Origin of the sequence: Staphylococcus gallinarum, assembly GCF_000875895.1 — a bacterium.
GTDB lineage: Bacteria > Bacillota > Bacilli > Staphylococcales > Staphylococcaceae > Staphylococcus > Staphylococcus gallinarum.
On record NZ_JXCF01000010.1, the window covers coordinates 1 to 57671 of the forward strand.

The following is a 57671-nucleotide window of genomic DNA, read 5'->3' on the forward strand; positions in this document are numbered from 1 at the left end:
AAAGAAACCGCCATTATCAAACATCAGCAATAACAGATGGATAATGGCGGTTATTTTATAGATTCAATCGGTGAAGCTATTACCAATTCTCAACGTTTGAGCGTTCACCTTTAAAATTATTTGATTTCTTATGTCGCTCAGCTAATACAGCTTCAACATCTTTAAAGTCAATGTCTAGTGCATGTAATAAAACAAATAGATGGTACATTAAATCTGCTGTTTCATTAGTTACTTCTGCTTTATCTGATTTCATCGCACCAATTACTACTTCAAATGCCTCTTCACCAAATTTTTTGGTTATTTTTTCAAGGCCTTCATTCAATAAATACTGTGTATAAGAATTTGATTTATCTGCATTTGCACTTTGATCAACTGTCTGCTCTAATTGTTGTACATTATAAGGTACTTCAGTGTTAAAGCAACTTTGACTGCCTGTGTGACATGTGGGACCGTTTGGCACTACGTCTATTAAAATCGTATCTTGGTCACAATCTAGATAAATATTACGCACTTCTTGAGTGTGACCTGATGTTTCACCTTTAGTCCAAAGGCGCTCTTTTGATCGAGAATAGAAGCATACCACACGATCTTCTAGTGTTTTGTTATAGGCAGCTTCATTCATGTAACCTAACATCAATACTTGTTTAGTGTTTACATCTTGTAATATAGCTGGTAATAAACCTTTAGAAAAGTCAGGTTGTGTCATCTTACTGGAATACCTCCTTGTGACATTGTTTGCTTTATTTCGTTTACTGTTGTTTCTTTATCGTGCAGAATACTTGCTGCAAGACCAGCTGATACATTGGTTTGTTTAAAGAGATCCACAAAGTGGTCTGGATTTCCGCCACCACCTGAAGCAATGATTGGAATATTGACCAATGATTCAATGGCGTGTAAATGTGAGACATCAAAGCCTTGTTTCATACCATCATGTGTCATACTGGTGATTAGCAGTTCGCCTGCACCAAGAAACTCTACTTGTTGAACCCAATCATATACTCTGACATCAGTACGTTGTTTGCCACCATGTGTATAGCAAAAGTAATCTTCTAATTCACTATCATAGTTACTATCAATTGCGATACAAATACATTGGCTTCCAAATTTTTCACTGGCTTCTTTAATAAATTGTGGGTTCTTTAAAGCGCTTGAATTTAATGATACCTTATCTGCACCGTGATTTAATAATTTCGAAATATCGTCTAAAGTTGATATACCACCGCCAACAGTAAGTGGAATAAATAATTTTTCGGCGGTTTCTTCAATAACATCTAGTACAAGGTCATGACCTGCCTCAGTTCGTGAAATATCAAGAAATACTAACTCATCAGCACCTTGTTCATTATAATAAAGAGCATAATCTACAGGATTACCAATATCGCGCAATCCTTTAAATTGAATACCTTTTACTACACGCCCATCTTTGACATCAAGACAAGGGATAATACGTTTCTTGATCATGATAATCCCTCCCAGAAATTTGGATCATGTGCTGCTTTACCTACAATTGCAGCGTGAACACCTAGTGTTTCAAGTTGGACTAAGTCTTGTTGGTGACGTATACCACCTGAAGCGACAACGTGTTTATCTGTAGCTTTTACAAGTTGGCCAGTAATTTCAAAGTTTGGTCCTGATAGCTTCCCATCTTTCGAAATATCAGTATATATAATGCCGCCGAGCGGTAAGTGATTGATTTGTTCAACTAAATCAAATAAATCTAATTGAGCGTCTTGTTCCCAACCATTAATCTTTACTTCGCGACGATAAGCATCGACTGACAAATATAAGCGATTTGGATATTTTTGAGCCATATCAGCTAGCCATGTTAAATCTTGAATCCCCTTCGTACCAATAATACAAAAATCGATATTAGCATCAAAATACTGTTGTATTGTTGTTTCGCTACGGATGCCGCCGCCAACTTCCATCGGTTTGTCAGTTAAATTTTTTAATGTTTTAATATAATCTTGCTCTATAGAAGATTGCTTTTTTGCACCGATTAAATCGACAATATGAATTCGATCAACACACTGAAATTGATTGTAAAACTGTATACTTTCTTCAGCAGTACGTGCCATTTTTTCTTCTGAGTCATATTTTCCCTCTGTCAATCTCACGCTTGTAGCATTGATTAAATCAATTGCTGGCCATAATTTGATCATTTAAGAATCCGCCTTTCAGAGCTTGGTTTAGTATTGCTAGTCCATTTTCACCGCTTTTTTCAGGATGAAATTGAATACCAATATAATGTCTATGTTGAACAATTGCAGGTATTTGTGCACCGTATTCTGCATAAGCAACTACAAATTGTGACATTTCTGCTTGGTAAGAATGTACAAAATATACATCATGTGTCAATTGTTGTTGATTGCTGACGAGGTTATTCCACCCCAAGTGAGGAACGGGATAAGGTGTATCAATAGGTACGATTTTTCCAGGGATTAACTTCAAACCTGCAACATCGCCTTCTGCGCTCCAATCGAATAATAGTTGCATACCTAAACAAATACCGATAATAGGTTTGTCGTGAATTGCTTTTAAAATAGCATCTAAGCCACGTTCTTCGATTGCACGCATTGCATCTTTAAAGTGTCCTACACCAGGAAGGATAACTAATTCAGCAGCCTCAATTTCACTTTGCTTGTCAGTTAAAATAGCATCATAACCCAAGTGTTTCACTGCACGTTGTACATTGCGAATATTTCCCAAACCATAATCTATAATAGCAATCATTCAATCACACCCTTAGACGAAGGTACACCGTCATAATCATTCTGTGATAATGCCTCTTTAAGTGCTCTTGCGAATGATTTGAAAATACTTTCGATTTCGTGATGTGTATTGCCACCACGTAATAAATCAATATGCGTGGTAAGACGTGCGTTAATAACTAACGCGTGGAAGAATTCTTCTACTAATTCAGTATCGAAAGTTCCGACTTTTTCTTTACTAAATTCGGCATTAAATGACAAATAGGGGCGACCGCTAATATCGACAACGGTACGTGATAGTGTTTCATCCATAGGGATATAGCTGTGACCGTAGCGTTTGAAACTTGTACGATCTTTAACCATTTCTAACAGTAATTGACCTAAAACAATGCCAATATCTTCTGTTACATGGTGGTCATCAACTTCGGTATCACCATTTGCTTCAATTTGTAAAGATAGCTGACTATGAAAGCTAAAGAGGGTCAACATATGGTCTAAAAAGCCAACACCTGTATTGATATTACTTTCGCTAGCATCATTGGCAAGCGTGATATTTAATTGCGTTTCTGCCGTATTACGCTTCTTTTGATAAGTCATATTGAATCCTCCAGTTTTTAATAATTTCTGCTAACTGATCTAATTGCTCGTCAGTTGCTATAGAATAGCGAACATAGTCTGCCATATTCGGTTCATCATATAAACGAGGTAAGAAACCATGTTCTTGTATATATTTGCCTAAGCTATGTGCAGCTTCACCTTTAGTTAATACAAAGTTTGTCGCAGAAGGGTAAATTTTGATGATATCTGAGACTTTACTTTCAAAAATATTACGTAACTTGATAGCTAGACGGCGTTGTTCTTCAATAAAGCTAGCAGTCATCTTTTCATGTTCAAACATATATATAGCAATATATAAGGTGATTGTATTTAATGGATAAGGATGTTCAATGCGTTGTATGCGTTGGATGGTTTCTTCTGTACCAATTAACACACCTAATCGTAACCCTGCAATACCAAATGCTTTAGACAATGTACGCATTTGAAGTATATGTGGTGCTAAATCAATCTCATAAGCTTCGCCAAAGTCCAAATAAGCTTCATCGATTACGAAATAGCCTCCAATCGCTTTCATCTTATCTGCTATAGCTGTTAGAAATGGTAATGAATATTGATGACCTGTCGGATTATGAGGATTACTCATGATGAAGAATGCCGGTCGTACATCATCAATACGTTGTAAAATTGTGTCTAAATTAAATGTTAAATCATCTTCAGCATCTACAAATTCAATAGGTCTATTTACTTGTCCTGCATATGCTTGATACATAAAGAAGTCGGGGTTAAGTGTTAATACAGGACCATCAGGCATGATGAGCATTAGCTTTTGTATCAATTCATCTGAACCATTACCAGCTGTAATTTGTGTTGGCTTAAGGTTAAAATATTTAGCATAAGCAGTCTTAAATCGATTATATTCATCATCAGGATAAAAATTAAATGTGGCTTGTTGTATAATATCGGCAAGCTGCTCATTTGATAATGGGCGCAGGGGACTTTCATTTTTGTTTATTCTAATCATTATCTGTTACTCCTTTGTCGTACGAACTTGTACAGATTGTTCGTGGTTATATAACGCTTCAGTATGTGCTAGAGTTCGTGCTGCGTCTTCAATCTGATTGAATGACTTTTCTGATAAATTAATTACTGAATGACGTGTTAAGAAATCATTTACAGATAATCCATTTGTAAAACGAGCTGTTTGATTTGTTGGTAAGACATGACTTGGTCCAGCTACATAATCTCCAATGACCTCAGGTGAATAATACCCTAAGAATAATGCTCCGACATAACGTACTTTATTTAAATATGCTTCTGGGTTTCTAGTTTGTATAGAAGCGTGTTCTGGTGCTATTTGATTCATGACGTCGCTTGCTTCGTCTTGATTTGCTACAGCTATTAAAAAGTGATTGTTTTGCAAACTAGCTTCTACAATAGGCTGACGCTCAATTGTACGTAATTGTTCTTGTATATTACTTTCCAAACGTTCTAAGACGTCACGATCTTCACTGATAACAAACGTTCTAGCCAATTCATCATGTTCGGCTTGGGCAAAGACATCATACGTGATGGCATTTAAATCTGCAGTGTCATCAATGATTAAGGCGATTTCACTTGGTCCAGCTATTTGATCGATTCCTACTTGTCCGTAGAGATATTTCTTAGCATATGCAACATATTGATTACCTGGTCCTACAATTTTATCGACTTTAGGTATCGTTTCGGTACCATAAGCGAGTGCAGCAATACTTTGAGCGCCACCCACTTGATAGACATTGTCGGCGCCTGCGATATAGCATGCGGCAAGTACAGCATCAGAAAGTCCATGTTGTTGTGGTGGTGTGACCACAGTAATATCTTCTACACCTGCTACCTTAGCTAATGTTACTGTCATTAATACCGTCGATGGGTAACTCGCTTTACCGCCCGGTACGTAAACACCGACACGTTCTAAAGGATGATACATTTCATAACATTCAGCTGTACCTTGATTATCTGACCACTTTATTGTTGTTTGAAATGCTTTGATGCGCTCATGGCTTGTTGTGAGTGCTTCACGTAATGCTCCATCTATATTGTTATAAGCTGTTACTAAATCACTATATGGGATAGCTAGGTCATTTGTTTCAACACCATCTAATTGTGCGTTATAAGCTTTTAAAGCTGAATCACCTGATGCTTTAACTGTGTCGCAAATCTCTTTAACTACAGGGTATAAGTCTTCATTAAGTGAAGATTGGCTTAAAAAGTCTTTGAGAAAAGTTGATTTATCTATTATCAATGAGTGACACCTCCAATGTTTGAATAAATGTATCAATTTCATTTGATTTTTTAAAATATGCTTCTTTATTGGTGATTAGTTTTGCGTTAATATTTTTTAGCGTGTCCTTTTCAACTAAACCATTAGATTTAAGTGTCGTACCTGTTTGAACAATATCAACGATGCCATCCACCATATCGACTAAACATGCCAACTCAATAGATCCTGAAAGCTTAACCAATTCAACATCTAAACCTTGAGCTTCAAAGTATGATTTTGCAGTTTTCGTATAAGAAGTGGCTACTTTTTTAAATTGAGTTGTTTCTGGTTTGGATGCTAATGCAAAGTGACATTCTCCGAAAGGTAAGTCTAATAAATTATTAATTGTATAATTACCTTCTTCTAAAATATCGCTCCCCACAATACCAACGTCTGCTACACCTTGTTCTACATAGATGGGTACATCGCTCCCTTTGACCAGTACAAACTGTATATCATCTACAGAAATTAATAATTGGCGCTCTCTTTGTTCTAGTGCATCTGCTAATTTTTGTTCATCTATTTCATATAAATAAGCAATGAAGCTTTTTAATAAGCGTCCTTTTGCTAAAGCTACAGTAAGCATAAATTTCTCTCCTTTATTTTCTTTAAAGTATAAATCCTAGTCCGAAACCTTCTAATTCACCTTTATAAAATCCACCAGTTAACTGTTGTGATTTATTATTTTTTAGATGGCAACGCATGAATGCACCTTTGTAATAAGATCGTGGTGGTTGTGGTGTGATGTCTAAGTGTATATTAGTGATGTCATTCGATTTAAACCATTGTTCCCAACGACGCAGTGCTTGAATTGTTTTGTGATCATATGGAAAAAGTTGGCTTAACAAGTTTAATTGTTCAGTTGTTTTAGTCGTTAATAATTGAACAACAGGGTGTGCTGAACCTAGTTGTGTTGTTAATTCAGATATATTGCGTTCTTGAATTAAATTTAAGATATCTTGAGTTTGTTCATTTGCCGATAATAATAAATCTATAAGTTGATAGTGACCTAAAATAACAAAATCTATATCATCGTTTAACGTTGTTTGTATAAATTTGTAAAATGTTAAAAAATCGTCTTGCATATCGCTAACAGTAGGGTTATAGTGCTCGATTCCTAGTTGTGTGTATACCTCATTGTCACGAACGATGGGTCCTGTGTAAGCTACCCTTTGATATTGTGGTGGATAGTTACTGTAATAACGTAATAATTGATCGGTAAAATCATTGCGCAGCGCGTAAATATGATGATCATGTTGCCAAAAACTACGTTCAGTCATTTGTTGTAAATCGTCCTTTGTCAACGATTGCCACGACAATGACTCTATAAAGCTAAAATCTACTAAATTAAAGTCATTATCTTGAAAATGCTTTAAAAATGACAATTCATATTCTTTGTTTTTTATCAATGCAGTTGTATTCATATTATGACCACCTTTTTACTTTTACTCTCTACCGAACTAAAGTGTAATGATAAAATATACTGTAACATAGTTGATTTTTTAATTCAATAAATATTCTGAAAATAATAAAATTTCAAAAGCCTAATTTATTGAGAATGTAGATTATAGTATTGAAATACCCCAGTTTTAGAATGTGAAAACGGGGGTAGTGTGGCTGTTGAACTATAAAAAAATAGCCATGTAAACAAAATGATGTCGAGTTAATATAGCATCAATTGTTACATAGCTGTTGAGTATGTGAGGTATTCAATGTGATTACAGCAAATATTAATCGTTGCAATGAGCATACTGTATTTAGAAAGAATTATCTAGTTGAAACGATTGTGATTTAACGTATAAATGTAAAATAGGGCGTGCTAGATTTATCTTAAGTTGGCACCATAATTTAAATACTGTTTCTTTTCATCTTCAGGTACCATATTTCCACCGGTAGACCATACAATATGTGTTGCTTGATCTGTAGGTATGCCTTGTGTTTTAGCTTGTTTAATCGTCGCTCTGATTCCATCGAACCCAGAAGCGGCTGAAGGCTCAATAAATATATCCTCTGTTTGATGTAACATTGAAATATAACGATACATTTGTTGGTCATCAACAGTAAAAACGCCAAAGAGTAAGTGATTCATTATTTGACCTACTAGACGGGATGGCCTAGATACTGCTAAACCGTCTGCAGCTGTGCGACCATCTAAGCCAATATCTGTTACGGCAATTTGATCATGGAGTTGTGTCATCATGCCAAGTAACATACAAGGTGCATGTGTAGGTTCGGCAAATACACAATGAACATGTGGTCCAAGTATTTGTTTAAGTCCAAAGGTAACGCCTCCGGGACCGCCACCGACACCACAAGGTAAATAAACAAATAATGGATGATCGGCATCGACAACTATGCGGTTATCTTGTAGTTGTTGTTTTAATCGTAATGCAGCAACGGTATATCCTAAAAATAAATCAGCAGAACCTTCATCATCTACGAAATGACATGTTGGGTCACTTGCGGCTAATTTTCGGCCTTCAGCAACCGCAAATTGATAATCTGATTGATGTTCAATGACGTTAACACCGTATCGACGAAGAAGGTCTTTTTTCCACTGACGGGCATCGCTAGACATATGTACGTCAACGGAAAAACCTAACTTAGCACTCATTATGCCAATACTTAATCCCAAATTGCCCGTTGATCCGACAGCAATCTTATATTGCTTAAATAGTTGACGATAGGTATCTGTTGCTAAAATTTTATAGTCATCATTATAAGTTAAGTCACCAGCTGTTTGAGCAACGGATTCGGCAAATTTTAATACTTCATAAATACCGCCACGCGCTTTAATTGAACCAGATATTGATAATTCGTGATCGCATTTTAACCAAAGGTTGGCATATGTGTTGTCACCAAATTGATGGGACAACTGTTCTTGCATTGCTGGAATTTGCTTTAATGGAGATTCTATTATGCCATTTAATGGTTCTGTCTCTGGGAAGACGTGACGAATATAACTCGCAAAACGCTCTAATCTTGCTGCCGCATCTTCTATATCTTCGATTGTAAAAGGTAACTCATTATTTGAACCGTAATTTGGATTATGCCAAAAGGTTGGCGTATAGGTTTGCAATGTTGAAATTAAAGGATTTGATTGTTGTAAGTGTTCGATATTTAGCATATGCATCCTCCTAGTAAGGGTTGTCTTGTAACATCATTATCATCATTATATCAAAATTATAAGCTGCGTTTGTAATGGTAACTGGGGGAGCGCCTGTGAAAAGAAATGCTACATAGTTAAAGTTATTCTAAAAAAATCGGTCCTTTGAGATATGTATTGGATATTGGAATATATATCATAATAAAAAATAACCAGTAAATGTGTCTAAAGACATTTACTGGTTAGATAATTTGGATGAATTCATTTGTCTGAGTAATATTTTTTTAAGCTGATACCTCAGACTTATTATATTTACAAAATTTAATATTATTGAATAGCTTTTTAAAGGGGTGTCTACGACCTGGTCGTGATAGTCACCATGCAATTATAGGATTATAACAAGCAAACACTGTAGTTAAAGTGAGTGACTGTTATAGTTTAGTTAGTATAATGAATTTAACATAACAATAGTTACAACTATGCTAATGATTTGAATTATTTTTTGAAAGAATTTCTTAATTTAGAAAACCAGCCACTTTTGGATGATACAGTCAAACCGCTTGGCTTTGATGCTTGTGCCTTGAGTTCTGAGCCAAATTCCATTGCTTCTTTCATTAAATAAGCTTGTGAATTTAATGGTGATAAATTGTTTTGTATATAATGGTAATGACCTTCATTATCTTGGAAGCGTCCTTTTTGATTATCAGACAATTGTAAGTTCATATAGTTCAATAATCTTTGACCGATCACTTTGTCTTCAATAGGGAACAAGATTTCGACTCTTTTAATCATATTTCTAGTCATCGCATCTGCAGAAGATAGATAAATTTTTTCGTCCCCATTATTATGGAAATAATATATTCTAGAATGTTCTAAAAAGCGACCAACAATACTGACAACTTCAATATTGTCACTAATCCCAGGTATACCTGGTTTAAGGCAACAAATCCCACGTATAATTAATTGGACTTTAACACCTGCACAAGATGCTTCGAATAATTTTAAAATAATATCTTTGTCTGTTAGAGAATTCATCTTCATTATAATTTTGCCATTCCCATGTTCTCGATGTGCTCGAATCTCACAGTCAATTCGATCAATAAAGACATCTCTGATATCAAACGGTGCAACGATAATTTTATTATAATCTGGTTTAACCGAATAACCGCTAAGATAATTAAAGAATTTTAAAGCGTCGTCAGCAATTTCTTTGTCAGTAGTGATAATCCCCATATCAGTATAGATTTTTGCAGTTTTATCATTGTAGTTGCCGGTACCTAGATGAACGAAAGAAGTAAGCTTATTATTTACACGTTTAACGACTAAGGCTATTTTGCTATGTGTCTTTAAATTAGTCATACCGTAAATAACATGACAACCAGCATCTTCTAACATTCTCGCCCAATGGACATTGTTTTCTTCATCGAAGCGGGCTTTCAATTCAACCAATACAGTTACTTGTTTCCCTTTTTCAGCAGCTTCTTTAAGACTATTTATAATTGGCGAGTCTTTACTGACCCTGTATAATGTCTGTTTAATAGCAATGGTGTTGGGATCTTCAGCAGCATCACGTATAAAATCAACAATAGGTTCAAAGGATTCATACGGGTGATGGAAAAAGATATCTCGTTCTAGAGATAAATCAAATAAATTATGTGTGCCTAATGAACTTGGCAATTGTGGTACATACTTTCTATAAGTCAGATGACTTAATTTATTTGATAGATGATCAACTAAACCAAAAAGCATAGTTAAATCTAAAGGTCCATCTACAAAGTAAACTTCTTCATCTTTCACATCTAATTGATTCATAATCCAAACAATATCTTCGTAAGCAGCATGACGTCCGTCAACTTCTAAACGTACAGCACTACCACTCTTACGTTCCTTTAAGAAACGTTCAATCTCAATTAATAAGTCTTCGGCGCCTTCTTCATGAATTGATAAATCGGCATTACGTGTAATTCTAAAGGTAAATGTGTTGAGCACCTCATATCCAGTGAATAATTCATTGATAAAGAAGGTGATAATATCTTCAACCATGATAATATATTGCTTTTTACCTTCGTTTAAATATACAAAACGAGGTATCAATGATGGAATTTGAACAATAGCAGAATTGATTGCATCATCGGTATCGATATCGACAAAAATATTTAAACTTTTATTATTGAGTTTTGGGAATGGATGATATGCATCAATTCCTAATGGAGTTAGTGTAGGTAATATATTTGATTTGAATTCGGTTGCCAATTGTTCTAATAGCGCATCATCAAGCGCTTCTGGTGTGACAATTTCGACTTGATATTGACGCAACTCGTTCACAAGTTCGTTATAGCGTTGATATTGTAAGTCGACATAGCGCTTATTTTTCAACTTAATTTCATTGAGTTGTTGTCTGGGTGTTAACTGTGCTTTATTTTCAGGTTTATCGTATCCTAGCTTAACTTGGTCTTGTAGGCCAGCAACACGAACCATAAAAAATTCATCTAAATTAGAACTAAATATTGATATAAAGTTCAGTTGTTCAAGTAGGGGATTATTTTTATCTTGTGCTTCTTGTAATACACGATAATTAAAATCTAACCAACTGAGTTCCCTGTTATTATAATATTGTGGTAAATTCAAATCTTTTTCTCCCAAATTTCTTTGCATAATGACTATTACACCTCGTTATAAACTAAAATCATGTTTTGATAAACATAATTTATCATATGAATTTTAAGATTTTGTAAAGATAATTGAAAGGTCTGACTTTAATATTTTCTCGATGTGTTTCTTTTGTCGTTGTGCTTGATATTCTTCTGAAATTGGCTCACCAGAATAATAGATGTAGAGCGTATATTGACCATCTTCTTCTGTTAAATTGACTTTATCTACAGAGCTTGTATGAGAAATATTTAATGCATTGACGAATTTAATGATTCCCCCTAAATATTGGATGTTGTCAAAGGCTTTACCGTGTAACCATTTTGTTTCGTTGCTAAAATATTTCAGCAATGATTTATTTTTAAAACTAGCAAGTAAAGCGAGTTTGACGCGTTCTTCGTGTGAAAATCCATCAATCATAGAGTTAGCGATAATGTAATACGTATGTGGTGAACTAGAATCGGAATCGATAAAGCTACCTAAGTAATACAGAAACGCACCCTCAGCGAATAGTCTTTGTTCTGCTTTTGTGACATCAATCGCTTTGAAATCAATCAATTGTGATAGTAAAGAGTGAGCAAGTTTGACGCGTTGTTCAGCACTTTCCTCTTCAATGCCATACTCATTTGCTAAATGGTATAAAGCATCTTTGCGAATATTTTCCTTTCTAAATTCCTTTGGATAACGTTCGCTAATTAATTTCATAACGTATCCCTCACGTAAACCTTTTCTTGAAAAGGTGAATTGAGTAGCATTTATTTTGTTAAATAATGTTCTAAACACCGAAATAGCTGGTAGGATGATGTCGACACGATCTCTACTTAACCCATCAATATCCTTTAATTCATCTCTAGAACTTTTCTTGATAATGGAATATACTTCATCGATATTTTCTTCAGACATCTTGTAGTTGTGGACTCCACCAATTGGATAAGAATGTTCTGACTGGTGGATACGTGCTACGTTTCGTGCAGAACCACCAATACCTACGAGCGAAACGTGTTGCTTCTTCAACCATGGTAGTTGATCAAATTGTTTAGCGATATATTTTTCCATTGCTTTAATAGCGTTTTTATCATTATGGTTCTTACCTTCGAAGAACTTTTTCTTTAAGGTAACGACACCGAAAGGGAAACTGTGAGCTTCTATTAAACTCTTATCTTTAAATAAGGTTACTTCGGTAGAACCGCCACCAATATCTATGGATATACCATCTTGAATGTCGGTTGTATGTGTAATTGCATAAAAACCATAAAACGCTTCTTCAGTTTCTGGAATAATAGTCATTTCAACATCTAAATGTTTTTTTATAAAAGCGATAATTTCTTCGCTATTTTTTGATTGTCTAATCGCAGCAGTTGCAACGGGATGTAATTCATTTACTTTGAACTTTTTAGCTACTTTCTTAAAGCTGCTTAAGGTCTTTGTTAGCACATTAATGCCTTCATCGTTCATCGTTAAATCATCTGTTAAATATTGGCTTAATCGCGCTGGGGTTTTAATATTTAATAATTCATTTAACCCAGTCTTAGTATCAAATTCAAAGATAACGAGTCTGATTGTATTAGAGCCAATATCTATTAAACCTATTCGTTCCATATTTGCCTCCTAGTTAAGTAGGTGATCATAGTATCTATACTATATTTACCCAAATTGTTAATTATATATTACATGATTTGAAAAGTTTTGTGTGCAATATAATTCGATTTGTTCAAAGGGGAGTATGGGGTGTTTTGCTTAATTATCCTATAAAGAAAGAAAAAGAGAGGCAAGGTTGTTTTGGTTTAATATTACGAACTATTGCCTCTCATATATTAAGTTGTTAGACCTAATAAAAATGGTTATTTAATTTTTAGAGGGCCTCCTGGACCTAAAGGCCAACCAAGTAAATACCATACAATCATAAATAATGGCCAAACGATACTTAAGATAATGGTGTATGGCATCAAACTAGATAATAAGGATCCGAGCTTCATATCTTTATCATATTTTTGAGCATACGATAATAATAATGGCAAGTAAGGCATCATTGGTGTGATTGGGTTACTAATAGAATCACCGATACGATATAACATTTGTGTGAATGCTGGATGGAAACCTACAAGCATTAACATAGGGACAAATATTGGTGCAAGAATGCCCCATTTTGCTGAAGCACTTCCAATAAGTAAATTAATCAATGCACTCAATAAAATAATGCCTAGAATAAGCACTATACCATTCTGACCTTGTAAAATAGCAGCCCCTTTAACTGCAACAATGACACCCAAATTACTCCATTCTAAAAAGGCTAATAATTGTGCAGCAAAGAATACGATGACGATAAATGATCCCATTGATGCCATTGAATCAGCTAACATTTTGCCTAAATCCTTTGTACTATTAAACACTTTCATCATTACACCATAGACTAAACCTGGCACTAAAAAGAGGATAAGGATAAGTAAACCAACACCATTAATAATTGGTGCATCATTGAGCAAACTTCCCGTTTTCGCATTTCGTAAAAAGCTATGCTCAGGTATAGCGCATAATATGATAACCAGTATAACAATGAAGAAACTTATATTAGCCCAAAATACTGCGCGATTTTCTTCCTTGGTTAAGCTGTCATTGTTATCATCAGCATTGATGTCGGCATTAGTATCATCATAAGTGCCGAGTCTAGGAATTACAAAGCGCATGGTAACCCAATAAACTGCAGGTAATAACACGACGACGCTTGCCGCTATAAAATACCAGTTCATCGCTACATTAACAGGCACATCTTTCGCGACGATTTGGGTAGCTGGCTTTGTAAAAGCATAAAGTAACGCGTCAGACATACCAATCATAAAGTTAGCTGAAAAACCACCGATAGCTGAGGCATATGCCATTGCTAATCCAGCAATAGGATGATAACCCAATTTGATAAATACCATTGCTGTTAGAGGGGGTAAGACAATAGGTGCAGCATCTCCAGCAGCATTACCTAAGATTCCAATTATGATGATGACCGGTACAATAAACTTTTTAGGTGCTTTATGTACAACTTGAACCATTAATTTATCAAAATATCCAGTCTTTTCAGCAACACCAATACCTAACATAACGGCTAAGACGAGACCTAAAGCTGGGAATTCTGAAAAGTTCTTAATTGAATCATTGAGAATCATCATAAATCCATCTTTACTTAATATGCTTTTAATAGCGATCGTATCACCTGTACCAGGATGTTTGACTGTGACATGAAATAATGACACAATCCAGGTCAATACGGCCAAACCCACACACATAAGAAAGAACAAAATACTAGGATCAGGTAGCTTGTTCCCAATCAGTTCAACAATATTTAAAAATTTATCAATAGGTGACACTTTCCTTTTTGAGTTTGAAGACATAATATCTACCTCCCAAATAAGTTAACGAAAGTATAACAAAATTTTTATGTAAATAGAATGAAAATTCTAAAATTTTGTATTTTTGAAAAAGACAAATGTTTTTGAGGAGGGCTCGAAATACAACATATGATATATTACTGCGTTTTGAAATAAGCTATTTCGGTAATAATTAATATAAAAGGGGAAGATGGAATAAATATTTGAAGAGGAGTAGTGATATGCTATGGGAAGACTAGATAATAAGGTTGCGGTGTTAACTGGTACAAGTACAGGTATTGGCAGAGCAACTGCTCAAGTCATGGCAGCAGAAGGTGCGCATGTTCTAGCAGTAGATGTAACAGAAAAGGTATATGATGTTGTAAATGAAATTAATAATAATGGGTATAAAGCATCAGGATATATTGTTGATGTTTCCGATGCAAATGCCGTAGAACAATTTGCAGAATCGGTTAAATCATCATATGGAACTATTGATATTCTCTTTAATAATGCTGGTATAGATAATGCAGCAGGTCGAATTCATGAATATCCAATAGAAGTGTTTGATAGTATCATCAATGTAGATTTAAAAGGAACCTTTTTAATGACCAAATTCACTTTACCATTAATGATGGATAAGGGTGGATCTATTATTAATACTGCCTCATTTTCAGGACAGGCAGCAGACTTAAATCGTTCAGGATACAACGCAGCAAAAGGTGGGGTGATTAACTTCACACGTTCAACTGCGATAGAATATGGTCGTGAGAATATTAGAGCGAATGCCATAGCGCCAGGTACGATTGAAACGCCATTAGTTGATAAATTGACTGGTACAAAAGAAGATGAAGCGGGTCAAGCATTCAGAGAAAATCAAAAATGGGTAACGCCTTTAGGTCGATTGGGTAAGCCAGAAGAGATTGGTAAATTAGTTACTTTCTTAGCATCTGATGACAGCTCATTTATAACTGGTGAAACCATCACAATTGATGGAGGTGTAATGGCTTATACTTGGCCAGGTGAAATGTTGAGTGATGATGATTGGAAACGTACTACTAAATAACACCATGGTCTAACAAAAATAATAAATACCTATCTTTGAAGCAACGAAATGCATTTTAATGAATGTGCTATATCTTTAATGAGCATAAAACAACGTCAATTTCTATTTAACTCCCTCACATTGGGAATTGTTCGAATAGAAATTGACGTTTAATATTTATATAGAAGATAACATCTTTTGTTATTCTATTATTTGCTTAAAGTGTTCCAAGGCAAAGATAGCTAGTGAATGCACTTCTACTCTATTCAAGTCTGTCATATAATCACTTAAATAGAGTGAGTTATTAAATATTTACCAGATAATACTTTCTACAACATCATCATTTAATGATTTGACGATTTCAGTCACTAAAGCAACTGAGTTCTTATAATCATCGGTATGCAGTACTGAAACATTTGAATGCATATAACGTAACGCGACACCTATTGACACAGTTGGCGTACCTTCATTTGCAACATGAATACTACCAGCATCAGTCCCACCGCCAGCAGTAGTATCTAATTGAATTGAGATGTTGTGCTTTTTAGCAACTTCCTTAATATGTTTTGTGAAGCCAACATGTCCAATGTTTGTAGCGTCCATGATTATAACGACTGGGCCATTACCGATAGCTGTATCACTAACTTGACCAGACATTCCAGGTGTGTCATATGCAACAGCTACATCGACTGCAATTGCTAAATCAGGTTTAATTTTATTCGCTGCAACTTTAGCACCTCTTAATCCAACCTCTTCTTGAACATTCGCACCGGCAACTAAATTGATATTGATGTCGTCTTCTTTTAAGTTGTTTAGCACGTCTACCGCAAGTGCACAACCATAACGATTGTCAAATGCTTTAGCAGTTAAATATTTATTGTTTGCTAGGGTTTCAAATTCACTATAGGGTGTAATCATATTGCCTAAATCAATACCATATTGTTCGGCTTCTTTTTTACTTTTAACACCGATATCGATAAACATGTCTTTAATTTCGACGTTTTTCTTACGCTCTTCAGGAGTTAAGACATGTGGTGGTTTACATCCGATAATACCTCGAATTTTTTTACCACTATCTGTTGTTACTGTGACTTTTTGAGATAACATCACTTGATTCCACCAACCACCGATTGGTGTAAACTTCAAGAATCCGTCTTTATCAATTTTAGTTACAATAAAGCCTATTTCATCTAAGTGACCAGCGACCATTAATGTTTTGTGACCATCTGTTGCTGTCTTTTTCGCGAAAATGCCACCAAGATTATCTTCAACGATTTCATCACTAACAGGTGTTAAATATGCTTTCATTGTTGATTTTACTTCCATCTCGTGCCCTGCAATTCCGTCTATATCAGTTAGTGTTTTTAGTAGATTAACTGAATTGTCCATTTTAATTCCTCCCATTTATAAGAATACATATAGTTTACCACGAAACGAAGTGGCTTATCATGCGAACAAGCTGTGTGATAATCGTATATATTAATTCCTAGTAAAACGCTAAGACAAATTTGATGCAATCATCACTATTTCATGTTTCAATTGAATTAATAATTGAAGAGAGGGGTTTATCATATGTCAGAAATCAAACACTTAATCATTGGAGAACAGCGAGCACCTATCACAGTTGAATCATTTATTAACTTTGCTTGTCCATATTGTAAAAATTACTTTAAAGCTGCTGACAAGACTTTACAAGATTTAATCGCTAATGGAAAGGTGAAGCATGTCATAAAGCACTTTGATAAAACAAAACAAGGTTTATTGAAGGGGACTGTAGCGAACATCTATTTAGACTATGAACAACCACAAGAAACATTGAATTTTATACATCAATTATATGATACGCAGCAAACATGGAAACAAAGCTTTGCCATAATAGAGAAAAAGATGGAAGAAGACTTTAAATTAACACCGCAACAAGCAGCAGATGAGCGCTCATTGGCAATCACAAAAGAAACCTTTGAACGTGGAATCGGAGGAATTCCCACAGTATTCATTAATGGTGTGAAATTTGAATTTAACCCTTTAGAAGATAGTGAAGCGGAAATAGCAACAAAATTAACCGAGCAATTAGCAATAAATGAATAGTGAATAAATAACTGAACATGTCAGGAAAAATAACTCTGTTACACTGACATGTTCAGTTCTATTTATGACAAGTCTGTTTAATGGCTATCAATGAGCTTCAATTTATAATCATTGATAGATTGTAGCTGTCCGTCTTTTTGTTTAATAATAATATGTTCTTTAGAAATTTGTGTTGGTGATGCGACGCCGACAGCAGCTGCAATATTGAATAAACCTTCGTGGAGACTCGTGACGAAATTAGTTACACGGTACTTCTTCTCATCGATGATTAACCCTTTTTCACGCTTAGGATCAGTTGTAGCAACACCTACAGGACATGTATTCATATGACATTGTTGGCTCATGATGCATCCCACACTGATCATCATCCCCCTTGCAATATTGATTAAGTCTGCACCTAACCCAAGTGCAATGGCTATTTTATCTGGGGTGATTAACTTACCAGAAGCAAATATTTTCACTTTATCTCGAATGCCGTGTTGTTCTAACTTTGCAGATAAAATGGGTAGCGCAGTAAATAATGGTAACCCAACACGATCTTCAAGTTCTTGGAACGTAGCACCAGTACCACCTTCACCACCATCTACAGTAATAAAGTCAGGGTATTGATTTGTTTCAATCATAGTTGTTACAAGACTTTCAATTTCAGCAACACTACTGATTACAATTTTAAAGCCCACAGGTTTTTGTCCGTATTGTTGTAACTCAGTAACCCAATTAAGTAGTGCTTGTGGATTATCAATGTTTGTAAATCTATTTGGTGAGTTGATAGTCTTCCAAGGTTCAACCTTCCTAATTTCAGCAATTTCTTCAGTAACCTTATTACCTTGCATGTGACCGCCACGCGTTTTCGCACCTTGTGCTAGCTTAATTTCAAAGGCTTTGATTGCATCTTGCTGTGCTAAATTACGAAAGGCACTTAAATCAAAATGCCCATCTTTATCACGAACGCCGAACAGTCCTGGTCCAATTTGGAATATAATATCTACGTTACCAGCCAGGTGATACTTAGATAGACCACCTTCTCCAGTATTCATCCAAGTGCCGGCTTGTCCAAGTCCTTTCGATAGTGCAGTGATTGCATGGCTACCTAAAGCACCATAACTCATTCCTGATTGGCCTACAAGACGCTTAATCTTAAACGGATAGGCTAAGTTTGGTCCTAGTACAACTTGGTCTGAGTCTGATAAATAATAAGGATCAATTTCAGTTTTATGTCTATGTTCATCTCTATCGAATAAACGCTCGTTATCAATTTGGTAAATAAAGGTTGAAATCATAGGTGATTGATTGATACGCAGTTCAGTTGTTTGGAGAGGGAACATTGTATTTTGAATGTAGAACCCGTCTTCGTAATCTTCTTGTGTACCAAAACTAGACATTCTAGAGTTATATTTTCCAGCTAATACGATATTAGTGAAATCATTTCGAGAAAATGGTTTACCTTTTGTATCGGGTAAAAATAAATACTGCCTCATTTCAGGGCCGATTTTTTCAAAGAAGTAGCGTACCCGTGCTAATAATGGATAATTACGCAATACACTATGTTGCTTTTGGCGTTTGTCTTTAAATAGCAATAATCCCCCAATAATTAATATGCTAATTAAAAATAATACTAAAATAATATTTACTATGAACTGAAGTATTGTCAGTAAAGTCATAATAATCCCCCCATTTATCTATATACTACATCGAAAAGTTAGTTTTGCAACAACAGTAGAAATAACAATAAAAATAAATATTATTAAAAATGAAGTTAGAATTAAATGCTTTTGGATTAAATAAAAACCTTAGTGAATGTAAATGATTATGGTATATTAAAAATAAACAATAAGGACGGTGACTTATGATTAAATCATCTAGTACAAACAACATGAAAAATCAGCCATACTTACCCTGGGATAAACCTACAATGGCAAGGAAGGATTTTATAATTATCCCACTCTATATATTAGTAAGTTATATCATGCCCTTAATCGTTTTTGCATTTAGCTATATTCTATTACTTGCCTTAAATCTAAAAAATGAAACTATACTAGAGGCACATATAACCCAAATATTTGGAAGTATTTTAGGTTCAGTTATTATTCTCATTGTCTTTATGGCACTCTATCCAAAGGTGTCATTTATTAAATTAACGTTTGATAAATTAAGTAAAGTGCCTCGATACATATTATTAATCATTGCAACGTATATTGTTATTATAATCGCAACACCAGTTTATGATTGGCTGATCCACTTTTTACCAAAGTCACTACAATTTAGTGTGACGCAAAATCAACAGAGTCTTGAGCAATTATTTGAAAGTCATTGGATGTTGCCATTCGTATTTATAGATATTGTGATTTTGACACCAATTATAGAAGAATTAATCTTTCGTCATATTTTAATTCATGAGCTTGGTAAAAAAATCTCGTACGGCTTTGCAACAGTCATATCTGTCATAGCATTTTCGAGTATTCATGTATTAAATGCAACTTCACCCTTCGAAATTGGCGGTTATTTCATTATTGCGATTGGTTTAACACTCGTATATTTGAAAAGTGATAAAAATTTAGCAGTTTCAATCACACTACATGCTTTAATTAATTTTGTATCATTTATCACTATTGTATGTACGTCGTAACATCATTTAATAGAATTGCTTACGCTATGTTTAATCCTTCATATCATTTTAGTTAGGAAGAAAAGTTAAATATCAAAGTTGTGTTACATTAAAATGGGTATGATATAACCAGTGAGACAAATGAATTGAGGTAGGTTAAAAAGATGCTAGAGATAAAGGATGTATCTTATAAAGTAGACAATAGAACAATTTTAAGTGACATTAATTTAACTATCAATAAAGGTGATACTATAGCAATAATTGGACCTTCAGGGAGTGGGAAGAGCACACTATTTCGCTTGATCAGTAATTTGATAAGTCCAACACAAGGTGCACTATATTATCAACAGCAGAATTATGAGCAGATAAACCCGGAATCATTGCGTATGGATGTAAGTTATTTACTACAACAAAGTGATTTGTTTGAAACGACGATAGCAGATAATTTAGCATTTTCGGCACAAGTGAGAGATGAACATTTTGACAAAAAGAGGGCGAAGCAGTTATTAAAAGCTGTTGGCTTAGATCATTATAAATTGGATGCTAAAGTTCAACGTTTATCTGGTGGGGAACGTCAGAGAATTACTATTGCCAGACAGTTGATGTATTTACCTAAAGTTTTATTATTAGATGAAGCAACGAGTGCATTAGATACTCAAAATCGTAATAGAGTTGAAGAACTTATTTTTAGTTTAGCGAAGCAGGGTGTGGCTATATTGTGGATTACACATAGTAAAGACCAAAGTTTACGTCGTTTTAACAAGCGATTACATTTGGTAGATGGACATATAGAGAAAGAGGAAGTGTTAAGATGAGTACGACAGCATTAGCCCTTACTGGCTTGTTATTGCTATTTCCTATCATAGTGTCTTATAAAGAAAAATTACATATCATCAAAGATTTATTAGTGTCGACAATTCGTGCAGTTATACAATTAGTAATCTTAGGGTATTTATTACATTTTATCTTTAATATTAATCAAAAATGGGTGCTAATTATCTTTGTACTTATCATCATTGTTAATGCAGCATGGAATACGATTGGCAGAGCTTCCGTTGTGATGCATCATGTATTTCTAATTTCATTAATTTCAATATTTATCGGAGTAGCATTGCCTTTAGTAGGTGTGGTACTGACGGGGGCGATTGAATTTAAACCCAATGAAGTTATTCCAGTATCAGGTATGTTAGCGAGTAATAGTTTAATCGCTATTAACTTAGCTTATCAGAATTTAGATAGAGAATTTGTAAAAGAGATGAGTCAAATTGAATCTAAATTAACTTTAGGTGCAAACCCAAAATTAGCATCGAAAGATACGATTAGACAAAGTATTAAGACGGCAATTGTGCCAACAATAGATTCTGTAAAAACATATGGTATTGTATCAATACCAGGAATGATGACAGGTTTAATCATTGGTGGTGTAGCCCCTTTAGATGCAGTTAAATTCCAATTAATGGTTGTATTTATTCATACAACTGCAACTATTATGTCCGCTTTATTAGCGACATATTTGAGTTATAAGCAATTCTTTAATCAGCGTGATCAACTTATAGCGAGAGAGATGGTTCAACGATAAGCCATTTTCTTGTTTAAAATAAGACAATGTACAGAAGTTAAGTATCGATTGATATAGACAGTAAATGAATGTCTTTGATCATACTTAACTTCTGTTTTTATGATGTTTTTATAAAGGATTTCAATAAAATTGATGCTAAGAATCAAAAGGCAGTTTAACCAAGGGAAAGTTTAGCTCTAATACTATAAATTTAATAATTAAATCACGATAATTATAACGATATGATTAAAAGTTATTTAAACACATTAAGTCATCGTTTATAATAGAGAAGTTATGAAATTTTATAATAAATCGAACGGAAAGGAGTGGGATTGATGTCTTCAATGCGAGTAGTGACCTTCATTTTGAGTATTTTCATAGTAGGAATGGTTGAAATGATGGTTGCAGGTATTATGAATTTGATGAGTCATGATTTAAATGTATCAGAAGCGATTATAGGTCAATTAGTAACCTTATATGCAATAACATTTGCAATTGCTGGTCCTATTCTAGTAAAGCTAACCAATCGATTTTCACCTAAACCAGTATTGTTATGGACGTTGCTAGCATTTATTGTTGGGAACTTAATGATAGCGATGGCACCGAATTTTACAATACTTGTAGTTGGGAGAGTCATTTCTTCGGCAGCAGCTGCATTAATCGTTGTCAAAATATTGGCCCTAACTGCGCTACTCACTGCACCACAAAATCGTGGGAAAATGATTGGTATTGTATATTCTGGATTTAGTGGCGCTAATGTCTTTGGGGTACCTATAGGGACAATTATTGGTGATCTTGTTGGTTGGCGTTATACATTTATTTTTATCGTTATTGTTAGTGTGCTTGTCGGCATATTGATGTATATATATATTCCAAATTCAAACATCGAACCTTCACTGAATAACGATAACAAACAACAGACTAAGCAAGCTACAACAGGTCGAATTCTGCGACCTATTGAAGTAGCTAAATATTTAGCTATTACCTTCTTGTTATTAGTTGCTAATTCAGTGACGTTTATTTATATTAATCCATTGATGCTATCTGGAGGGCATGATTTGTCATTTGTTTCAATAGCATTATTAATAAACGGTGTAGCAGGTATGATCGGAACATCAATGGGAGGTTTCTTATCTGATAAATTAACGAGTAAACGTTGGTTAACGATAGCAACTATATTGTTCATTGTAATGTTGCTGTCATTGAATTTCTTCTTAACAGGAACTGTGATGTTGTTAGCAATTATCTTTATTTGGAATATCATGCAGTGGAGTACAAATCCTGCAGTTCAGAGCGGGATTATTGAACATGTAGATGGTGACACAAGCCAGGTGATGAGCTGGAATATGTCTAGTTTAAATGCAGGTATTGCAATTGGCGGTGTTGTAGGCGGACTCGTTGTATCAAATCTAGATGTTCATGCAACTACTTATTTCTCTGCAACAATTGGTGTGATTGCCTTAATCATTATTATTAGTTTAAATCAACTTTCTAAATATAGAGTTAAACACGATTAATTAATGACTATTAATTGAGTGCAAGATAGCTTAGTGAAAAATATTGCAGCTATTAATATTAATTATGCATCAATATAAAATTGTACAGTTAAGAAAAACATGTTTTTTATGTATTGAGAAGGTTAACACTTTAAGGTTTTAGAAGCATGTAGAACTGAAGAAACTTATGAAAGAAAACAGTAGGATGAGACATTAATGTGTGCCCTTATAAGTTAACACTGAAAAGTGAACAACTTATAAGGGACGATGCACACTGAAGTGTTTGTCATCCTACTTTTTTAATGTTTTTTATATCATATTTATTGTACTAATGAGAGATGTATTATTTTGAAGTACTAAGTGCAATATGTTGAGTGGACAAGTTAGCTCTTTTATTCGAAAAGTGTGCCACACCCAAAGCAAATAAAATATAAAGTAATGTACCAATGATATAACCCGTCTTTAAATCTGAGATAAGTAAATAACTTTGGTAAATTAAGACGATAATAGAGCTAACGGCAATTGTTACTAATAAAGGATAAGGCACCTTTAAAGGCGAATTACGATAGGCATCGGGATATTTTTTAGGTAATTGAGTCACAGCTAATGCAGGAAATGCAAAGACAATTAATGAAATACCTGTACCAAGTTGTGCTACTACATTTAACGACATGCCAGTAATGATTGGGATGACCCCTATTAGATAAAAGATAAATAATAGCCAATGAGGTGTGCCAAATCGTTGGTTAACTTGACCTAATGATTTAGGGAGATAACCATCTTTGATAGCAATCAATAAACTTTTTGTAACCCATGTAAATGTAGAATTTAGCGTTGTGGCGAGAGCAAACATCGCACCTCCTACCATAAAAAATATAAACGCAGGTGTCGGTAATACCTTATGCGCTACACTCGTAAGTGGTTGACCTGCAACTTCTGGTATCGGTAATACACCAACCGCAATAGAAGCTATAAAAGCATAAAGTAATCCAACAAATATTGTAGCCACAATAATCACAATAGGGATATCGCGTTTAGGATTTTTCATTTCGCCACCTAGTTCTGCTACTACTTGTGCACCACCTGTAGCAAAGGATACTAGACCTACTGCAGTAAAGAATCCAGTAAAGCCATCAGGGAACATTGTAGGTGTGTTGAAGACCTTGAAGTTAACATGTGGGAATCCTAAAATAATAAAGCATGATAATGCAATAATCAATGTGATAACCATTAAATTACCAACTATAGAAGCGGATTTCACTCCGACAATATTGACGATGAACAATAATGTTATAAGTATAAATGAAACTGTTCTTATTGGGATGCCAGGTAACAAACCTTCTAAATATTGTGCGAAGGACAGTGCATAGAGTGACAAAGTGATTTGCACTAACATGAACAATAACAACCAAAAAATACCAACCTTTGGTGATAATAATCGACTTGTATATTGGTACATGCCCCCAGTAGTTGGTAAAGCAGAACCCAATATTGCAATAGGAAACATTGTCAGTAACGTGATAAGAGACGATAATATAAAGGCTGGTGTAATACCACTACCGGTCATTTGAATGCCGATACCTGTAAGAGACATGACCCCAGCTCCGATTATTTGTCCAATGGCAATGCCCATGACATCTGTGAAGCCTAATACTTTCTTCAAATTATTCGTTTGTTCCATTTAATCACCCCTATAAAATTTAAATATTCAAAAATGAATAAAAATAGAATAGCATAGATTATACATAATTCCTAGTATGTTTATCGGAAAACTTTGCTTGGGAGTCGATTTTGATTAATTATAGATTAAATAGGGCAAATCATAGTAAGATATGAATATACTGAAATCATTAAATTGGGGGATTATAAATGGTTGAAAATAACAGTAAAGTTGATGGGTTTATAGAAAAATTAAATCAGTGGCAAGATGAATTTAAGATACTACGAAGATGGATTCAAGAAACTGAATTAGATGAAGATTATAAATGGATGCATCCATGCTATACCTTAAATAAAAAAAATGTGGTGATTATTCAGGATTTCAAGCATTATTGTGCATTGCTTTTTGAAAAAGGTGCCATTATGGAAGATCCTTATCAGACCTTAATTCAACAGACTAAAAATGTTCAAGCTGCAAGACAGTTACGTTTTGAAAGTTTGGAAGAAATTAGCAAGAGAGAAGAGGAAATAAAGTGGTATCTTGCAGAAGCAATTCGAATTGAAAAGTCTGGAAAAAAAGTACCTATGAAATCAACTGAAGAGTATGAAATGCCTGAAGAATTAAGTAATAAATTTGAGTCAATGCCGGCACTCAAGGAAGCTTTTTATAAATTAACGCCTGGTAGACAAAGACAATATATGTATCATATTGGACAAGCAAAAAGAGCCGCTACAAGAGAACAACGTGTTGAAAAATACGTTGATCACATATTGAATGGTAAAGGTTTGAATGATAAATAGCTATGCTTTATAAAACAATCAGTTACAAGAATATAATGTTAGTTATTAAAAAATATAGTAATATCTAACAGTAAAATTATTTAAGAAAGTAGGTGTATGAATGCCTAGAACTTCAAAGAAAACGCAATTATTAGATGCTGCAGCAGCGATTGTTAATGAATACGGTAGTGAGTACCTCACTTTAGATGCCGTTGCAAAGCGTGCGGGCGTGAGCAAGGGAGGTTTACTATATCATTTTAAAAGTAAGACAGCTTTAATTGAAGGACTTGTGGATCACGCTGACAAAATATATCGGAATAATGTAGCTGAAAGGGTAGCTGCCGATATTTATGAACAAGGTAAATGGTTGCGTGCATTTGTAGAAGCTACTCGTGAACATCGCTCTGAAAATGCCGCAATTACATCAAGTATGTTAGCAGCAGAAGGAAATAATAGACATTTGTTATCGCCGTTACAAGAAACCTACAAGATATGGCAATCATACATTGAAAATGATGGTCTAGATAAGATTGATGCAACGATTATGAGATTGGCAGTCGATGGTTTATGGTTATCTGAAATTTTTGGTTTGGATGCCTTAGATGAGTCGATGCGTGAAGCAGTTTTAGAAAGACTAACAAATTATTCAAAATCAACAACAAATCGTACATTTGAACAATAAATTAAATTAATTATTCACATGATATAAATAAGTGTGAATCGCTTCTAGCTAAAGGGAATGACCGAGTTTTAAACTTCGAGCATTCCCTTTAATTTGATGGTTATAGGGTTGTAACTAAACCGTCCAGTTGGTACACTAACCAATGTATCTTGCTTATAATAGTTAAATAAAGTGTATTTTTTAGGGGAAGTTAGGGTATCTAAATAATTGTAGGATGAACAAAATAAAGTTTGAATGCGTCGTGTATAGCGTTTTCAAAGAAATGCTTTATATGATCATACAAATGAAGGGCTATTTGTGCTCATGTTTTTACTTATTTTAGAATTTGTATAACATCCACAAGTAGTCCTTTTATCTTTTTTACGATTGAAAATAAAACATACATAGCATTAGAAAGGAATGGCCATATGTTAAAGATTGAGAATTTAACTAAAATCTATGGTGGTGGGAAAAAAGCCGTAGATAATATTTCATTAGATATAGAGTCTGGGGAATTTATAGCATTTATTGGTACTAGTGGTAGTGGTAAGACGACCGCATTGCGAATGATTAATAGAATGATAGAGGCAACAGAAGGAACCATTTCTATCGATGGTAAAAATGTACGTAAAATGAATCCGGTAGAATTACGTAGAGAAATTGGTTATGTCATTCAACAAATTGGTTTGATGCCACACATGACTATTAAAGAAAATATTGTTTTAGTGCCTAAATTGTTGAAATGGTCCCAAGAAAAGAAAGAAGCAAAAGCAAAAGAATTAATTAAATTAGTCGACTTACCAGAATCATATTTGGATCGTTATCCTTCACAATTATCTGGCGGTCAACAACAACGTATTGGTGTAGTGAGAGCGTTGGCTGCTGAACAAGATATTATCCTTATGGATGAACCGTTTGGTGCTTTAGACCCAATTACACGAGATACATTGCAAGATTTGGTTAAAGAATTACAGCAAAAATTAGGTAAGACATTTATTTTTGTAACGCATGATATGGATGAGGCGATTAAATTAGCAGATAAAATTTGTATTATGTCAGAAGGACGTGTAGTGCAATTCGATACACCTGATAATATTTTGCGGTACCCAGCAAATGATTTCGTGCGTGACTTTATTGGTCAAAATAGATTGATCCAAGACCGACCAAATATGCGAACTGTAGAAGATGCAATGATTAAACCAGTTACAGTGCATGCTGATAGTTCATTAGATGAAGCGGTTAAAATCATGCGAGAACGACGTGTTGATACAATTTTTGTCACAGGAAGAAATGAAAAGTTACTTGGTTATTTAGATATTGAAGACATTAACCAAGGTTTAAGAGCGAAAAAAGAGCTAATTGATACTATGCAACGTGATATTTATCGTGTGCGCATAGATAGTAAATTACAAGATTCAGTGCGCACAATATTGAAACGAAATGTACGTAATGTACCTGTTGTAGACAAAGATGGTCAAACATTAATCGGTCTAGTAACAAGAGCTAATTTAGTTGATATCGTATACGATAGCATCTGGGGTGATGAAACAACTGAGAGCGAACAAGATGCCATCGTTGAGCCGGAAAATTTGGGAGCTGATAAATAATGAAAGCATTTCTTGAACAATATGGCGGTCAATTGATATCGAAGACGGTAGAACATTTCTACATATCAATCATTACATTATTGATTGCAATTGTTGTAGCTGTTCCGATAGGGATATTATTATCAAAATTAAAACGTACTTCGAATATTGTATTGACGATTGCAGGTGTGTTGCAGACAATCCCAACATTGGCAGTGTTAGCTGTAATGATACCTATATTTGGTGTCGGTAAAATGCCAGCAATTGTTGCATTGTTTTTATATGTCTTGTTACCAATATTAAATAATACGGTTATTGGTGTTCAAAATATTGATAAAAACATTAAAGAAGCTGGAACGAGTATGGGTATGACACGCTTTCAATTAATGAAAGATGTAGAGCTACCATTGGCATTACCATTAATATTAGGAGGCATCCGATTGTCTTCGGTTTACGTAATTAGCTGGGCAACACTAGCTAGTTATGTCGGTGCAGGTGGATTAGGCGATTTCGTCTTTAATGGATTGAATTTGTATGATCCGATGATGATTGTCAGTGCAGCGATTCTAGTAACGCTATTAGCCTTAGTCGTTGATTTTGTATTATCTAGAATTGAAAAGTGGGCTGTGCCAAAGGGATTAAAGGTTTCCAGATAACTGAAGGAGGACATTATGAGAAAGGTTAAGCAATTTACGATACTGCTTGTATTGTGTCTAACGGTGTTGACTGGCTGTAGCCTCCCTGGCTTAGGTGGTAAAAGTACGGATGATGATGTCAAAATCACAGCAGTAGCAACGAGTGAGTCTCAAATCATGTCACATATGTTGAGACTATTAATAGAACATGATACACATGGGAAAATAAAGCCAACATTAATTAATAATTTAGGATCCAGTACGATTCAACATAATGCATTAGTTAACGGAGATGCCAATATGTCTGGTGCACGCTATGACGGTACAGATTTAACAGGTGCATTAAAGGAAAAGCCAATCAAAGATCCTAAAAAAGCCATGCAAGTCACACAAGAAGGATTTCAAAAGAAATTTAATCAAACATTCTTTGATTCGTATGGTTTTGCTAATACGTATGCATTTATGGTGACGAAAGAAACTGCAGAAAAATATAATTTAAAAACGGTTTCTGATTTAGAACGTCATAGTAAGGCATTACGATTGGGGGTCGATAGTTCATGGTTAAACCGTGAAGGTGATGGCTACAAAGGCTTTACTCAAGCTTATGGGTACAAATTTAATACGGTAAGACCAATGCAAATTGGCCTCGTATACGATGCATTGAAATCGAAAAATTTAGATGTAGCAGTGGGATATTCAACGGATGGACGTATTGCCGCATATGATTTAAAAGTATTAAAAGATGACAAACGCTTCTTCCCACCATATGATGCGAGTGCTGTAGCAACGAATAAATTATTGAATAAGCATCCTGAATTAAGACCAATTATAAAAAAACTACACAATAAAGTGTCGACGAAAGATATGCAAATTTTAAATTATCAAGCTGATGGCGAAGGTCAAGAACCTGCAGTTGTTGCTGAAAAATTCTTGAAAAAACATAATTACTTTGAAAAAGATGTGAAAGGTGGTCAAAAATAATGGAAGGCAATTTAATCCAACAATTAATTGAATATTATGCTGTGAACTTTGGCTACCTATGGGATTTATTCATCAAACATTTACTGATGTCAGTCTACGGGGTACTATTTGCTGCAATCGTTGGTATACCTTTAGGTATTATAATTGCAAGATATAGCAAATTATCTTGGATTATTATAACCATTGCAAATATTATTCAGACAGTGCCAGTGATTGCTATGTTAGCTATATTAATGCTAATTATGGGCTTAGGGCCAAATACAGTTGTAGTGACAGTATTTTTCTATGCATTACTACCGATAATAAAAAATACATTTGACGGTATCAACGGTGTCGATGAAAATATTAAAGATGCTGGTAAGGGTATGGGTATGACACGTAATCAAGTATTACGCATGATTGAATTACCATTGTCACTATCGGTTATACTGGGTGGCTTGAGAATCGCATTAGTCGTAGCAATTGGAGTAGTGGCAGTCGGATCATTTATAGGTGCACCTACCTTAGGTGATATCGTCATTCGTGGTACGAATGCAACAGATGGAACAACTTTCATATTAGCTGGTGCAATTCCTATCGCTTTAATTGCTATTTTAATAGACGTTGGTTTAAGATTATTAGAAAAACGTCTCGATCCTTCTCAAAAGAGTATAAAAGAACAGAAACATCAACCTCAAGGGATTGACCGATAGAGAAAGGGCTGTTTAAATTTGGCAATACTTTCAATTCATTATAAATCAAAAACGATAGGCATGAGTCACCCATTCACGGTGATTTTACCTGAAGACGATAGTCATTTTAGCTCAGCAACACCACCTAAGAAACTAAAAACATTACTGCTGTTACACGGTTTATCAAGTGATGAAACATCATATACACGTTATACGAGTATTGAACGATATGCTGAAGCGCATCAATTAGCTATCATTATGCCTAAAGCAGACCACAGTGGTTATAGTAATATGGCGTTTGGACATAAATATTATGATTATATTTTAGAAGTATTTGATTATGCACATCAAATTCTGCCTCTTTCAACACAGCGAGAGGATAACTTCATTGCAGGTCATTCGATGGGTGGTTATGGAACGATTAAATATGCATTGACGGAAGGGCATCGATTTAGTAAGGCTGCACCACTATCTTCTGTATTTAATCCACAACTATTACTTAATATTGATTGGCACGATTTTTCCGGTGAAGCAATTGCGGGAATTGATAAGGAAACAGAACAGACAGAACTTGATCCTTATTATTTAGTAGAACAAGTAGGCACAGAGCAGCGAGCTGTACCCGAGTTACTCATTATGTGTGGAACAGAAGATGAATTACTAAGTGACAATAAGCAATTTATAAAATGTTTAGATGCGAACCATATTGACTATCATTTTGAAGAAGGACCGGGGAAACATGATTATGAATACTGGGATAAAGCTATTAAACGCGCAATTGATTGGTTTATGACACCTTAGTGAAAATTCGACAACGTCATAAATCAAATTTAAAAATATGATTATACCAATACATTGATTCATGCGATATTGCACTTTAATCACTATATTTAGTGAGAAGATAGAGTCGTTAAACTTTAAAATATGATTTAAAAAACAGCCAATAAAATTCATTTATCGGCTGTTTTTTGTGAGTTTTTGTCGAGGTTGCTCACTATAGTTATTCTTATAGTAGAACTGTGGCTAAGATAGGTGCAACAATTACGACAATTACCCCTACAATTACTAGAGAAATCGATGCCATTGAAGCTTCTGTTTCTCCAAATTCTTGAGCTGACGATACACCTAAAGAGTGACCGCTTGTTCCTAATGCTAAACCACGAGCAATAGGATTGGTAATATTGAATAGTTTAATTAATTTAGTTCCTAGTGCATATATAATCACACCATTTAAGATAACGGCTAAAGAAGTTAATTCCTTAATACCGCCAATGTCTGCTGAAACAGGTAGCGCAATAGCTGTTGTAGCGCCTTGAGGTAACATCGATGCGATAATATCATTAGAAAATTGGAACAATCCAGCTATAAGGTAAATACAGATAAGTGCAGCAGTTGTCCCTAAAGTGATACCACCTAAAATTTGAACCCAATATTTTTTCAAAACTTCTCTACGTTTATATAAAGGAATAGCAAAACAAATTGTTGCTGGCTCTAAGAAAAAGTTGATAATGTCTCCACCAATTTTATAATTTTCATAATTGATTCCAGTGATTTTTAGAAATGCAATACCTACAACCATTGATACAAATAACGGTGTGAATAGGAAAAAGCCGTTTGTCTTTTTAAAAAGCATTGTCGCTATGATAAAAGGAATAAGAGATAATAAAATACCGAAATAGGGTGTGTTAATACCTAAATGTTCAATCATATTTTTTCCTCCGCTAATTTATGTTTTTTAACTTTTCTAGGGATAAAGGATTTTGTAATTAACATTTGAGAGAAAAATCCAGTACATAATAACAATAAAAGTGTTGAGATTATAATTAATAAAATAATGAGTATTGGACTAGAACTTAATACACCGAGTGAGTTAATGACTGAGACTCCGGCTGGTACAAATAAGAACCCAATATTATTTGTTAATGTTGTTCCAACTTTTTCTACTTGGCCTAATTTAACAATGCCCGTACATAATGCGATAAATAATAATACTAAACCGATGACCGAAGCTGGCATAGGGATTGGCATAAAGCTTTCGATAATATTTGAAATAAGTAAAATAATTGCAATCACTAATGACTGATGGAAAAAGTTGTAAGTCTTTGATGTGTTTTCTGTGGTTTGTTTTTTGTTTGCTTCCATAGTATAAGCCCCCTGTATTAATCTTGACTTCATTATAAAATGAAAGCGATTTCTACAGAGGGCTTTTACTGTGAGTTACAAATTGTTTATGCTGAGTTGCATAAATGTCAGGTTAACTGTCAATTAAGACCCATTGCTATTTTAAATTGTTTCATGTAAGAACGACTGACTTGTACTTTTAACTGATTTGACATGGTTAATTGATAGGTATAATTAAACCAATGTTCTATCGTTTGTATGTGTGATTGATTGATAATTGTAGCGCGATGGACACGCATAAATTGATTACCTGATAGTCTCTTTTCATAATGATTTAACGGTTCAGTTGTTTGGAAGTCATCTGATTTAGTATGAATGGTAGTAATACCGTTATTAACGGATATGGCTATGATATCAGTATGATTAATGATATGGATACGTTCGTCTACTTCAATAGGTAAGGTAGCATGCGTATCGTCTGGTTGGTCGTTTTGTGTAGTTACATTTATCGTTTTTGAATTTGGTTCATGTTGCATTGTGAGTGCACTTTCAACTTTACTGAGCGCTTGAGCGATGCGCTGTTGTTCGAAAGGCTTTAAAATATAATCTATTGCATTTAGTTCAAATGCCTTTACAGCATATGTGTCATGGGCAGTTGCAAAGATAATAAAGGGTTGACGTTTCATTTTTTTAATTTTTTCGGCTAATGCCAAACCACTCTCATCCATTAAATTAATATCGAGAAAGATGACATCATAATCATCATAAAGTAAGAGTTCTAAAGTCTCAGAAATCGTTTCAGATTCATCAATTGTTTCAAAATGACGAATTTCATTCAATAAATAACGAAGTTCGTTTCTTGCTAATGGCTCGTCGTCCACTATGATTGCTTTCATAAATTTGCCTCCTCAGTTAAATGATAAGGGATAGTATAACTGACAATAGTACCAGCATGATTAGATTGAAAATGTAAATTTGCAGTATTGCCAAAAAGACCATCTAAACGTCGATTTAGATTTTCTAGTGCACTTCCAGTACCAGATTCTGAATTTACAGTTGTCGTCCCAATAATGTTTAATTTATCAGCTGGGATACCTTGGCCATTATCATGTACCGATATATTTAACCCTTTATCAGTTTGCTTAGCAATAACTTGTATATAGTTATTTGATTTTCTATTTTTAAAGGCATGTTTTACTGCATTTTCTATTAATATCTGTATGGCAAATGGGGGCACTAAGGCATTATAGCAATTTCTGTCTATAATAAATTCGACTTCAAAGCGATCTGGATAACGTGCTTGTTCTAATGATAAATAAGCTTTGACTTGTTGTAATTCCTTTTCCAGTGAAATGAGATTATTTCGTGCACCTTGCAAATTAGAACGGAAAAATTGACTTAATTGTAATAATAACGTGCGTGCTTTTTCACTATCAATTCGTACCATTGCTGAAATTGTATTAATGGCATTGAAAAAGAAGTGTGGATTAACTTGTGCTTGCAATGACTTAATTTCTGCATCACGTACAAGTGCACTTTGTGTCTCAGCTTCACCCAGCTCTAATTGACTAGAAAAAATATCCGCTAAACCTGTTGCTAATTGTTTGTCAGCATAGGTAACGTCATTGACATTGGTAAAGTATAGCTTTAATGTGCCAACGACTTTATCCTTAATTCTTAAAGGTACAACGATGGCAGCTTGAAGTGGGCAACCTGGATGGTTGCAGCCAATATCTTCACTAGAATAAGCTTCTTTAAGCGTTCCAGATTGAATTGCTTCTTTAGACAGATTAGTAATGATTGCCTTTTGTGCGACGTGGTGATCACTTGCGACCCCAACATGAGTAAGTATATCCTTTCTGTTGGTAATTGCTACGGCAGAAACTTGCATTAAATTAAGTATGATTTCTGCCGCTTTTTTAGCGGATTGTTCATTTAAGCCAGAACGGAAATAAGGCAATGTTTGATTGGCTAATTGTAGTACATCATGTGTCTGGATTGCTCTTGTCTCTTCTTCCTTTTTAATTGTAGAAAGTATAATCGATAAGAAGATAGCTGTACCGATTGAGTTAATTGAAATCATAGGTAAGGCAATTAATTTTACAAGTGTCCAAGCATGTTCTGTATTATTAGAAAAGATTAGTATACAGAGCATTTGTATAATTTCAGTTGTACCACCAATTAAAGCCCCCTTCAGGATTGTTGGATATCGACGGGCACGTATTGCTTTATGACCGAAATAGCCGGAAACTAAGGCAATGACAATTGATGAAATTAAATAGATATATGCATCAGCACCACCTATATAAACACGATAGAGACCGGAAATAATTGCCACAGCAATAGCGACAAATGGACCGCCAATTAAGCCTGATACGCCAATTGTTAATACACGTGTGTTGGCTAATGATGCGTCAGGAGCAAGATGCTTATATACTGCACCATTAACAACTTGATCTCCTAAAATTTGAACGCCTGTAAAGTTAGACAAGATTGAAAAGCATCCAAAAATGATAATCAATTGCCATTGGGAATGACGTTTATCACGTTCATTCATCATTGTTTTAAAATGATTGATATTCATAAGTATATAAGCAATTAAAATAATTAAACCAACGCGTTCCAATAATAAAATAAATAAATTAAACATAGTAACCGCCTTCGAAATTCAGTTTATAGAATTATTATACTAAAGAATAATCAAATCAACATACTCATGCTGACTTAATATCTGGTGAATAAATAAAAGTTAATATTTCAGAAATTTAATTTAGATAAATTTGCTAATATAAAAGTTTACTTTTACACGATAAGAGCTAGTTTTTAGCTTTTGTATTTTTAAAGTGGTAATGTAGATATATTGGTTTAAAATAATAAACATAATTCGAAGTAATTTGAGTTAGATTTAATAGCATTTTACTTTTATTGTTTTGTTAAACCTTATTATATTTTTATAGGAATCATTTTGAAATAGATATAGACTTTTTTAGAAGGAATACGTATTGGTATGAACTTTAAAGGCGTGTATATCCATTTTGAAATGTATGTCCTTGAATCACTCGGATATATTAGGAGGAAATTGAATTATGGAAACATCACAAACCTTTAAAGGAGATAATAAACTTCTTTTTGGGATTTTTTTAGGTGTGATAACTTTTTGGTTATTCGCTTCATCATTAGTGAACATTGTACCAGATTTAGAATCATCTTTTGATGCTAACTATGGCACAATTAATGTCGCGGTCAGTCTAACGTCACTATTATGTGGATTATTTGTCGTGGGGGCAGGTGGTCTTGCTGATCGTTATGGAAGAGTAAAAATGACTTATATAGGTTTAATCTTAAGTGTCATTGGTTCATTGATGATTATCATTCCTGGCTTTACATCTTTATTGGTTATCGGTAGAGCAGTACAAGGTTTGTCAGCGGCATTTATCATGCCATCAACATTAGCAATTATTAATGAATATTATATTGGACGTGAACGTCAACGTGCTTTAAGTTACTGGTCTATTGGTTCTTGGGGTGGAACAGGGATCTGTTCATTCTTCGGAGGCATTATGTCAACGTTTATTGGTTGGCGTTCAATATTTATTATCTCTATTATCGTAGCATTGTTAGCGATGTACTTAATCAAACATACGCCTGAAACAAAAGGTGTACAAACCGAAGTTTCAAAACGTGCTAAATTCGATATTGGAGGATTAGTAATCTTAATCATTTCAATGTTAAGTTTGAATTTAATTATTACTAAAACTGAGGACTATGGTTTGTTCTCGACAGCTATCATCTCTTTAATTATATTGTTTGTAATTTCGTTAATTGCATTTATTTTATTTGAAAATAGAATTAAAAATCCATTAATCGATTTCAAGTTATTTAAACATAAAGGTTATAGTGGCGCTGTCGTATCGAACTTCTTGCTCAATGCAGTTGCCGGTACGTTAATCGTTGCAAATACCTATTTCCAATCTGGGTTACACTTTAGTTCATTCCAATCAGGTGTAATGACAATTACTTACCTGATTGCAGTACTAGTAATGATAAGAGTTGGTGAGAAAATACTGCAATCCGTTGGTCCTAAACGACCAATGTTAATCGGTGCTGCTTTAAATGCTTTAGGTATCGTTATGATATCACTTACATTTTTACCAACAGTACCATATGTCATTATGTGTGTGTTAGGTTATCTTGTTTACGGTGTAGGTCTAGGATTATATGCCACACCTTCAACAGATACAGCAGTTTCAACAGCTCCTGAAGATAAAGTAGGAGTTGCATCAGGTGTTTATAAGATGGCTTCATCTTTAGGTAACTCATTTGGTGTTGCAATTTCAGGGTCATTATTCAGTGTAATGACTGCAGTTTATAATATTCATATCGGTGCAATGTACGGATTACTATTTAATGCTGCATTAGCAATTATTGCATTTATTGCTGTTTATTTATTAGTACCAAAAAGTCAGTATAATAATTAATACGAAATAAGGCATAATGGAGAGGCTTGAATTAGACAAAACGTTTAATTCAAGTCTTTTTTTGTTATATAAATAAAGAATTGATTTTCCACTTGAGGTTAACCTTACGTTAGGGACTAATATCGTATATAACAAGGAGGGAAAGTATGGAATATACAATCAGTCAGTTAGCAACATTATCAAACGTAACGACACGTACTTTGAGATATTACGATCAAATAGGATTGCTTAAACCTAGTTATATTAATGATTCTGGCTACCGTATTTATACCAGTGAAGAAGTTGATAAATTACAACAGATTGTATTCTTTCGGGAACAAGATGTCAGCATTGCAGATATTAAGCATATTTTAACGGCATCACAATTTAATCAAATTGCAGCATTAAATCATCATGTTGTTAAGTTAAAGGAAAAAAGAAATAGAATTGAAAATATTATAAAAACTGTGGAAAAAACAATTGCTAGTAAAAAAGGAGAATTAGAGATGACAGATCGAGAAAAATTTGAAGGTTTTAAAGCGCAAGTCATACGCAATAATGAAGAAAACTATGGTGCACAAATTAGAAAAGATTACGGTGATGAAACAATTGATAATAGCAATTATAAATTTCAATCGATGACCAAAGAGGATTATCAAGCATTTAAATGTTTAGAACAAGAAATTATTGAGTTGTTGATTGAGGCAACTTATATAGGGAATCCATCTTCACCATTAGCAAAACAATTGGTTACGAAACATAAGCAATGGTTAATGTACACCTGGAACGATTATACAGAAGAAGCACACGCCGGATTAGCAGAAATATATATTACGGATGATTCATTTTCGCATTATTACAATCAACATATAGAAGGAGGGGCACAATTTTTAAGAGATGCCATTATGCATTATCTTGGTAAAGAAACATAGAGTGCAATAACAATCAAATTAAGAAATAAACTGTCATATGTTGAAGTGAAATGGCATGATATTAAGTGTATTTCTCTATAAACAGCTATTTATAATAAGTGTATATTTTCCACTAAAAAGTTATAATAAATTGCATATGAAAAATAAACCATATTATAATTAATTAAATGATTATAAGGGGGCTTTGTATGGAGAAGTTATTATGGCAAACATATGAAGAAAGACAGGAATTGTTAACGCGACTGGTCAATCATCAGACGATTACGCATTCTACAGGAGAAAGGACATTTCCAAGCTTTGTGAAGCAATTACTGTTACAGCTTAATTATTTTCAAGAGCATAAAGATCACATTCACTTAGTGCCAACAGAAGATGATAAAGAGGCGGTCTTGGCATTTTATCAAGCTCCAACTTCTAAAAAGACCATCACATTAATCAGTCATTATGACACAGTTGGTATAGAGGATTATGGTTCTTTTCAATCAGAAGCTACAAATCCTGAAGCGCTGAAGAAAATATTTCAGCAATATAGTAATTATCTAAGTGAGGAAGCGGTTGAAGATTTAAATAGTGACACATATCTATTTGGTAGGGGAATTATGGATATGAAAGCTGGCTTAATGCTACATTTGTCATTGATAGAATTAGCAACTGTAGAACAGTGGGATATTAACTTAGTACTCATTACTGTATCGGATGAAGAAGTGAATTCTTCAGGTATGCGTAAAGCTGTATTAAAATTGGCAGAATTGACTAAACAATATCAATTAAATATTCAACTTCATTTAAATAGTGAACCAACATTTCAACAGAGTGGCTTAGAAGAAGCACATTATATTTATTCTGGATCAATAGGAAAGATTATGCCTGGGGTCTTATGCTATGGAAAAGAAACACATGTTGGCAATCCGTTTGAAGGTGTTAGTTCGAATTATATGATGAGTTATATTAACCAAGCGATTGAATACAATACAGCATTTAAAGAAACATATGAGCAAGAATCAACACCTGTGCCAGTTTCATTAATATGCAAAGATAATAAACAAGCATATGATGTACAAACACCATTTAGAACCTTTAGCTTATATAATTTATTTTTATATCAGCGCATGCCAAAGCAAGTATATCGTCAATTTATTGATACAGTAATTTCAGCAATTGAACGTTGTGAGAACAATTTATTAAATATTTTAGAAACAGAAAGCTTACCATTTGAGACAAAGATAAATGTGTTGACCTATGAACAATTATTAGATTATGCAATCAAACAACATGGTAAAGGAAAGGTTCAGCAAATCATTGATGAAGCAATTGGTAAAACGTCTGATTTAAATTTACAGAGTGTTGCTGTAGTAGATGAATTAATACAACTATGCAGAGATATAACGCCAGCTGTGGTAACATTCTTTGCAACTCCATATTATCCTGCTGTCAATGCATCAGATAATCAGCAATTACAAAGTATCATTACACATGTACAGCAGTTGATGTTAACTGAATTTAATCGTACGAGCAATCATGTGCATTACTTTAATGGTATTAGTGATTCAAGTTATCTCAAATTTGATGGTGATTTAGAACAGATAGAAGTTTACGAACGTAACGCACCTAACTTTAGACGTACGTATGATATACCATTTTCAGCAATTAAAGAGATTAGTGCACCAACATTGTTATGTGGACCAATTGGAAAGGATGCACATAAAGTTAGTGAAAGACTACATAAAGTAAGTGCATTTAAGGAATTACCTATAATTTTAAAAAGTATAATAAAACAATATATTTAACCGATTATTTAAAATTTTATTGTGCATGGATTTATGATGAAAAGGGTATGAACAGTAAGGACAATATCTCGGATATAAAGTTAATGCAAGGAAAAATGGAGTGGTTGTGAAATGTTAGAAGCCTATAAGGATTTTTGGAAAAGATATGTCGACTTTAAAGGGAAATCCAATCGATTACAGTTTTGGACCCCGGTGTTAATACATATTATAGTTGTATTTGTTGTCGCATTAATTGGTGTAATCAGTTTTATTACCGGTGCTTTTATTATTAGTGCAATATTGTCAGCACTTGTCGGTATTTTTGGATTGGCAATTATTGTACCGATGATTGCAGTAACATTGCGACGCTTTTATGATGCAGGTAGGAAGCGTCTTTCTGCAATTATTTTAATTGCATTTTCAGTGCTCATTAATATAACATTTGATATTGTTCAAATTAATAGTGTAGCAATCAGTTTAAATATTATTGAGTTAATAAGTACAATTTTACTTATTTATGTCACGTTACTACCTTCAAAATCTACTTCAGATGAAGCGTTGAAGTGGCTATAAAATGTAACATTTCTATTAAATAATGAAATAGATTATACATTTAATTAATCCCTTTTTCTTATAACAGCTCACTTGTTATAGGAAAAGGGGATTTTTTTATGAAAATGTCTGAAAATTCAATCTTTATAAGTTTGATAAGTTATACTGTTTTTAAAGGAGTGTGAAAAAATGGAATGGTTAAAATTAATCGGAATTCTTATTATTGTATTAGGATTTATTTTTAAAATAGACACAATTGCTGTTATACTCACTGCTGCTATTGTAACGGGACTAGTATCTGGGTTAGATATTGTTGCCATATTGGAAACGCTTGGCAAAGCATTTGTCGATAATCGATTGGTGACTTTATTTATATTAACACTGCCAATGGTAGGATTAATAGAACGATTTGGATTGAAAACACAGGCATCTCGCCTAATTGGGAAGGTAAAGCAAGTCACAAGTGGTAGGTTGATGACTATATATCTAATTATACGCGAATTAGCAGGAGTCGCTTCTATTAGAATTGGTGGTCACCCACAATTTGTCAGACCTTTAATTAATCCAATGGTACAAGGTGCGTTAAAAACAAGGTATGATCTGAAAGATGAGGACATAGACTCTAAAGACATAGAAAAAATTAAAGCTCAAACTTCTGCAATGGAAAATTATGGTAATTTTTTTGGACAAAATTTATTTGTAGGAGCAGCAGGGATATTGTTAATGGTCGGAACTTTCAAATCGTTAAAGATAAAGGTAGAAGCAATGGATTTGGTTTTAGCCTCATTACCAGTTGCAGTAATAGTCTTAATTATTGTTTGGTTAAATAATATTTTATTTGATAAATATTTAGATAAAAAGTATACACGTAAGAAGGTGAAGCATAATGAGTGAATCACTGCTGAATCAGATTTTAGAAATTTTTTACATACTGATTGGCCTACAGTTATTATATACAGCTGGTCGCGTATTAAAAGCTAAGAAACACAAAAAAAGATACGGGACGGCATTATTTTGGATATTATTAGCAGTCATATTTATGTTTGGTCCTTATTTACCAAATGTTATTAATGGTATATTTATTGTGTTAATGGGGGTACTTACATTATTTAAACAAGTCGTAATTATCAATATAGTAGATGTTAACGAGCAACAAGGAGATCAAGGATCTACGCGATTTGGCAACAAACTATTTATACCTGCAATTGTTTTGGCTGCTGTAGCTATAATAGTATCGAATTGGACACCTTTAGGAGGGGCAATTGGTTTAGGTGTGTCATCTATAATTGGTCTAATCAGTGCCTATTGGATTATTAAACCAAAATTTAAATTTATAGGCTATGATAGCGATAGGTTAACACAACAGATTGGGACAGTAGGTATTTTACCTCAATTTTTGGCGGCATTAGGTGTATTATTTACAGTTAGTGGTGTAGGTAATGTTATTTCTAAAGGGATTTCTAACATTATTCCTGAAGGTAATCATTTTATTGGAGTAGTTGCATATGTGTTAGGCATGGTATTGTTTACCATGTTAATGGGCAATGCCTTTGCTGCATTTACCGTTATTACAGCTAGTATTGGATTACCATTTGTTATTGCACAAGGTGGAGACCCTGTCATTGCTGGTGCCTTGGCAATGACAGGCGGATTTTGTGGCACATTATTAACACCGATGGCAGCAAACTTTAATACATTACCTGTAGCTTTATTAGAGATGAAAGAAGAATTTGGTGTGATAAAAGCACAAGCACCAATTGCAGCAATATTAATTATTGTACATATTGGTTTAATGTATTTTTGGGCTTTTTAAATTAAAAACAAGGTGGTTTTGAATTATGAGAATGTTAGTAACAGGGTTTGATCCTTTTGGTGGAGAAGTATTAAATCCAGCATGGGAAGCGGTAAAATTACTTCCTGATAGAATTGGAAATCATACAGTAGATAAATTAGAAATACCGACTGTCTTTAATAAATCTAAGGATTTAGTAGAATCAAAATTACAAAATGAGACTTATGACATAGTGATAGCAATTGGACAAGCAGGAGGCAGGTTTGAGATTACACCAGAACGTATAGGTATCAATATTGATGATGCGCGTATTCCTGATAACGAAGGTCAACAACCTATTGATAAAAAGATTCAAAGGGATGGTGAGACAGCTTACTTTTCTAATTTACCAGTAAAACGTATGACCGAAGCTATGAAAGCGCAGGGAGTACCGGCAAGTTTATCTCATTCGGCAGGAACATTTGTCTGTAATCACATCTTGTATCAGTTAGGTTATTTACACGAACAGAAATTCCCGAATATTAAATTTGGTTTTATTCATGTGCCATTTATCCCAGAACAGGTTGTTCATAAAGCAAATCAACCATCCATGTCACTCGACACAATTGTGAAAGGATTGACTGCAGCTATTGAAGTAGCATTTGACTCGGATGAAGATATCAAGATTGCTTTAGGATCTACACATTAAATTATATGAAAGACCTGTGCACTAAATATATGTTTGACACACCATGTCATGTATAGTGCTTTGAAATGTTACAAAGTTTTAATGAATCCGAGAGTTAGACTAGAAAACTTAATTGCTTTATAGAATCAGTATTAGAATGATTGAGAGAGCAACAAAAATGACTAAATACCTAGACGATATGACCTTCTTGGTTTGGAAGAATATAATAATTAGTATTAATATAAAAAATACCCACCAAAAAGACGGAATCTTTTGGTGGGGTTTATTTATTTTAGAAATTATTTTCTAAATTTCTTTATACTTGATTTTTAATTACTTACAAATTGAATATTTAATTATCGTGGTCTTGTCTAATATAATTCATTTGTATTTCATTATACATTTTTCCGAAATATACTGGCTGGCGTGCATCAGTTTGTTTAAAACCGATTTGTTCATAGAATTGTATAGCATTATCGTTCTCTTCAACTACCCACAATGTAACATTATCTGGAAACGAAAGTTCAAGTGCGCGTTGAGTAAGGGCGAATCCAATCATATGGTGTTGGTAATCTTCTAATAAGTAAAGCGCATATATCTCACTCCAATCGTCTGTTGAAGTAGGATGTTTAACCTTACCATATGAAATAAAGCCCACGACCTCATTATCTACAATAGCAACTAAAGTTGGCGCATCATGTAATGAAGATTTTTTTATAAATTGTTCTTTATCGAGATTCTCAAGGTAATCATTTACTGAGATGTCATTATATGTTTCCATCCAGCTTTCATAATGGACAATAGCTTTACCGTGTTTGTCAGCTTCTGTTAAAGGTCTAATTGTAAATTCCATACAATGCCCCCCTCGCAATATAAATTGATTATATTATAGCACCATTAATTTTAAAAAAGAAATTATTAAATCGCTTATATTGTTTGTTAAATTGATATTTAGAATATACTGAAATTATGGATACTTAGCCGTGCGATTGAGATTGATTAAGTGATGCTTGTAATGCTTTTGCTTCTACTTGTGCTTTTTGTCGGTAGTATTTATGTGCGAAATGCATTTGTATAATTAAAAATAAGCCACCTACAGTCCAATATAAACCTAAAGCGGCAGCAGAATGTAATGAAATATAAGTTATGAAAATAGGTGATAATACCATTAAAACATAGTAACTTGTTCGTTGGTCTTTTGGATAATGTCTTGAATTTACTAAAGGTTGGAAGAAATATACGATTGCTGCAATCAGTGAAATCCATAAATTAGGTTCTGTTAAATTAAACCAAAGAAAGTGAGGGTAACGATCGATACCATCACTACTTGGATATTTCAATGTGATAATCAAACCATATAAGATAGGAAGTTGTATTAATATTGGCAGACATCCAATCATATTTTTATAAGGGTTGATATCGTATTTTTTGTATAAGTTAATTAATGCTTGATTGTGTTTTAATTTTTCTTCTTGTGTTTCAGAGTCTTTAATATGCTTTTTTAATTCATCAATTTCAGGCTTTACGATTTGTGTTTTTTCTCGCATCATATGCATGTTTTTAACTTGCATAACCATAAATGGTAACAGAAATAATCTAATAATAACTACAATAGTGATAATTGCGAGACCATAGTTTTCGCCATATAGATGTCCAAGACTATGCAATAGCCAATCTATCGGCTTAACAAAAATGATGTTAAATAAACTTTGGTGTTGTTCACTATGTGTATTGTCACATGCTGTCAGTAAAATAGGAATAAATAACAAACTAATCCATCTACGTTGCATCTATGGCATCCTCCAAAAAATGTTTTTTTCAAATATTACTTTAACACAATTAAATCTTTTAATTAAGCAAATTTGATGTGTAAATAAATTTTTGAAAAAGATATAAATACAAAGAGACTATGAGCAATAAACAGGTGAATCCGAGAAACCATATATAAGGTAGTTAGTATTAAATCTAACTAAGAATATTGTTTATCATTATCTTCAAATAAATAAAAAGCACTTTTGCATGAATTCGAAATAATGAATTCTGCAAAAGTGCTATAGCATTTGTGCTTTAATATACTTTATTATATTTTATTTTTCATTTGCAATAACGATCTCATTGTAGTTTATATTTTCCCTCACTTGAGCAGCTACGGTTGCATCTACTTGCTTATTACTAATAAGCTCATCTAAATAATGTCTTTGTAGATATAAACTTTCTAATTTTAATGGTTGAGTTGAAGCAACTACAGGGTAGTTTTGTTTATTTTGACGGCGACGACGTATGTTACGTAGTCGAGAGTAATATTGGTTTAATACGATACTGACTTCTAATACGTTATCTTTATTTTGCTCAGCTTTTAGTGCTAATGTGACATGATGATGTACAATTCGCATTACCTTTTGAACTTCAAGGATGCTAGATTTAAAGTGGTCAATTTGACTTTGATCCACTTTTCGTTTAGCTCTAACCCTTAATATAAGCATCTTAGCAAATACTTTTAATTTTTGTAGTGCAGTAGCTTCTTTATATTGTCTTGAAGATTCTAAAGCAGAACGATAATTAAATATTGTCTGCTTATCAATTTTATTAGATTCAATAAGCTTCTCTAAAACTTCAGTCTCTTTTTCACTTGCCAACAGTTCTAATCGTTTAACTTCTTTAGTATTTTTATTTTCTGGTGTCATCTGTAGTAAAAAGAATAACTCATCGAAATATTCCGAGATAATAGGACTATAATTCACAGTTTTATCTTCTTTTGAACGTCGTTTTAAATAACTGATGACATTTTCTACGATATAGGTCTTAGCTGCTGGGTAAGACATAGATTTTGATTCAACGCGTTGTTCTGAAGGCGTAATTAAAGGCAACACAATTTGTGCCAGTATTAAACTAATTAATACCATCAAGGATGCAATAAATAACAAATCATTTTTAAATTCAAATTTAACATTAGCAGATAGTAGTGATGGTAAGGTCAAGGCCATAGATAATGAAATTGTACCGTGAATACCACACATCGTCATAATAAATGCATAATGCAAACGTGTTGGTGGAGATTCCGTTTGGTCATTTAAATACGATTGGATATTGTTTGGATAATAGAATGTCTTAAATAAAATAAATACCCAAATAAAGCGGAACACATAAATTGCCAAAGCAATCATCAATGTTGTAATGATCAAAAATTTAATGTTCTCAGGTTCTTTATTAACAATTTCGCCAACTACTTCAGGAACAATAAAGCCGAGGACTACAAATACGAAACCATTTAATGCATAGCTTAATGTATTCCATATTTGATTGTAGTTCATTTGCAATTCGGTTTGTGCACGAATTAATCGGTCTCTTTCAAAACCATGTAATAAACCTGCCACAACCACGGCGATAATGCCTGACGCATGAACGACTTCTGCAATTAAATATACGGCAAATGGTGTTAATAATTGGATGAATATCATTGTATTACTATCCTTTAATCCTTTATGCATTGAAAGGAAGATACGTAATCGAACAATGAGAAATCCGACGATGATACCGATTAATACACCTAGAATAGTCGAAATAATAAATTGTTCTATGGCGTCAAATGCTGAAAATGCTCCAGTTACCAAAGCGGCAACAGCAATTTTAAAAGATATGATACCTGCAGCATCATTTAGTAAGGATTCACCTTCTAAAATTGAAATGGCTCCTTTAGGCAATACCTTTCCTTTAGTGATTGCTTGCACAGCAACTGCATCTGTCGGACAAAGGATTGCCGCAATGGCAAAGGCAGCAGGCATTGGTAAGTCTGCCCAAATCCAATGAATAAAGTAGCCGACACCAATGACGGTTGTAAATACGAGACCCATAGCCATTAGAATTATGGGTTTTCGATATTGGAGTAATTTAGTTCGGGAAACGTGGGCCCCTTCAACGAATAACAATGGGGCGATAACTGCCATCATAAACACTTCAGAATCAAACTGAAAGTGAACTGGTATAGGCAATATATAAAGTCCCACACCTAATGCGATTTGGATGAAAGCTGTAGGTATTTTGGGGAATTTATTATGTAAAATGGAGCTGATGACAACAGCAACAATAAAAATTAAAAAAGCTTCTAGTAAAGTCATGATACCCGTCCTTCGTATTTTTTGTTGTTTTAAATTTTACCATTTTTCACAATATATAGGTAATAAAATTATAAATATATTGATGGTAACAAGCATATAAATATAGCTTCTTCACTAAAGTTAAATTGATATTATTAATAGTGTAATTATGTCATAATAGGTGTGCTAAAAGGTAGAAGGAATGTGATGAAACATGAATATAGGTGTGATTTCTGACTTACATATTGATAGACATCAAAAGTTAGAACCTAACGATTATTTACAAGTATTGGTCAAAGTGATAACAACTCGAGAGTTAGACTTACTGTTAATTGCTGGTGATATTTCCAACCATTATAAACTAACTGCACAATTTATTAATAATTTAGAGCAACTGGCGGCAATTAAAGTATTATTTATACCTGGAAATCACGATTACTGGACGACAGAGGCCGATGCAACATCATCAGACATTTTACAATTTTATATGAGTATGGAGCAATGTCTGATCGGTAAGCCATACCATTTAAATGATGATTGGGCCATTGTTGGTAATACAGGTTGGTATGATTATTCATATGCAGACCCTAAATTCTCATTAGAAAAAATTGCCAAAAGGAAATATTATGGTGCTACTTGGCAAGATAAAGTTAAAATTGATTGGGCCATTGAAGATAGAAAGTTGTCGATGATAGCAGCAAAGCAAACGATTAAAGATATAGAGCAAGTTAAACAAAAAAAGATTATACTCATGACACATATCGTTACACATCCAAAATTTGCAGTACCTACACCACATAGAATATTTGATTATTTCAATGCATTTATTGGCACTTCGGATTTTGAAAGCATTTATCAAAGCTATAATATTAAATACAGTATTATGGGGCATGTACATTTTAGAAATTCATTTAAAGAGCAAGGTGTGACTTACATTTGCCCTTGCTTAGGTTATTCGCGTGAATGGAGAACTGCTGATATTGAGAACGAAATACGTCATGCATTGTATCAATTTAGTGTTTGATTTTATGTCGTAATTAATGCTGAGACGTACGTTAATTGTATTATGAGCCAGACTTCGAAGAAAGTTGAATAAGCGTCGAGATATAGGTTCGACCTTTTCGAATAGTAAATCATAGCAATAGGTATATTATTATTATGAAAAAATCCACCTCAAAGGACGAAAACAATCTTTTGGGGTGGATTTTTCTAGAATTATACGCCTTGGCTTAGGTGATCTATATAAAAACTCATTCTACCAGGTGCATCATAACTTGCTTCTAACTTTGATTTTTCAATCTTAATAAGTTGGAATTTATTTGGAATAAGTGCAGGAAGAATTATAAATTTTGAAAAGTGTGACCATAATGGGTCAATATAATAATAATGCGTATCATCATAGCCAACCAATAATGTAATGTGAATATTAGATACAAATTTAGTTGGGCGATTATCAATTTTAAATGTACGTCGATATGGACGTTGACCAAGTACTGTGTGGTAGATTGCAACAGGTTGACCATGATCTAATATGTTACACAAATCAGGTAGTGAATTTCCAGTACTATCCACTACATTTGGATGATAATGTCGTAAATGTGGAACCAAGGCAGTAGGAAAGATAGTTTGATGATATCCAAATTTGATCCAGAGATGATGTCCAACATACCCTTTATAGGGATTATTGTCGTGCTTTGGCCAGTGTTTCATAATCTGTGTGGCAGGTATTTTGATGTAATTATATTGAAGCATCATAGCTGACACAACACCTTCGCAGCCCATAATCATAGGGATAGGGAATAATTGACTAATAGGTTTTACTGCTAAACTTACTTTATTCATGATGTCCATTCACTCCTTGGCTCAGCTAGGTTAATTCTAAAATACATCTATATTATATAGCTATTATATGAATTTATATATTAAAATGCATCATCAGATAGCTGGCTATAAACGATATGTTGTGATTTGTTCAATGATATAAAATAGCGATTAAATACAAGAATGAATGTAAGCTTTGTTACTTGTGTGTTCACCATCATGTTTCAAGATTTCAAGTAACGATGCTGAATAAAAAAAGTGAATTCAGACATGTTTAGTAAATTACTGTACATGTCTAAATTCACTTTCAATATTATAATGTTTTATGCTTTTGAACGAACTTTAATGCGATTTCTAAGCCGATTATAAAAATAGTAGTAATAATTAAAATTGTAATATATGGCATCGTATTGTATTCGCCTTTTAACCCAACTAGTGGTGACATTACACCGCCTAAAATAAATTGGAAGAGGCCTAATAAACTAGATGCATTACCACTTCCACCAGTACGAGATTCCATTGCTAGTGCAAAACTAAGTGGTCCAATTCCAGTAACCGGACAAACATTTAAGAAAAATGCAATAATGAGCACCCAAATTGGTAAATGCATTGTTAACGTAATAATGATTAAGATTACGCCTGTTATTTGTATCGCTGTCAAAGCAATAAGCAGAACGTAGCGACTTATTTTTTCGACTAGTTTAGCAGTTACTTGACTCATAATAATCAAGCCAATACCATTTACAGCAAATAACGCACTAAATTGTTGAGGTGTCAGTTCGTAAATTTTTTGAGTGATAAATGGAGCGGCTGATGAAAAGCTAAACAGCATGACATAAGTCAAACCTTGTAACAACATAGGCAAAATAAATGCTGGTGTTTTTAATAACGTGCCAAAGTCTTTAAATATAGCTCCAAAATTTAATTTTGATAGATCATTACTACGTGTTTCTTCCATTTTGAAAATAGCAAAAACCAGTATGATTATACTTACAATAGTTAATATTAAAAATATAGCTTGCCAATTAGCAACTGTTAGGGCATATCCTCCAACTAAAGGTGCAAGAATCGTTATAATTCCATTAACGACTAACAAGGATGCTAATCCTTTGGCAAGGGTCTTACCTTTATGTTGATCACCAATAGATGCCTTTGCAATCACAATGGCACCACCACCTGTTAAACCTTGGACTAAACGCAATGCTAATAACAAGGTCATTGATGTAGTAAAGATTGCGATAAATGATGCAATAGCATAGATGGAAATGATTATAAGTGCAATTTTTTTACGGCCGAATGCGTCAGATAGTGGTCCAAATGTAAATTGTCCGATTGCTAAACCAATCATGGCAAATGATAGTGATAGTTGCGCTTCAGAAGCAGTTGTACTAAAATCACTTTGAACACTTGGTAACGACGGAACATACATATCTATCGTCAATGGGCCAAAGGTAGTCATAATACCCAGTACGATGATAATCATAATAGGTAACTGACGATTTGAAGATTTATCCATTTCATGGGCTCCTTTATCATACTTTCTAATGCTCTATTATATACATGTTTTATAACTTTGTAACTAGGTAATTATCTCATATATGGAGATAATTTACAGACATTATTTTTGAAAATGAAGATAGGTAAAAGAATTAAAATAAAGGTTAAAATTCACTAAATTTGAGCATTTAAATAAGTAATAAATTACAAATGACATCGAATTCACTAAATGTTTAAAGTTAACAAAAATAGTCAATAATTCAAAGACTATGTTAAAGAGGTAGAACAATGAACTTAACAAAAACACATTTGGAAATCATAAAATTTATTATTGTCGGTGGAATTAATACAGTAGACTACTACATTGTGTATTTATTTTTATTGAAAATATTAGGATTGAATTATTTAATAAGCCATTTAACAGGATTTATTGTGAGTTTTATTATTTCATATTATTTAAATTGCTACTTTGTATATAAAGTAACACCGACATGGAAAAAATTTATTCAATTTCCAATTACACAAGTTATCAATATGGGAATGCAGACGCTATTATTATATATTTTTGTGCAATGGTTTCAGGTATCTTCTGTAATTGCGCCCTTTGTAGGATTGATCATCACAATTCCTATAACATTTATTTTATCAAAGTATATTTTAAGAGATGAAGCATAAGGAGTCTAAACTAATATAGGTTAGTACTCCTTTTATTTTTGTGCAATTTAATATTATTATTTAGGAAAGGCTAAAAAAATATTTTGTTATAAATTATTAAATAATTTTTGAATAAAAAATGTTGTAAATATGCTAGTAATAAGCGATAATATATATCCAATAATAATTAAGGTGGTTTATGTCATGTCTCATTTGGAAAACTTGAAAATTGCTCAACGCGGCGCATACCTCAGTTTGGTTGTATATATTATTTTATCTATAGCTAAGTATATCGTAGGTTACTTATACAATTCAGCAGCAGTAAGGGCAGATAGTTTAAATAATATGACGGATATCATCGTTTCTTTAGCAGTTATTATTGGTTTGAAGATTTCTATAAAACCAGCTGATAAAAATCATCCTTATGGACATTTGAAATCAGAAAATATTTCAACATTATTAGTATCATTTATTATTATGTTTGTAGGTATCCAAGTAGTAATAGAAAACGTACCACATATATTTTCTAATGAACATCACACACCAAATATCGTCACAATTTATGTCAGTGTAATAAGTGGATTAATCATGTTGGGTGTGTATGTGATTAATCAAAGACTGGCTAAACGTACTAATAGTAGTTCGCTTAATTCAGCAGCTAAAGATAATTTATCCGATGCGCTAGTAAGTATAGGAACAGCAATTGGTTTGGTGTTCACTCAATTTGGATTACCTATAATCGATACAATTCTAGCAACAGTATTGGGCTTATTAATTATATATACAGGTTATGGCATTTTTAAAGAGTCTATATTTACATTAAGTGATGGTTTTAATGAACAAGAGTTAGAAGATTATAGAAATTATGTTCTAGATGTTAAAGACGTAATAGATGTTCAAAATATAAAAGGTCGCTATCATGGAAGTAGTGTTTTTGTAGATGTAACAATTGTAGTTGAATCTAATCTATCATTGGAAGATGCGCATCATATTTGTGATGCTGTTGAACAACATATGCATGAAAAGGGAATATCATCAGTATATGTCCACCCTGAACCACAATCAATTCAAGAGCTAAATTAAAAGTTAGATTATATAAATAAATCAATAAGACTGCAGGTAATAAAGTTAATATAGGTTTGGGCTACAAGGTCACTAGCCAATAAAAAGACAATTTCTATTAAATTATATAGAAATTGTCTTTTTTTCTTGGATTATATTATACGAGGGTAGTGGTGTTTTATAACGTATGACCTTTAAATACAAAGTATTGTTTGCGAGACACCTGAGGGAGAAGGATGAGTGTCGAGACCAAGGCTCGACCCAGCCCCCTAGGTAAGCGAGCAACAAAAATATAAAAACTAATAAAAGAAACCCAAACATAAAGAAAGCTATATAAAATAGAGTAAATGAAAAGAAATAGACCCAATTTTATAGTTGAAAATCGAATCATTACTGTATTGTTTGCGAGACACCTGAGGGAGAAGGATGAGTGTCGAGATCCAAGGCTCGACCCAGCCCCCTAGGTAAGCGAGCAACAAAAGTATAAAAACTAATAAAAGAAACCCAAGCATAAAGAAAGCTATATAAAATAGAGTAAATGAAAAGAAATAGTCCTAATTTTATAGTTGAAAATCGAATCATTACTGTATTGTTTGCGAGACACCTGAGGGAGAAGGATGAGTGTCGAGACCAAGGCTCGACCCAGCCCCCTAGGTAAGCGAGCAACAATAATATATAATACCAATAAAAAACCCGCTAAAAAGACGATTGTAATCTTTTTAGCGGGCTGTAATTAGAAATTTTATATAGTTATTGTGTCCGGAACTATATATTATTTAATTGTATTTAATAGTAATGAATATTAAATAACTGTTAGTGAATCTTACCACCAACCGTTAGCAATGTGGAATTGTACTGCATTATCAATAGAACCATAACGTTCTTCAGCGTAGTTAATCATTCCTTTAGTTTGTTCTTCAACAGAACCCGTACCCCAAGCTTCTTTAGTTTGACCTAGACCTCTATATCCAAGTTCATTTACTGCATCAGGGTTACCACTTGATTCTGGCATCACTACATTGTCCCAAAGTGATTTAGTGCCACCAGCTTGAATGAATTCGTTGTAAACTTCATTTGTAGATTGACTCGTTGTAGCAGTTTCAGCAGCGTCAGCAGTTGAAATGTTTGCAGTTGCGCCCACACCTGTAGCTGCAATAGTAAGTGATGCGAATGATGCTAATAATAATTTTTTCATTATAAAATATCCTCCTAAAAATTAACTCTAACTCGTTCGCGTTATATGGATTATTAAACACATAATGTTGAATTGAATTTTGTCTTGGCTTAATGCTTGTTTCGATTTAACGATATTCACTATAACATCAAAATTCAGCGTCTAGGTTACAGGAAAATAAAAAAAGAATTTCATTTATGAAGAAAAGAATACAATTATTTCACTATGTAGTGTAAATTGTTATAATATTAATGTGTAGTAATGATGATAAAAACGGGAATAACTGACAGTATAGTCGTTAATATAGAGAGAAAATGAATGATATATAAATGTAATATTTCTGTAAATATCGTTTAAAACCATTTTTAGAGGAGTGTATGCAGAATATGCCAAAATTAATTTTATGTAGACATGGACAAAGCGAATGGAATGCCCAGAACCTATTTACTGGATGGGCAGATGTTGATTTATCTGATCAAGGTCGTAATGAAGCAATAACGTCAGGTCAAAAGTTAAAAGACCAAAATATAGAAATAGATATTGTCTTCACATCACTATTAGAAAGAGCGATTAAAACGACGTACCATTTATTATCAGAATCAAATCAACTCTTTATTCCTGTTGTAAAAACTTGGCGGTTAAATGAACGTCATTATGGTGGGTTACAAGGTTTAAATAAAGATAGTGCGAAGGAAGAATTTGGTGAAGAACAAGTTCATAAATGGCGACGTTCATATGATATTGCACCACCGAAACAAAGTGAAAAACAAAGAAATGCATATTTAAATGATAAAAAGTATGAACATTTAGATAGAAGAATTATGCCAGAATCTGAAAGTTTAAAGGATACATTGGAACGTGTCATACCATATTGGAATGATCAAATTTCACAACAATTGTTAGATGGAAAGACGGTATTAGTTTCTGCTCACGGTAATTCATTGCGCGCATTAATTAAATACTTAGAAGATGTATCTGATGAAGATATTATAGGTTATGAAATTAAAACAGGTGCCCCTTTAATATATGACTTAACAGATGATTTGAAAGTCATAGATAAATATTATCTTTAAAGAATAAAGTTTATTAGCTACACAATTTAAAAAAGTACCCTGATTACTTTGCAATTGTACAGAACCTTAATAGTTAGTTTTGAGTCCAACTCTTGAGGTGCATATCCAATTCAAAGATATTCAAGGGTACTTTTTAATTATCAATAAAGGTAATATTTATGTACGTTATGAGCTATAAGAACTACCTTTATTAATTTAGTGGATAAACTATACATGTCAAATATGAATTTCACATAATTTTTACAAGTACTTAACTAAATATAGAGAAAATAAGGATAAATAATAAAGTGAGGGATTATTTGTTGCGTTTATGCTGTTTGATAATTTTTAACGCACGCTTACGTGTTTTGATATTTGGACTATTCAAATTACGACGTGCAGTTTGTAAATCTAATTTCATGTAAATGACCTCCTTAACCTGACTTTATTATGAAGGAATAAAGGATAAATGTAAATAGTAATGATTACGATTTATAAAAATGTAGTTATTTTTAAAAAAATAATAGGTATTAAATGCTTATCAAATGAATTGAAACTAAAAAATATGTATAATTCATAGTTATGTTGTCCTATGGGATGAGATAGTTTATATAGGAAAAGGAGAAGTATATGACTCAAAAAACAAGAATCATAATGGTTATCACAATGTTATTTGGTGGCTTTTTTGGTTTGCTTAATGAAACGCTACTCACAACTGCTTTGCCGAGTATAATGAAAGAATTTGATATAGATTATACAAAAGTACAATGGTTAACAACTGCATTTTTACTTGTTAACGGGGTTGTCGTTCCATTATCTGCAATGGTGATTCAGAGATTTTCTACGCGACAAGTCTTTTTAACTGCAATAATTATTTTCCTTGTTGGAACAATTATTGGGGCATTTAGTCCTAATTTCCAAATATTGTTAATCGCACGAATCATCCAAGCTTTAGGATCAGGGATTATGATGCCATTAATGATGACAACGATATTAGATGTGTTTGAACCTCATGAACGTGGGAAGTACATGGGAGTATTTGGTTTAGTAATTGGTTTGGCACCAGCAATTGGTCCGACATTATCAGGATATTTAGTTGAATATTTAGAATGGAGAGCATTATTTTATGTTGTTGCTCCGGTAGCAGCACTCACATTCTTGGCTTCATTGAAATATGTAGTAAATGTAGGAACTAATAGACGCGTACCTATCGATATACTATCAATTCTTTTATCAGTTTTAGGTTTTGGTGGTTTATTATACGGTACGAGTTCAATCTCAAGAGATGGTTGGAACGACCCTGTAGTATTAACAACAATGATTGGCGGGATTATTTTAGTTATCGCATTTATTTTCAGACAAACAAGACTAACTACACCGTTACTTGACTTTTCAGTATTTAAGAACAGTCAATTCGCAGTAGGTATTATTATCATGGGCTTTACCATGGTATCAATGATTGGTTCAGAAACAATCTTACCTATGTTTGTTCAAAATATAATGAAAGACACTGCACTACAATCAGGATTAATACTACTACCTGGCGCTATCGTTATGGGAATTATGTCAGTGCTATCAGGTATTTTATTCGATAAATTTGGTGCAAAAATTCTGGGTATTTTTGGTATGATTATTGTTATCGTAACAAGTTCATACTTTGTTATTATGGATGAGCATAGTTCTTCACTAATGCTTACTATTGTTTATGCAGTGCGAATGATCGGTATCGCATTAAGTTTAATGCCATTAATGACACATACAATGAACCAACTACCACAAGAAATGAACGCACATGGTTCGTCAATGACCAATACAGTACAACAAATTGCTGCGTCAATTGGTACTGCTGGACTAGTTACAACTATGAGCCAAGTTTCTAAGAACTTCACACCAGAAATGAGTAATTATAAAGGTATGAATAAGAAAGAAATGGCGATGAATATACAACATGATGCACTATTAAGTGGATATCACGGGGCATTTTGGTTTGCAATTATCATCTCAGTCATTAGTTTTATTTGTGTCTTTATGCTAAAAAGTAAGAAAAAACTAGAAGCAGAATAATATAATAAATTGAGTAATATAAAATAGCTGATGTAACTTCTGTTATACTATTTAAGAAGGTATATCGGCTATTTTTTAACTCATTATAATTATTAAGAAACTATGAATGTAATTTAATATTGAAAAGTGGTGCAAACAATGGAACACACGATGAAATTGAATGATGAACCATTTCAAGCAATTAAAAATGGGATTAAGACAATTGAAATAAGACTCAATGATGAAAAGAGACAACAAGTTCAAAGCGGTGACGAAATTTTATTTACAAATTTAGTGACTGAAGAGCAGTTGAAAGTAACTGTATTACAAACCAAGCTTTATTCATCTTTTCAAGCATTATTGAAGGACTATAGCAATCAAGATATCGGCGTACGAGAAGAAATGCAACTATCACAAAAATTAGCTGCAATTTATCAAATTTACTCGCAGTCTGAGGAACTTGAACATGGTGCATTAGCTATAAAAATAAAACGCATAAGATAATTGATAGTGTGCATAACTTTAGTAACAATAAAGTATACATATGACAAGGTCAGAGTTTTTGCTGACCTTGTTTTTTTATATGAGAAGAAAGCGCAATGAAAAAAATGTAACATGAAATAGGCTGATGTCTCTTGTAGGAATAGTACAATGCCAAAGACTGTAGCTGACTTTCACGTCATATGGACAACATGAACCTATAAAATGGCTTTAAACAAATATGTATCGACCATCGTAGATCATTTCATAAAAAAACTGTCGATGAGCTTTACCTCAATCGACAGCAAATTTAAATATTCTCTTGTAGTTTGACTTCTTTGTTAAAGCTTACCAATTAATGTACCAATTTTGTAGGCAAGTGGATTAATAGGCTTAATAAAATCACCAACATACTCATGTACATGAGCATTAAAGCCTTTTTTAAATTGCTGAACACCATAATCCTCAGCATCTTCGCTAAAGTCACCAGTAATACCATAGAAATTATAACTATCGATATTATGATCTTTAGCAAATTTAATCATTTCCCACTGTAACTTATATGCGCCCATATAAGCGTTATACTTAGGATTTGAACCACTAGATAAATAATAAACCTCATGATCATTATAAATATAAATAGCAGAAGCTAAATCTAGAATTGCACCATCCGTTTCAATCGTTTGATTGGTATCATCGATTTTACGCTGAGTGCTGTTAAGCTGTTGCGTTAACTGTGTTCGTTTTGTCTTTTGTTTCTTTGAATTAGGACTTTCTTGTAGGGCATTTTCAACTTCAGCTAATTCACTTTGCAACTTAGCCAGCTTATCATTTAAACCAGCTATATATTCATTTAAATCGATATATGCAAGTTGTAAAAATGCATTACCTTTATAGGCCTTTTGTAATTCTTCAAAGTAAGGCTCATCACGGAAAGAAAACCCGTGTTTTTCTTCAGCCATTTTAAATAATTTGAAAAAGCGTCCAGTTTCTTCGATTGGTAGCGTAGTTACTTTAACACCCATCTCTTCAGTACGTTTAATATTACGGCGTGTTTGATAAT

The 57671-nt window shown here is 33.5% G+C and carries 54 protein-coding genes (1 of these 54 running past the window's edge); 26 read left to right on the forward strand and 28 right to left on the reverse strand.

From position 1 onward, the window contains the following. Positions 1 to 79: 79 nt before the first annotated feature. The 13 genes from hisIE to SH09_RS08465 form a co-directional block, all read right to left on the reverse strand. Complete coding sequence (gene hisIE, locus SH09_RS17445) at positions 80 to 706, reverse strand: bifunctional phosphoribosyl-AMP cyclohydrolase/phosphoribosyl-ATP diphosphatase HisIE (protein WP_042739207.1); 627 nt, start codon at positions 704 to 706, stop codon at positions 80 to 82. Continuing rightward, positions 703 to 1461, reverse strand: a complete 759-nt coding sequence (gene hisF, locus SH09_RS17450; RefSeq protein WP_042739208.1) for an imidazole glycerol phosphate synthase subunit HisF — start codon at positions 1459 to 1461, stop codon at positions 703 to 705. Before hisF ends, hisIE begins: the two co-directional genes overlap by 4 nt. Beyond that, on the reverse strand, positions 1458 to 2162 hold the full coding sequence (gene hisA / locus SH09_RS08415) for a 1-(5-phosphoribosyl)-5-((5-phosphoribosylamino)methylideneamino)imidazole-4-carboxamide isomerase (protein WP_042739209.1): 705 nt from the start codon (positions 2160 to 2162) through the stop codon (positions 1458 to 1460). The genes hisF and hisA overlap by 4 nt, the downstream gene beginning before the upstream one ends. Continuing rightward, entirely contained in the window at positions 2137 to 2733 is a 597-nt protein-coding gene (hisH, locus tag SH09_RS08420; RefSeq protein WP_042739210.1) for an imidazole glycerol phosphate synthase subunit HisH, read from the reverse strand. The genes hisA and hisH overlap by 26 nt, the downstream gene beginning before the upstream one ends. Beyond that, entirely contained in the window at positions 2730 to 3308 is a 579-nt protein-coding gene (gene hisB, locus SH09_RS08425; protein ID WP_042739211.1) for an imidazoleglycerol-phosphate dehydratase HisB, read from the reverse strand. The genes hisH and hisB overlap by 4 nt, the downstream gene beginning before the upstream one ends. Next, a complete protein-coding gene (locus SH09_RS08430; protein ID WP_042739212.1) occupies positions 3286 to 4290 on the reverse strand; it encodes a pyridoxal phosphate-dependent aminotransferase in 1005 nt (334 codons plus the stop codon). The genes hisB and SH09_RS08430 overlap by 23 nt, the downstream gene beginning before the upstream one ends. Before the next feature lie 6 nt (positions 4291 to 4296). Continuing rightward, positions 4297 to 5547, reverse strand: coding sequence for a histidinol dehydrogenase (gene hisD, locus SH09_RS08435; RefSeq protein ID WP_371664157.1), 1251 nt, complete (start codon positions 5545 to 5547; stop codon positions 4297 to 4299). Beyond that, positions 5537 to 6154, reverse strand: coding sequence for an ATP phosphoribosyltransferase (gene hisG / locus SH09_RS08440; protein WP_042739214.1), 618 nt, complete (start codon positions 6152 to 6154; stop codon positions 5537 to 5539). Before hisG ends, hisD begins: the two co-directional genes overlap by 11 nt. Before the next feature lie 22 nt (positions 6155 to 6176). Then, complete coding sequence (locus SH09_RS08445; RefSeq protein ID WP_042739215.1) at positions 6177 to 6992, reverse strand: ATP phosphoribosyltransferase regulatory subunit; 816 nt, start codon at positions 6990 to 6992, stop codon at positions 6177 to 6179. A 401-nt stretch (positions 6993 to 7393) separates the two neighbouring features. Next, positions 7394 to 8695 carry a D-serine ammonia-lyase gene (locus SH09_RS08450; protein WP_042739216.1) on the reverse strand — a complete coding sequence of 434 codons (1302 nt, stop codon included), beginning with the start codon at positions 8693 to 8695 and terminating at the stop codon, positions 7394 to 7396. Between the two features lie 474 nt (positions 8696 to 9169). Continuing rightward, positions 9170 to 11329 (reverse strand): RNA degradosome polyphosphate kinase, encoded by a 2160-nt coding sequence (locus SH09_RS08455; RefSeq protein WP_042739217.1) that lies wholly within the window; start codon positions 11327 to 11329, stop codon positions 9170 to 9172. A 66-nt stretch (positions 11330 to 11395) separates the two neighbouring features. Next, positions 11396 to 12922, reverse strand: a complete 1527-nt coding sequence (gene ppx / locus SH09_RS08460) for an exopolyphosphatase (protein ID WP_042739218.1) — start codon at positions 12920 to 12922, stop codon at positions 11396 to 11398. Between the two features lie 242 nt (positions 12923 to 13164). Further along, complete coding sequence (locus tag SH09_RS08465) at positions 13165 to 14703, reverse strand: AbgT family transporter (protein WP_042739219.1); 1539 nt, start codon at positions 14701 to 14703, stop codon at positions 13165 to 13167. A gap of 223 nt (positions 14704 to 14926) precedes the next feature. Here SH09_RS08465 and SH09_RS08470 point away from each other — a divergent pair, with 223 nt between their 5' ends. Next, positions 14927 to 15745, forward strand: a complete 819-nt coding sequence (locus tag SH09_RS08470) for an SDR family oxidoreductase (protein ID WP_042739220.1) — start codon at positions 14927 to 14929, stop codon at positions 15743 to 15745. Positions 15746 to 16036: 291 nt separating this feature from the next. On the opposite strand, the gene SH09_RS08475 is transcribed toward SH09_RS08470, so the two are convergent. After that, a complete protein-coding gene (locus SH09_RS08475; protein ID WP_042739221.1) occupies positions 16037 to 17113 on the reverse strand; it encodes a M42 family metallopeptidase in 1077 nt (358 codons plus the stop codon). A gap of 183 nt (positions 17114 to 17296) precedes the next feature. Here SH09_RS08475 and SH09_RS08480 point away from each other — a divergent pair, with 183 nt between their 5' ends. Beyond that, positions 17297 to 17812, forward strand: coding sequence for a thioredoxin domain-containing protein (locus SH09_RS08480; protein WP_042739222.1), 516 nt, complete (start codon positions 17297 to 17299; stop codon positions 17810 to 17812). A gap of 77 nt (positions 17813 to 17889) precedes the next feature. Here the strand turns inward: SH09_RS08480 and SH09_RS08485 are convergent, their stop codons facing one another. Then, positions 17890 to 19473 carry an FMN-binding glutamate synthase family protein gene (locus SH09_RS08485; protein WP_042739223.1) on the reverse strand — a complete coding sequence of 528 codons (1584 nt, stop codon included), beginning with the start codon at positions 19471 to 19473 and terminating at the stop codon, positions 17890 to 17892. Positions 19474 to 19658: 185 nt separating this feature from the next. On the opposite strand from SH09_RS08485, the gene SH09_RS08490 reads away from it, so the two are divergent. From SH09_RS08490 to SH09_RS08505, 4 genes are all read left to right on the forward strand, one after another. After that, positions 19659 to 20438, forward strand: coding sequence for a CPBP family intramembrane glutamic endopeptidase (locus SH09_RS08490; protein WP_042739224.1), 780 nt, complete (start codon positions 19659 to 19661; stop codon positions 20436 to 20438). A 143-nt stretch (positions 20439 to 20581) separates the two neighbouring features. Next, positions 20582 to 21232, forward strand: a complete 651-nt coding sequence (locus SH09_RS08495) for an ABC transporter ATP-binding protein (RefSeq protein WP_042739225.1) — start codon at positions 20582 to 20584, stop codon at positions 21230 to 21232. Next, positions 21229 to 21996 (forward strand): ABC transporter permease, encoded by a 768-nt coding sequence (locus SH09_RS08500; protein ID WP_042739226.1) that lies wholly within the window; start codon positions 21229 to 21231, stop codon positions 21994 to 21996. Before SH09_RS08495 ends, SH09_RS08500 begins: the two co-directional genes overlap by 4 nt. Positions 21997 to 22310: 314 nt before the next feature. Then, positions 22311 to 23492 carry an MFS transporter gene (locus tag SH09_RS08505; protein WP_042739227.1) on the forward strand — a complete coding sequence of 394 codons (1182 nt, stop codon included), beginning with the start codon at positions 22311 to 22313 and terminating at the stop codon, positions 23490 to 23492. 322 nt (positions 23493 to 23814) lie between these two features. Here the strand turns inward: SH09_RS08505 and SH09_RS08510 are convergent, their stop codons facing one another. Continuing rightward, positions 23815 to 25152: an APC family permease gene (locus SH09_RS08510; protein WP_042739228.1), complete on the reverse strand. Its 1338-nt coding sequence runs from the start codon at positions 25150 to 25152 to the stop codon at positions 23815 to 23817. Positions 25153 to 25340: 188 nt separating this feature from the next. On the opposite strand from SH09_RS08510, the gene SH09_RS08515 reads away from it, so the two are divergent. From SH09_RS08515 to SH09_RS08545, 7 genes are all read left to right on the forward strand, one after another. After that, the gene (locus tag SH09_RS08515) at positions 25341 to 25931 is read left to right on the forward strand and encodes a YdeI/OmpD-associated family protein (protein WP_042739229.1); all 591 of its coding nucleotides are present in this window, start codon (positions 25341 to 25343) and stop codon (positions 25929 to 25931) included. Positions 25932 to 26031: 100 nt separating this feature from the next. Further along, complete coding sequence (locus tag SH09_RS08520) at positions 26032 to 26592, forward strand: TetR/AcrR family transcriptional regulator (protein WP_042739230.1); 561 nt, start codon at positions 26032 to 26034, stop codon at positions 26590 to 26592. Positions 26593 to 26999: 407 nt separating this feature from the next. Continuing rightward, complete coding sequence (locus tag SH09_RS08525) at positions 27000 to 28178, forward strand: betaine/proline/choline family ABC transporter ATP-binding protein (RefSeq protein ID WP_042739231.1); 1179 nt, start codon at positions 27000 to 27002, stop codon at positions 28176 to 28178. Beyond that, positions 28178 to 28813, forward strand: coding sequence for an ABC transporter permease (locus tag SH09_RS08530; protein WP_042739232.1), 636 nt, complete (start codon positions 28178 to 28180; stop codon positions 28811 to 28813). Before SH09_RS08525 ends, SH09_RS08530 begins: the two co-directional genes overlap by 1 nt. Positions 28814 to 28828: 15 nt before the next feature. Further along, the gene (locus SH09_RS08535) at positions 28829 to 29773 is read left to right on the forward strand and encodes an osmoprotectant ABC transporter substrate-binding protein (protein ID WP_042739233.1); all 945 of its coding nucleotides are present in this window, start codon (positions 28829 to 28831) and stop codon (positions 29771 to 29773) included. Then, entirely contained in the window at positions 29773 to 30465 is a 693-nt protein-coding gene (locus SH09_RS08540; RefSeq protein WP_042739234.1) for an ABC transporter permease, read from the forward strand. Before SH09_RS08535 ends, SH09_RS08540 begins: the two co-directional genes overlap by 1 nt. 18 nt (positions 30466 to 30483) lie before the next feature. Further along, positions 30484 to 31245 carry an alpha/beta hydrolase gene (locus tag SH09_RS08545; protein WP_042739235.1) on the forward strand — a complete coding sequence of 254 codons (762 nt, stop codon included), beginning with the start codon at positions 30484 to 30486 and terminating at the stop codon, positions 31243 to 31245. Between the two features lie 205 nt (positions 31246 to 31450). Here SH09_RS08545 and lrgB read toward each other — a convergent pair whose 3' ends face one another. From lrgB to SH09_RS08565, 4 genes are all read right to left on the reverse strand, one after another. Then, positions 31451 to 32152: an antiholin-like protein LrgB gene (gene lrgB / locus SH09_RS08550; protein WP_042739236.1), complete on the reverse strand. Its 702-nt coding sequence runs from the start codon at positions 32150 to 32152 to the stop codon at positions 31451 to 31453. Continuing rightward, on the reverse strand, positions 32149 to 32586 hold the full coding sequence (gene lrgA / locus SH09_RS08555) for an antiholin-like murein hydrolase modulator LrgA (protein WP_042739237.1): 438 nt from the start codon (positions 32584 to 32586) through the stop codon (positions 32149 to 32151). The genes lrgB and lrgA overlap by 4 nt, the downstream gene beginning before the upstream one ends. Positions 32587 to 32705: 119 nt before the next feature. Beyond that, the gene (locus tag SH09_RS08560) at positions 32706 to 33461 is read right to left on the reverse strand and encodes a response regulator transcription factor LytR (protein WP_042739238.1); all 756 of its coding nucleotides are present in this window, start codon (positions 33459 to 33461) and stop codon (positions 32706 to 32708) included. Then, positions 33458 to 35215, reverse strand: a complete 1758-nt coding sequence (locus SH09_RS08565; protein ID WP_042739239.1) for a sensor histidine kinase — start codon at positions 35213 to 35215, stop codon at positions 33458 to 33460. The genes SH09_RS08560 and SH09_RS08565 overlap by 4 nt, the downstream gene beginning before the upstream one ends. Before the next feature lie 436 nt (positions 35216 to 35651). Between SH09_RS08565 and SH09_RS08570 the strand changes: the two genes are divergently transcribed. From SH09_RS08570 to pcp, 7 genes are all read left to right on the forward strand, one after another. Beyond that, positions 35652 to 37043 (forward strand): MFS transporter, encoded by a 1392-nt coding sequence (locus SH09_RS08570; RefSeq protein ID WP_042739240.1) that lies wholly within the window; start codon positions 35652 to 35654, stop codon positions 37041 to 37043. Between the two features lie 146 nt (positions 37044 to 37189). Further along, positions 37190 to 37954: a MerR family transcriptional regulator gene (locus SH09_RS08575; protein ID WP_042739241.1), complete on the forward strand. Its 765-nt coding sequence runs from the start codon at positions 37190 to 37192 to the stop codon at positions 37952 to 37954. A 188-nt stretch (positions 37955 to 38142) separates the two neighbouring features. Beyond that, on the forward strand, positions 38143 to 39741 hold the full coding sequence (locus SH09_RS08580) for a M20/M25/M40 family metallo-hydrolase (protein WP_042739242.1): 1599 nt from the start codon (positions 38143 to 38145) through the stop codon (positions 39739 to 39741). A 111-nt stretch (positions 39742 to 39852) separates the two neighbouring features. Then, a complete protein-coding gene (locus tag SH09_RS08585; RefSeq protein WP_042739243.1) occupies positions 39853 to 40293 on the forward strand; it encodes a DUF805 domain-containing protein in 441 nt (146 codons plus the stop codon). Positions 40294 to 40461: 168 nt separating this feature from the next. After that, positions 40462 to 41166, forward strand: coding sequence for a DUF969 domain-containing protein (locus tag SH09_RS08590; RefSeq protein WP_042739244.1), 705 nt, complete (start codon positions 40462 to 40464; stop codon positions 41164 to 41166). Next, on the forward strand, positions 41159 to 42085 hold the full coding sequence (locus SH09_RS08595) for a DUF979 domain-containing protein (RefSeq protein ID WP_042739245.1): 927 nt from the start codon (positions 41159 to 41161) through the stop codon (positions 42083 to 42085). Before SH09_RS08590 ends, SH09_RS08595 begins: the two co-directional genes overlap by 8 nt. Before the next feature lie 25 nt (positions 42086 to 42110). Then, complete coding sequence (gene pcp / locus SH09_RS08600) at positions 42111 to 42752, forward strand: pyroglutamyl-peptidase I (protein ID WP_042739246.1); 642 nt, start codon at positions 42111 to 42113, stop codon at positions 42750 to 42752. Positions 42753 to 43083: 331 nt separating this feature from the next. On the opposite strand, the gene SH09_RS08605 is transcribed toward pcp, so the two are convergent. From SH09_RS08605 to SH09_RS08615, 3 genes are all read right to left on the reverse strand, one after another. Then, entirely contained in the window at positions 43084 to 43584 is a 501-nt protein-coding gene (locus SH09_RS08605; RefSeq protein WP_042739247.1) for a GNAT family N-acetyltransferase, read from the reverse strand. A 124-nt stretch (positions 43585 to 43708) separates the two neighbouring features. Then, complete coding sequence (locus SH09_RS08610) at positions 43709 to 44521, reverse strand: YidC/Oxa1 family membrane protein insertase (protein WP_042739248.1); 813 nt, start codon at positions 44519 to 44521, stop codon at positions 43709 to 43711. Between the two features lie 297 nt (positions 44522 to 44818). Further along, entirely contained in the window at positions 44819 to 46846 is a 2028-nt protein-coding gene (locus SH09_RS08615; RefSeq protein ID WP_042739249.1) for a cation:proton antiporter, read from the reverse strand. A gap of 193 nt (positions 46847 to 47039) precedes the next feature. Here SH09_RS08615 and SH09_RS08620 point away from each other — a divergent pair, with 193 nt between their 5' ends. Then, positions 47040 to 47849: a metallophosphoesterase gene (locus tag SH09_RS08620; RefSeq protein WP_042739250.1), complete on the forward strand. Its 810-nt coding sequence runs from the start codon at positions 47040 to 47042 to the stop codon at positions 47847 to 47849. Positions 47850 to 48040: 191 nt separating this feature from the next. Here the strand turns inward: SH09_RS08620 and SH09_RS08625 are convergent, their stop codons facing one another. Together SH09_RS08625 and SH09_RS08630 are read right to left on the reverse strand one after the other, a co-directional pair. Next, positions 48041 to 48667, reverse strand: coding sequence for a C39 family peptidase (locus SH09_RS08625; RefSeq protein ID WP_042739251.1), 627 nt, complete (start codon positions 48665 to 48667; stop codon positions 48041 to 48043). A 292-nt stretch (positions 48668 to 48959) separates the two neighbouring features. Next, on the reverse strand, positions 48960 to 50162 hold the full coding sequence (locus SH09_RS08630; protein ID WP_042739252.1) for a multidrug effflux MFS transporter: 1203 nt from the start codon (positions 50160 to 50162) through the stop codon (positions 48960 to 48962). 269 nt (positions 50163 to 50431) lie between these two features. On the opposite strand from SH09_RS08630, the gene SH09_RS08635 reads away from it, so the two are divergent. Continuing rightward, a complete protein-coding gene (locus SH09_RS08635; protein WP_042739253.1) occupies positions 50432 to 50818 on the forward strand; it encodes a GtrA family protein in 387 nt (128 codons plus the stop codon). Between the two features lie 183 nt (positions 50819 to 51001). Beyond that, positions 51002 to 51880 carry a cation diffusion facilitator family transporter gene (locus SH09_RS08640; RefSeq protein WP_042739254.1) on the forward strand — a complete coding sequence of 293 codons (879 nt, stop codon included), beginning with the start codon at positions 51002 to 51004 and terminating at the stop codon, positions 51878 to 51880. Positions 51881 to 52682: 802 nt separating this feature from the next. On the opposite strand, the gene SH09_RS08645 is transcribed toward SH09_RS08640, so the two are convergent. Then, entirely contained in the window at positions 52683 to 53054 is a 372-nt protein-coding gene (locus SH09_RS08645) for an aggregation-promoting factor C-terminal-like domain-containing protein (protein WP_042739255.1), read from the reverse strand. Between the two features lie 365 nt (positions 53055 to 53419). On the opposite strand from SH09_RS08645, the gene SH09_RS08650 reads away from it, so the two are divergent. After that, positions 53420 to 54106 (forward strand): 2,3-diphosphoglycerate-dependent phosphoglycerate mutase, encoded by a 687-nt coding sequence (locus SH09_RS08650; RefSeq protein WP_042739256.1) that lies wholly within the window; start codon positions 53420 to 53422, stop codon positions 54104 to 54106. Positions 54107 to 54401: 295 nt separating this feature from the next. On the opposite strand, the gene SH09_RS16345 is transcribed toward SH09_RS08650, so the two are convergent. Beyond that, positions 54402 to 54506, reverse strand: coding sequence for a putative metal homeostasis protein (locus tag SH09_RS16345; protein ID WP_107513352.1), 105 nt, complete (start codon positions 54504 to 54506; stop codon positions 54402 to 54404). Between the two features lie 209 nt (positions 54507 to 54715). Here SH09_RS16345 and SH09_RS08655 point away from each other — a divergent pair, with 209 nt between their 5' ends. Both SH09_RS08655 and SH09_RS08660 read left to right on the forward strand, forming a co-directional pair. Next, positions 54716 to 56149 (forward strand): MDR family MFS transporter, encoded by a 1434-nt coding sequence (locus SH09_RS08655; RefSeq protein WP_042739257.1) that lies wholly within the window; start codon positions 54716 to 54718, stop codon positions 56147 to 56149. A 138-nt stretch (positions 56150 to 56287) separates the two neighbouring features. Beyond that, positions 56288 to 56632: an ASCH domain-containing protein gene (locus SH09_RS08660; RefSeq protein WP_042739258.1), complete on the forward strand. Its 345-nt coding sequence runs from the start codon at positions 56288 to 56290 to the stop codon at positions 56630 to 56632. 317 nt (positions 56633 to 56949) lie between these two features. Here SH09_RS08660 and SH09_RS08665 read toward each other — a convergent pair whose 3' ends face one another. Continuing rightward, positions 56950 to 57671, reverse strand: the 3' portion of a protein-coding gene (locus SH09_RS08665) for an aminoacyltransferase (RefSeq protein ID WP_042739259.1). The gene runs 523 nt beyond the window's last position; the window shows 722 of its 1245 coding nt (coding positions 524-1245); its start codon lies beyond the right edge, outside the window; the stop codon is at positions 56950 to 56952.

What these genes read in the sequence shown, in the direction of transcription:
- hisIE (WP_042739207.1), bottom strand. Translation starts at nt 706, where the DNA reads ATGACACAACCTGACTTTTCTAAAGGTTTATTACCAGCTATATTACAA.
- hisF (WP_042739208.1), bottom strand. Translation starts at nt 1,461, where the DNA reads ATGATCAAGAAACGTATTATCCCTTGTCTTGATGTCAAAGATGGGCGT.
- hisA (WP_042739209.1), bottom strand. Translation starts at nt 2,162, where the DNA reads ATGATCAAATTATGGCCAGCAATTGATTTAATCAATGCTACAAGCGTG.
- hisH (WP_042739210.1), bottom strand. Translation starts at nt 2,733, where the DNA reads ATGATTGCTATTATAGATTATGGTTTGGGAAATATTCGCAATGTACAA.
- hisB (WP_042739211.1), bottom strand. Translation starts at nt 3,308, where the DNA reads ATGACTTATCAAAAGAAGCGTAATACGGCAGAAACGCAATTAAATATC.
- SH09_RS08430 (WP_042739212.1), bottom strand. Translation starts at nt 4,290, where the DNA reads ATGATTAGAATAAACAAAAATGAAAGTCCCCTGCGCCCATTATCAAAT.
- hisG (WP_042739214.1), bottom strand. Translation starts at nt 6,154, where the DNA reads ATGCTTACTGTAGCTTTAGCAAAAGGACGCTTATTAAAAAGCTTCATT.
- SH09_RS08445 (WP_042739215.1), bottom strand. Translation starts at nt 6,992, where the DNA reads ATGAATACAACTGCATTGATAAAAAACAAAGAATATGAATTGTCATTT.
- SH09_RS08450 (WP_042739216.1), bottom strand. Translation starts at nt 8,695, where the DNA reads ATGCTAAATATCGAACACTTACAACAATCAAATCCTTTAATTTCAACA.
- SH09_RS08455 (WP_042739217.1), bottom strand. Translation starts at nt 11,329, where the DNA reads ATGCAAAGAAATTTGGGAGAAAAAGATTTGAATTTACCACAATATTAT.
- ppx (WP_042739218.1), bottom strand. Translation starts at nt 12,922, where the DNA reads ATGGAACGAATAGGTTTAATAGATATTGGCTCTAATACAATCAGACTC.
- SH09_RS08465 (WP_042739219.1), bottom strand. Translation starts at nt 14,703, where the DNA reads ATGTCTTCAAACTCAAAAAGGAAAGTGTCACCTATTGATAAATTTTTA.
- SH09_RS08470 (WP_042739220.1), top strand. Translation starts at nt 14,927, where the DNA reads ATGGGAAGACTAGATAATAAGGTTGCGGTGTTAACTGGTACAAGTACA.
- SH09_RS08475 (WP_042739221.1), bottom strand. Translation starts at nt 17,113, where the DNA reads ATGGACAATTCAGTTAATCTACTAAAAACACTAACTGATATAGACGGA.
- SH09_RS08480 (WP_042739222.1), top strand. Translation starts at nt 17,297, where the DNA reads ATGTCAGAAATCAAACACTTAATCATTGGAGAACAGCGAGCACCTATC.
- SH09_RS08485 (WP_042739223.1), bottom strand. Translation starts at nt 19,473, where the DNA reads ATGACTTTACTGACAATACTTCAGTTCATAGTAAATATTATTTTAGTA.
- SH09_RS08490 (WP_042739224.1), top strand. Translation starts at nt 19,659, where the DNA reads ATGATTAAATCATCTAGTACAAACAACATGAAAAATCAGCCATACTTA.
- SH09_RS08495 (WP_042739225.1), top strand. Translation starts at nt 20,582, where the DNA reads ATGCTAGAGATAAAGGATGTATCTTATAAAGTAGACAATAGAACAATT.
- SH09_RS08500 (WP_042739226.1), top strand. Translation starts at nt 21,229, where the DNA reads ATGAGTACGACAGCATTAGCCCTTACTGGCTTGTTATTGCTATTTCCT.
- SH09_RS08505 (WP_042739227.1), top strand. Translation starts at nt 22,311, where the DNA reads ATGTCTTCAATGCGAGTAGTGACCTTCATTTTGAGTATTTTCATAGTA.
- SH09_RS08510 (WP_042739228.1), bottom strand. Translation starts at nt 25,152, where the DNA reads ATGGAACAAACGAATAATTTGAAGAAAGTATTAGGCTTCACAGATGTC.
- SH09_RS08515 (WP_042739229.1), top strand. Translation starts at nt 25,341, where the DNA reads ATGGTTGAAAATAACAGTAAAGTTGATGGGTTTATAGAAAAATTAAAT.
- SH09_RS08520 (WP_042739230.1), top strand. Translation starts at nt 26,032, where the DNA reads ATGCCTAGAACTTCAAAGAAAACGCAATTATTAGATGCTGCAGCAGCG.
- SH09_RS08525 (WP_042739231.1), top strand. Translation starts at nt 27,000, where the DNA reads ATGTTAAAGATTGAGAATTTAACTAAAATCTATGGTGGTGGGAAAAAA.
- SH09_RS08530 (WP_042739232.1), top strand. Translation starts at nt 28,178, where the DNA reads ATGAAAGCATTTCTTGAACAATATGGCGGTCAATTGATATCGAAGACG.
- SH09_RS08535 (WP_042739233.1), top strand. Translation starts at nt 28,829, where the DNA reads ATGAGAAAGGTTAAGCAATTTACGATACTGCTTGTATTGTGTCTAACG.
- SH09_RS08540 (WP_042739234.1), top strand. Translation starts at nt 29,773, where the DNA reads ATGGAAGGCAATTTAATCCAACAATTAATTGAATATTATGCTGTGAAC.
- lrgB (WP_042739236.1), bottom strand. Translation starts at nt 32,152, where the DNA reads ATGATTGAACATTTAGGTATTAACACACCCTATTTCGGTATTTTATTA.
- lrgA (WP_042739237.1), bottom strand. Translation starts at nt 32,586, where the DNA reads ATGGAAGCAAACAAAAAACAAACCACAGAAAACACATCAAAGACTTAC.
- SH09_RS08560 (WP_042739238.1), bottom strand. Translation starts at nt 33,461, where the DNA reads ATGAAAGCAATCATAGTGGACGACGAGCCATTAGCAAGAAACGAACTT.
- SH09_RS08565 (WP_042739239.1), bottom strand. Translation starts at nt 35,215, where the DNA reads ATGTTTAATTTATTTATTTTATTATTGGAACGCGTTGGTTTAATTATT.
- SH09_RS08570 (WP_042739240.1), top strand. Translation starts at nt 35,652, where the DNA reads ATGGAAACATCACAAACCTTTAAAGGAGATAATAAACTTCTTTTTGGG.
- SH09_RS08575 (WP_042739241.1), top strand. Translation starts at nt 37,190, where the DNA reads ATGGAATATACAATCAGTCAGTTAGCAACATTATCAAACGTAACGACA.
- SH09_RS08580 (WP_042739242.1), top strand. Translation starts at nt 38,143, where the DNA reads ATGGAGAAGTTATTATGGCAAACATATGAAGAAAGACAGGAATTGTTA.
- SH09_RS08585 (WP_042739243.1), top strand. Translation starts at nt 39,853, where the DNA reads ATGTTAGAAGCCTATAAGGATTTTTGGAAAAGATATGTCGACTTTAAA.
- SH09_RS08590 (WP_042739244.1), top strand. Translation starts at nt 40,462, where the DNA reads ATGGAATGGTTAAAATTAATCGGAATTCTTATTATTGTATTAGGATTT.
- SH09_RS08595 (WP_042739245.1), top strand. Translation starts at nt 41,159, where the DNA reads ATGAGTGAATCACTGCTGAATCAGATTTTAGAAATTTTTTACATACTG.
- pcp (WP_042739246.1), top strand. Translation starts at nt 42,111, where the DNA reads ATGAGAATGTTAGTAACAGGGTTTGATCCTTTTGGTGGAGAAGTATTA.
- SH09_RS08605 (WP_042739247.1), bottom strand. Translation starts at nt 43,584, where the DNA reads ATGGAATTTACAATTAGACCTTTAACAGAAGCTGACAAACACGGTAAA.
- SH09_RS08610 (WP_042739248.1), bottom strand. Translation starts at nt 44,521, where the DNA reads ATGCAACGTAGATGGATTAGTTTGTTATTTATTCCTATTTTACTGACA.
- SH09_RS08615 (WP_042739249.1), bottom strand. Translation starts at nt 46,846, where the DNA reads ATGACTTTACTAGAAGCTTTTTTAATTTTTATTGTTGCTGTTGTCATC.
- SH09_RS08620 (WP_042739250.1), top strand. Translation starts at nt 47,040, where the DNA reads ATGAATATAGGTGTGATTTCTGACTTACATATTGATAGACATCAAAAG.
- SH09_RS08625 (WP_042739251.1), bottom strand. Translation starts at nt 48,667, where the DNA reads ATGAATAAAGTAAGTTTAGCAGTAAAACCTATTAGTCAATTATTCCCT.
- SH09_RS08630 (WP_042739252.1), bottom strand. Translation starts at nt 50,162, where the DNA reads ATGGATAAATCTTCAAATCGTCAGTTACCTATTATGATTATCATCGTA.
- SH09_RS08635 (WP_042739253.1), top strand. Translation starts at nt 50,432, where the DNA reads ATGAACTTAACAAAAACACATTTGGAAATCATAAAATTTATTATTGTC.
- SH09_RS08640 (WP_042739254.1), top strand. Translation starts at nt 51,002, where the DNA reads ATGTCTCATTTGGAAAACTTGAAAATTGCTCAACGCGGCGCATACCTC.
- SH09_RS08645 (WP_042739255.1), bottom strand. Translation starts at nt 53,054, where the DNA reads ATGAAAAAATTATTATTAGCATCATTCGCATCACTTACTATTGCAGCT.
- SH09_RS08650 (WP_042739256.1), top strand. Translation starts at nt 53,420, where the DNA reads ATGCCAAAATTAATTTTATGTAGACATGGACAAAGCGAATGGAATGCC.
- SH09_RS16345 (WP_107513352.1), bottom strand. Translation starts at nt 54,506, where the DNA reads ATGAAATTAGATTTACAAACTGCACGTCGTAATTTGAATAGTCCAAAT.
- SH09_RS08655 (WP_042739257.1), top strand. Translation starts at nt 54,716, where the DNA reads ATGACTCAAAAAACAAGAATCATAATGGTTATCACAATGTTATTTGGT.
- SH09_RS08660 (WP_042739258.1), top strand. Translation starts at nt 56,288, where the DNA reads ATGGAACACACGATGAAATTGAATGATGAACCATTTCAAGCAATTAAA.